Annotated in this window: 58 protein-coding genes and 5 tRNA genes (1 of these 63 cut by a window edge); 36 read left to right on the top strand and 27 right to left on the bottom strand. The window is 41.5% G+C overall.

The features are described from left to right. The 4 genes in view from FGG15_RS19385 to rsfS are tightly spaced (at most 54 nt apart) and all read right to left on the bottom strand, a layout consistent with a single transcriptional unit that may run on beyond the window. Nucleotides 1-115: the 5' portion of a phosphatidate cytidylyltransferase gene (locus FGG15_RS19385; protein WP_138839436.1), read on the bottom strand. 689 nt of this gene lie to the left of the window's left edge; the window shows 115 of its 804 coding nt (coding positions 1-115); the start codon lies at nt 113-115; the stop codon falls past the left edge of the window. 4 nt (nt 116-119) lie between these two features. Next, on the bottom strand, nt 120-728 hold the full coding sequence (locus tag FGG15_RS19380; protein WP_138839435.1) for an LUD domain-containing protein: 609 nt from the start codon (nt 726-728) through the stop codon (nt 120-122). Between the two features lie 54 nt (nt 729-782). Then, on the bottom strand, nt 783-2,729 hold the full coding sequence (ftsH, locus tag FGG15_RS19375; protein ID WP_138839434.1) for an ATP-dependent zinc metalloprotease FtsH: 1,947 nt from the start codon (nt 2,727-2,729) through the stop codon (nt 783-785). Between the two features lie 4 nt (nt 2,730-2,733). After that, complete coding sequence (gene rsfS, locus FGG15_RS19370; protein ID WP_136466322.1) at nt 2,734-3,111, bottom strand: ribosome silencing factor; 378 nt, start codon at nt 3,109-3,111, stop codon at nt 2,734-2,736. 81 nt (nt 3,112-3,192) lie between these two features. Here rsfS and FGG15_RS19365 point away from each other — a divergent pair, with 81 nt between their 5' ends. Then, nucleotides 3,193-3,936 carry a biotin--[acetyl-CoA-carboxylase] ligase gene (locus tag FGG15_RS19365; protein ID WP_138839433.1) on the top strand — a complete coding sequence of 248 codons (744 nt, stop codon included), beginning with the start codon at nt 3,193-3,195 and terminating at the stop codon, nt 3,934-3,936. Nucleotide 3,937: 1 nt separating this feature from the next. On the opposite strand, the gene FGG15_RS19360 is transcribed toward FGG15_RS19365, so the two are convergent. Further along, on the bottom strand, nt 3,938-4,330 hold the full coding sequence (locus FGG15_RS19360) for an SRPBCC family protein (protein ID WP_138839432.1): 393 nt from the start codon (nt 4,328-4,330) through the stop codon (nt 3,938-3,940). 9 nt (nt 4,331-4,339) lie between these two features. Beyond that, the gene (gene pyrE, locus FGG15_RS19355; protein WP_138839431.1) at nt 4,340-4,978 is read right to left on the bottom strand and encodes an orotate phosphoribosyltransferase; all 639 of its coding nucleotides are present in this window, start codon (nt 4,976-4,978) and stop codon (nt 4,340-4,342) included. A gap of 7 nt (nt 4,979-4,985) precedes the next feature. Here pyrE and FGG15_RS19350 point away from each other — a divergent pair, with 7 nt between their 5' ends. Further along, the gene (locus tag FGG15_RS19350; protein ID WP_138839430.1) at nt 4,986-5,591 is read left to right on the top strand and encodes an NUDIX hydrolase; all 606 of its coding nucleotides are present in this window, start codon (nt 4,986-4,988) and stop codon (nt 5,589-5,591) included. Here the strand turns inward: FGG15_RS19350 and FGG15_RS19345 are convergent. From FGG15_RS19345 to FGG15_RS19325, 5 genes are all read right to left on the bottom strand, one after another. Continuing rightward, a complete protein-coding gene (locus FGG15_RS19345) occupies nt 5,575-7,380 on the bottom strand; it encodes a M14 family metallopeptidase (RefSeq protein WP_138839429.1) in 1,806 nt (601 codons plus the stop codon). The genes FGG15_RS19350 and FGG15_RS19345 overlap by 17 nt on opposite strands. Before the next feature lie 43 nt (nt 7,381-7,423). Beyond that, nucleotides 7,424-7,837, bottom strand: coding sequence for a response regulator (locus FGG15_RS19340; RefSeq protein ID WP_138839428.1), 414 nt, complete (start codon nt 7,835-7,837; stop codon nt 7,424-7,426). Further along, nucleotides 7,821-9,659 carry a PAS domain-containing sensor histidine kinase gene (locus tag FGG15_RS19335; protein WP_138839427.1) on the bottom strand — a complete coding sequence of 613 codons (1,839 nt, stop codon included), beginning with the start codon at nt 9,657-9,659 and terminating at the stop codon, nt 7,821-7,823. The genes FGG15_RS19340 and FGG15_RS19335 overlap by 17 nt, the downstream gene beginning before the upstream one ends. A gap of 189 nt (nt 9,660-9,848) precedes the next feature. Then, complete coding sequence (coaD, locus tag FGG15_RS19330) at nt 9,849-10,310, bottom strand: pantetheine-phosphate adenylyltransferase (protein ID WP_138839426.1); 462 nt, start codon at nt 10,308-10,310, stop codon at nt 9,849-9,851. A gap of 31 nt (nt 10,311-10,341) precedes the next feature. Then, nucleotides 10,342-11,316 carry a D-alanine--D-alanine ligase gene (locus FGG15_RS19325; protein ID WP_138839425.1) on the bottom strand — a complete coding sequence of 325 codons (975 nt, stop codon included), beginning with the start codon at nt 11,314-11,316 and terminating at the stop codon, nt 10,342-10,344. Between the two features lie 78 nt (nt 11,317-11,394). Between FGG15_RS19325 and FGG15_RS19320 the strand changes: the two genes are divergently transcribed. The 6 genes from FGG15_RS19320 to FGG15_RS19290 all read left to right on the top strand — a co-directional run bounded on the left by FGG15_RS19320 (nt 11,395) and on the right by FGG15_RS19290 (nt 18,085). Next, on the top strand, nt 11,395-11,982 hold the full coding sequence (locus tag FGG15_RS19320) for a PASTA domain-containing protein (RefSeq protein ID WP_138839424.1): 588 nt from the start codon (nt 11,395-11,397) through the stop codon (nt 11,980-11,982). Nucleotides 11,983-11,984: 2 nt separating this feature from the next. Then, a complete protein-coding gene (locus FGG15_RS19315) occupies nt 11,985-13,013 on the top strand; it encodes an RluA family pseudouridine synthase (protein ID WP_138839423.1) in 1,029 nt (342 codons plus the stop codon). Between the two features lie 87 nt (nt 13,014-13,100). Continuing rightward, entirely contained in the window at nt 13,101-13,862 is a 762-nt protein-coding gene (gene yaaA, locus FGG15_RS19310; RefSeq protein WP_138839422.1) for a peroxide stress protein YaaA, read from the top strand. 172 nt (nt 13,863-14,034) lie between these two features. Beyond that, the gene (locus FGG15_RS19305; RefSeq protein ID WP_138839421.1) at nt 14,035-16,581 is read left to right on the top strand and encodes a phosphoenolpyruvate carboxylase; all 2,547 of its coding nucleotides are present in this window, start codon (nt 14,035-14,037) and stop codon (nt 16,579-16,581) included. Between the two features lie 308 nt (nt 16,582-16,889). Continuing rightward, on the top strand, nt 16,890-17,402 hold the full coding sequence (locus tag FGG15_RS19295; protein ID WP_161992013.1) for a tetratricopeptide repeat protein: 513 nt from the start codon (nt 16,890-16,892) through the stop codon (nt 17,400-17,402). After that, a complete protein-coding gene (locus FGG15_RS19290; protein ID WP_138839418.1) occupies nt 17,402-18,085 on the top strand; it encodes a uracil-DNA glycosylase family protein in 684 nt (227 codons plus the stop codon). Before FGG15_RS19295 ends, FGG15_RS19290 begins: the two co-directional genes overlap by 1 nt. 19 nt (nt 18,086-18,104) lie before the next feature. Here the strand turns inward: FGG15_RS19290 and FGG15_RS19285 are convergent, their stop codons facing one another. The 14 genes from FGG15_RS19285 to FGG15_RS19220 form a co-directional block, all read right to left on the bottom strand. Further along, the gene (locus FGG15_RS19285) at nt 18,105-18,524 is read right to left on the bottom strand and encodes a LytR/AlgR family response regulator transcription factor (protein ID WP_138839417.1); all 420 of its coding nucleotides are present in this window, start codon (nt 18,522-18,524) and stop codon (nt 18,105-18,107) included. Between the two features lie 165 nt (nt 18,525-18,689). Continuing rightward, nucleotides 18,690-20,186, bottom strand: coding sequence for a M20/M25/M40 family metallo-hydrolase (locus FGG15_RS19280; protein WP_138839416.1), 1,497 nt, complete (start codon nt 20,184-20,186; stop codon nt 18,690-18,692). A gap of 30 nt (nt 20,187-20,216) precedes the next feature. Then, nucleotides 20,217-20,978 (bottom strand): tryptophan synthase subunit alpha, encoded by a 762-nt coding sequence (gene trpA, locus FGG15_RS19275; protein WP_138839415.1) that lies wholly within the window; start codon nt 20,976-20,978, stop codon nt 20,217-20,219. 40 nt (nt 20,979-21,018) lie between these two features. Further along, entirely contained in the window at nt 21,019-21,360 is a 342-nt protein-coding gene (locus tag FGG15_RS19270; protein ID WP_313791004.1) for a GIY-YIG nuclease family protein, read from the bottom strand. Beyond that, nucleotides 21,341-22,522 (bottom strand): tryptophan synthase subunit beta, encoded by a 1,182-nt coding sequence (gene trpB / locus FGG15_RS19265; protein ID WP_138839413.1) that lies wholly within the window; start codon nt 22,520-22,522, stop codon nt 21,341-21,343. The genes FGG15_RS19270 and trpB overlap by 20 nt, the downstream gene beginning before the upstream one ends. Next, nucleotides 22,519-23,253: a phosphoribosylanthranilate isomerase gene (locus FGG15_RS19260; RefSeq protein ID WP_138839412.1), complete on the bottom strand. Its 735-nt coding sequence runs from the start codon at nt 23,251-23,253 to the stop codon at nt 22,519-22,521. The genes trpB and FGG15_RS19260 overlap by 4 nt, the downstream gene beginning before the upstream one ends. Then, the gene (trpC, locus tag FGG15_RS19255; RefSeq protein ID WP_138839411.1) at nt 23,250-24,035 is read right to left on the bottom strand and encodes an indole-3-glycerol phosphate synthase TrpC; all 786 of its coding nucleotides are present in this window, start codon (nt 24,033-24,035) and stop codon (nt 23,250-23,252) included. The genes FGG15_RS19260 and trpC overlap by 4 nt, the downstream gene beginning before the upstream one ends. A gap of 66 nt (nt 24,036-24,101) precedes the next feature. After that, nucleotides 24,102-25,097, bottom strand: coding sequence for an anthranilate phosphoribosyltransferase (gene trpD, locus FGG15_RS19250; RefSeq protein WP_138839409.1), 996 nt, complete (start codon nt 25,095-25,097; stop codon nt 24,102-24,104). A gap of 86 nt (nt 25,098-25,183) precedes the next feature. Then, complete coding sequence (locus FGG15_RS19245; RefSeq protein WP_138839407.1) at nt 25,184-25,750, bottom strand: anthranilate synthase component II; 567 nt, start codon at nt 25,748-25,750, stop codon at nt 25,184-25,186. A 3-nt stretch (nt 25,751-25,753) separates the two neighbouring features. Next, on the bottom strand, nt 25,754-27,151 hold the full coding sequence (locus FGG15_RS19240) for an anthranilate synthase component I family protein (protein WP_138839406.1): 1,398 nt from the start codon (nt 27,149-27,151) through the stop codon (nt 25,754-25,756). A gap of 55 nt (nt 27,152-27,206) precedes the next feature. Then, entirely contained in the window at nt 27,207-27,491 is a 285-nt protein-coding gene (locus tag FGG15_RS19235) for a GIY-YIG nuclease family protein (protein WP_138839404.1), read from the bottom strand. Between the two features lie 291 nt (nt 27,492-27,782). Further along, entirely contained in the window at nt 27,783-28,355 is a 573-nt protein-coding gene (locus tag FGG15_RS19230) for a YceI family protein (protein ID WP_138839402.1), read from the bottom strand. Between the two features lie 26 nt (nt 28,356-28,381). Continuing rightward, on the bottom strand, nt 28,382-29,014 hold the full coding sequence (locus FGG15_RS19225; RefSeq protein ID WP_138839400.1) for an NAD(P)H-dependent oxidoreductase: 633 nt from the start codon (nt 29,012-29,014) through the stop codon (nt 28,382-28,384). A 1-nt stretch (nt 29,015) separates the two neighbouring features. Beyond that, nucleotides 29,016-29,462: a MarR family winged helix-turn-helix transcriptional regulator gene (locus tag FGG15_RS19220; RefSeq protein WP_138839398.1), complete on the bottom strand. Its 447-nt coding sequence runs from the start codon at nt 29,460-29,462 to the stop codon at nt 29,016-29,018. A gap of 132 nt (nt 29,463-29,594) precedes the next feature. Here FGG15_RS19220 and FGG15_RS19215 point away from each other — a divergent pair, with 132 nt between their 5' ends. The 28 genes from FGG15_RS19215 to FGG15_RS19080 all read left to right on the top strand — a co-directional run bounded on the left by FGG15_RS19215 (nt 29,595) and on the right by FGG15_RS19080 (nt 53,717). Next, nucleotides 29,595-30,149 carry a TlpA disulfide reductase family protein gene (locus tag FGG15_RS19215; protein ID WP_138839397.1) on the top strand — a complete coding sequence of 185 codons (555 nt, stop codon included), beginning with the start codon at nt 29,595-29,597 and terminating at the stop codon, nt 30,147-30,149. A gap of 6 nt (nt 30,150-30,155) precedes the next feature. Beyond that, nucleotides 30,156-30,773 carry a thioredoxin family protein gene (locus FGG15_RS19210; RefSeq protein ID WP_138839396.1) on the top strand — a complete coding sequence of 206 codons (618 nt, stop codon included), beginning with the start codon at nt 30,156-30,158 and terminating at the stop codon, nt 30,771-30,773. A gap of 74 nt (nt 30,774-30,847) precedes the next feature. Further along, the gene (locus FGG15_RS19205; protein ID WP_138839395.1) at nt 30,848-31,159 is read left to right on the top strand and encodes a rhodanese-like domain-containing protein; all 312 of its coding nucleotides are present in this window, start codon (nt 30,848-30,850) and stop codon (nt 31,157-31,159) included. Between the two features lie 2 nt (nt 31,160-31,161). Further along, nucleotides 31,162-31,671, top strand: a complete 510-nt coding sequence (locus tag FGG15_RS19200) for a DinB family protein (protein ID WP_161992012.1) — start codon at nt 31,162-31,164, stop codon at nt 31,669-31,671. Nucleotides 31,672-31,692: 21 nt separating this feature from the next. Beyond that, on the top strand, nt 31,693-32,973 hold the full coding sequence (locus FGG15_RS19195) for a DUF2851 family protein (protein WP_138839393.1): 1,281 nt from the start codon (nt 31,693-31,695) through the stop codon (nt 32,971-32,973). A gap of 71 nt (nt 32,974-33,044) precedes the next feature. After that, nucleotides 33,045-33,272: a PspC domain-containing protein gene (locus FGG15_RS19190; protein ID WP_138839391.1), complete on the top strand. Its 228-nt coding sequence runs from the start codon at nt 33,045-33,047 to the stop codon at nt 33,270-33,272. Between the two features lies 1 nt (nt 33,273). After that, nucleotides 33,274-34,281, top strand: a complete 1,008-nt coding sequence (locus FGG15_RS19185) for a potassium channel family protein (protein ID WP_138839389.1) — start codon at nt 33,274-33,276, stop codon at nt 34,279-34,281. Nucleotides 34,282-34,366: 85 nt separating this feature from the next. After that, on the top strand, nt 34,367-35,983 hold the full coding sequence (locus tag FGG15_RS19180) for an alanine/glycine:cation symporter family protein (protein ID WP_138839387.1): 1,617 nt from the start codon (nt 34,367-34,369) through the stop codon (nt 35,981-35,983). A 9-nt stretch (nt 35,984-35,992) separates the two neighbouring features. Further along, complete coding sequence (locus FGG15_RS19175; protein WP_138839385.1) at nt 35,993-36,853, top strand: ComEA family DNA-binding protein; 861 nt, start codon at nt 35,993-35,995, stop codon at nt 36,851-36,853. 34 nt (nt 36,854-36,887) lie between these two features. Next, nucleotides 36,888-38,027, top strand: coding sequence for an acyl-CoA dehydrogenase family protein (locus FGG15_RS19170; RefSeq protein WP_138839463.1), 1,140 nt, complete (start codon nt 36,888-36,890; stop codon nt 38,025-38,027). Nucleotides 38,028-38,095: 68 nt separating this feature from the next. After that, nucleotides 38,096-38,290, top strand: coding sequence for a 30S ribosomal protein S21 (gene rpsU, locus FGG15_RS19165; RefSeq protein ID WP_073181465.1), 195 nt, complete (start codon nt 38,096-38,098; stop codon nt 38,288-38,290). A 92-nt stretch (nt 38,291-38,382) separates the two neighbouring features. Further along, complete coding sequence (locus tag FGG15_RS19160; RefSeq protein WP_138839383.1) at nt 38,383-39,273, top strand: tyrosine-type recombinase/integrase; 891 nt, start codon at nt 38,383-38,385, stop codon at nt 39,271-39,273. Nucleotides 39,274-39,330: 57 nt separating this feature from the next. After that, the gene (gene hpf, locus FGG15_RS19155; protein ID WP_138839381.1) at nt 39,331-39,633 is read left to right on the top strand and encodes a ribosome hibernation-promoting factor, HPF/YfiA family; all 303 of its coding nucleotides are present in this window, start codon (nt 39,331-39,333) and stop codon (nt 39,631-39,633) included. 101 nt (nt 39,634-39,734) lie between these two features. Further along, nucleotides 39,735-39,808: transfer RNA gene (locus FGG15_RS19150), tRNA-Thr, on the top strand. A 22-nt stretch (nt 39,809-39,830) separates the two neighbouring features. Beyond that, nucleotides 39,831-39,913: transfer RNA gene (locus tag FGG15_RS19145), tRNA-Tyr, on the top strand. A 192-nt stretch (nt 39,914-40,105) separates the two neighbouring features. Beyond that, nucleotides 40,106-40,178 (top strand) — tRNA-Gly (locus FGG15_RS19140). A 98-nt stretch (nt 40,179-40,276) separates the two neighbouring features. After that, nucleotides 40,277-40,348: transfer RNA gene (locus tag FGG15_RS19135), tRNA-Thr, on the top strand. 164 nt (nt 40,349-40,512) lie between these two features. Continuing rightward, complete coding sequence (tuf, locus tag FGG15_RS19130; protein ID WP_138839379.1) at nt 40,513-41,700, top strand: elongation factor Tu; 1,188 nt, start codon at nt 40,513-40,515, stop codon at nt 41,698-41,700. A 70-nt stretch (nt 41,701-41,770) separates the two neighbouring features. Next, a tRNA-Trp gene (locus tag FGG15_RS19125) sits at nt 41,771-41,843 on the top strand. A gap of 85 nt (nt 41,844-41,928) precedes the next feature. Further along, nucleotides 41,929-42,117, top strand: a complete 189-nt coding sequence (secE, locus tag FGG15_RS19120; RefSeq protein ID WP_138839377.1) for a preprotein translocase subunit SecE — start codon at nt 41,929-41,931, stop codon at nt 42,115-42,117. A gap of 6 nt (nt 42,118-42,123) precedes the next feature. Next, the gene (gene nusG / locus FGG15_RS19115) at nt 42,124-42,675 is read left to right on the top strand and encodes a transcription termination/antitermination protein NusG (protein WP_138839375.1); all 552 of its coding nucleotides are present in this window, start codon (nt 42,124-42,126) and stop codon (nt 42,673-42,675) included. 148 nt (nt 42,676-42,823) lie between these two features. Further along, nucleotides 42,824-43,261, top strand: a complete 438-nt coding sequence (gene rplK, locus FGG15_RS19110; RefSeq protein ID WP_138839373.1) for a 50S ribosomal protein L11 — start codon at nt 42,824-42,826, stop codon at nt 43,259-43,261. A 20-nt stretch (nt 43,262-43,281) separates the two neighbouring features. Then, the gene (gene rplA, locus FGG15_RS19105; RefSeq protein ID WP_138839371.1) at nt 43,282-43,974 is read left to right on the top strand and encodes a 50S ribosomal protein L1; all 693 of its coding nucleotides are present in this window, start codon (nt 43,282-43,284) and stop codon (nt 43,972-43,974) included. Between the two features lie 23 nt (nt 43,975-43,997). Beyond that, the gene (gene rplJ, locus FGG15_RS19100) at nt 43,998-44,516 is read left to right on the top strand and encodes a 50S ribosomal protein L10 (protein ID WP_138839369.1); all 519 of its coding nucleotides are present in this window, start codon (nt 43,998-44,000) and stop codon (nt 44,514-44,516) included. Nucleotides 44,517-44,570: 54 nt separating this feature from the next. Next, nucleotides 44,571-44,954: a 50S ribosomal protein L7/L12 gene (gene rplL, locus FGG15_RS19095; RefSeq protein WP_138839367.1), complete on the top strand. Its 384-nt coding sequence runs from the start codon at nt 44,571-44,573 to the stop codon at nt 44,952-44,954. A gap of 129 nt (nt 44,955-45,083) precedes the next feature. After that, complete coding sequence (rpoB, locus tag FGG15_RS19090) at nt 45,084-48,893, top strand: DNA-directed RNA polymerase subunit beta (protein ID WP_138839365.1); 3,810 nt, start codon at nt 45,084-45,086, stop codon at nt 48,891-48,893. A gap of 42 nt (nt 48,894-48,935) precedes the next feature. Then, nucleotides 48,936-53,234, top strand: coding sequence for a DNA-directed RNA polymerase subunit beta' (rpoC, locus tag FGG15_RS19085; protein ID WP_138839364.1), 4,299 nt, complete (start codon nt 48,936-48,938; stop codon nt 53,232-53,234). A 171-nt stretch (nt 53,235-53,405) separates the two neighbouring features. Next, nucleotides 53,406-53,717: a DUF3467 domain-containing protein gene (locus FGG15_RS19080; RefSeq protein WP_138839362.1), complete on the top strand. Its 312-nt coding sequence runs from the start codon at nt 53,406-53,408 to the stop codon at nt 53,715-53,717. Between the two features lie 49 nt (nt 53,718-53,766). On the opposite strand, the gene FGG15_RS19075 is transcribed toward FGG15_RS19080, so the two are convergent. After that, entirely contained in the window at nt 53,767-54,198 is a 432-nt protein-coding gene (locus tag FGG15_RS19075; protein WP_138839360.1) for a hypothetical protein, read from the bottom strand. 101 nt (nt 54,199-54,299) lie between these two features. Then, entirely contained in the window at nt 54,300-55,892 is a 1,593-nt protein-coding gene (locus FGG15_RS19070; RefSeq protein WP_138839358.1) for a peptide chain release factor 3, read from the bottom strand. Nucleotides 55,893-57,415: the final 1,523 nt, after the last annotated feature.

Below are 57,415 nucleotides of genomic sequence, written 5' to 3'. Positions count from 1 at the left end.
CCAATCCGAAGACCATAAAAAGGAAATCAAAGGCATCTGAGCTTAAAAAAACGGTTCCCATGAGGAGTACCACATAAATAACCCCAGTTATGCCACGCCTAAGAATTTCTTTCATGTAATCAGTAGTCTTCTAGCAGCAAAAGATATACATTTTTTGAGGCACTTCCGTAGGAAAGAAAATCATTTTTGTTCTCTGGAGTGGGTTGGAAGTGTTTTAAGGTGGTGATATTGTTAGGAATGTTCTTTTTATATTTTTCCTTAATGACTTTCAAAGCTTCACTTATCGAATCCACCAACTGGCTGGTAGTTGCAAAGACAATAAGGTTTGAGGGGAGTTCATCCAACTTTTTTTCCTTGATTTGATTGGAGCATACCAAAATGGAACCATTGTGCGCTACCAAATGTTCACAGGTAGTAAAGAAAATATCACTTTCCTTTCTATTATGTGTAAATCCGATTTTTTCAGAAGCAAACCTACTTTCCAATCGAGGATCTAGGGTATAGAAAAAATGTTGCTGCCAGTTGTTTTCAGAAATGATGTTTTGAAGGGCTTGGGAAATTTCCAAATCATCTTCGCAATAGATGAATTTTCCTCCGTTTTTTTTAAAATAGATGGTGAATTTTTCGTCAACAGGAATTTTAAGGTCGGGCATGTGCTCCCCACGGGTTTCCAGGGTTTCCTTGGAAACCTTTTTTCCACCACCAAAAAGTTTATCAAAAACTCCCATTTACGGTTTCAAAAATACAAGTACTTGAGAAATATTTATCCCTATGCCCAAAATTTACTCGGCAGTTTCCAGCTCCTCTTCTTCCTTCTCAAAAGGTCTCTTTCCAAAAATCTTTTCCAAGTCGTCCTTAAAGATAACCTCTTTTTCCAAGAGCCTTTCTGCAAGTTCCGTTAATTTATCCTTGCTTTCCTTCAACAAATTAATGGCCCTGGTGTATTGCTCCTCTATAATTTTCGAAATCTCTTCGTCAATTTTTTGTGCGGTCTCCTCGCTATAAGGCTTGGTGAATCCGTATTCGTTCTGTCCAGAAGAGTCGTAATATGTGATATTGCCCAGTTGATCGTTTAGTCCGTAAATAGTAACCATGGCCCTGGCTTGTTTGGTCACTTTTTCCAAATCACTAAGGGCACCAGTGGAAATCTTGTTGAACACCACTTTTTCGGCTGCCCTACCACCCATGGTAGCACACATTTCATCCAACATTTGCTCTGGACGAACAATCAGTCGCTCTTCGGGCAAGTACCAAGCTGCTCCCAAGGATTGACCTCTGGGTACAATGGTAACTTTTACTAGAGGAGCGGCATGTTCCAACATCCAGCTTACGGTAGCGTGTCCCGCTTCATGGAAAGCAATAGTCTTTTTCTCTTCCGGGGTTATGATTTTGTTCTTCTTTTCCAGTCCACCCACAATACGGTCAACAGCATCCAAGAAATCCTGTTTGTTCACCGCTTTTTTCTCCTTACGGGCAGCAATCAAAGCCGCTTCGTTACAGACATTGGCGATATCAGCTCCAGAAAATCCTGGAGTTTGCTTGGCCAAAAAGTCCAAATCCAGAGTTTCTGCAGTCTTAATAGGACGCAAATGGACTTCAAAAATCTCCTTACGCTCCCTTAAATCTGGAAGGTCTACATAAATCTGACGGTCAAAACGTCCAGCACGCATCAATGCCTTATCCAAAACATCAGCCCTGTTAGTGGCTGCCAACACAATAACATTCGTATTGGTGCCAAAACCATCCATCTCGGTCAAAAGCTGGTTCAGGGTGTTTTCCCTTTCATCGTTGGAGCCTGTGAAGTTGTTTTTACCTCTGGCACGTCCAATGGCATCAATTTCATCAATAAAAATGATAGCAGGGGATTTATCCTTGGCTTGCTTGAAGAGATCGCGGACACGCGAAGCACCCACACCTACGAACATTTCCACAAAATCGGAACCGGATAGAGAAAAGAATGGAACTTTTGCTTCTCCAGCTACAGCCTTGGCCAAAAGGGTCTTCCCTGTTCCGGGAGGGCCTACCAAGAGTGCGCCCTTTGGAATTTTACCTCCCAAAGAGGTGTATTTGTCTGGATTTTTAAGGAATTCCACAATTTCCTGGACCTCCTCTTTTGCACCTTCAAGTCCGGCCACATCTTTAAATGAAGTCCGGGTATCTGTTTTTTCGTCAAAAAGTTTTGCCTTGGATTTTCCAATGTTGAAAATCTGACCACCTGCACCTCCACCAGCACCACCGGACATTCTGCGCATGAGGTAAATCCAGATTCCTATAATAAGGGCAAATGGAAGCAAGGAAAGCAACAATTCTCCCAACACATTGGATTCCGTGTCAAAATCGACAATGGTATCCAAGTTGTTTTCTTTTTTGATGCTCTTTATCTCGTCTTCAAAGTTTTGTAGATCACCATAATCCAAGATATACTGTGGAATTTTTCCTGTGGAAAAATTGAATGGTCTATCCGCTACATTACGGTGAACATCTTTTTGAAGGGCTTCTTCAGTTAGGAACACCTTTGCCTGTCTGGCATTGGTGATGATCAGAATTTCTGAAATATCCCCATTTCTTAGGTATTCCTGAAGTTCGGAGGTTGTGGTTTTTTCAGTACTGGAGAAACTGTTTCCACCAAAAAACTGAAATCCAATGATCAATGCAATGACCACACCATAGATCCACCAGGAGCTAAAACGAGGTTTCTTAGGGGTATTCGAATTGTTTTCTTTTGCCATTTTTTTAAGAATTATAGCTGCTCTCCACCATGGTGACTTTGGCATCTCCCCAAAGTCCTTCTATGTCGTAGAATTCCCTAATATGTTTCTGAAATACATGTACCACAACGTTTACATAGTCCATTAGGACCCACTCTGCGTTTTCCGAACCCTCAACATGCCAAGGTTTATCTTGGATGGCTTTGCTGACAGTTTTTTGGATAGAGGAAACAATTGCATTTACATGCGTATTGGAAGTACCATTGCAGATTATAAAGTAGTCACAAACTGTATTTTCAATTTCCCTTAAATCGAGGAGATTTATATCTACTCCCTTTACTTCTTCAATTCCATGTAAAATTAAGGCAATCAGTTCATCTGCGCTAGCTTTCGTTTTCTGCATTCAAAAATTTTAGTTTCTACAAAGTTATATTTTTTTTGTTTTCTTAGCCCTAGATTTTAACATAACCTTGGACGCACCACATTGGGAGAACACTCACAAATAATCAAACTTGATGCCACGGACTCCACAAATTTGTATTTAAGATCCTTGGCCCGTGCCAAAAACTTGGAAGATTACACCTGTGTTGTTGCGCGTGCGCAGGAGAAGGGAAGGGGTCAAATGGGAACCAACTGGCAGTCCCAACCCGGTAAAAACCTTACGTTTAGTGTGTTGAAGAAGTTTGAGGCATTGCCGGCGGAGCAGCAGTTCAAGATTAATATTGCGGTTTCGCTTGCAATTTATGACGCTTTGAACAAGCTGAACATTCTCAATTTAAAGGTAAAATGGCCCAACGACATAATGTCAGGTTCGGACAAAATATGCGGAATTTTGATAGAAAATGTCCTGAAAGGACAAGCCATTCAGAACTCAATTATAGGAATTGGGTTAAACGTGAACCAAACGGAGTTCAACAAGCTAGGAAAGGTTGCTTCCTTAAAATCTATTTTGGGACGTAGCTTGGAGTTGGAAGAACTGCTCCAAAAGTTACTGGCCAGACTTAAATTTCAATTACACGATATTGAAAATAGGACTATTGAGGAGTTGCTTCCCCAATACGCAAAAAAACTCTTCCGAAAGGACAAGCCATCGACCTTTAAAGATGAAAAAGGGGAGGTGTTTATGGGTTTTATCCGAGGCGTTTCCCATCAAGGGAAATTAGTGCTGGAATTGGAGGACCAAATCTTTAGGGAATTTGGACTAAAAGAAGTTTTCTTGCTCTCCTGACCTAAATTTTGTCCATATTGGCTGAAAGCGTTTCCATAAAATTGGTGATGGGAGCTTTGATCATCATGGCCATCATGGCATTGAATTCCCCTTCAAAGCTTAGGCCCACTTCACTTTCTGTATCACCTATTGGTTCAATGCTCCCTGTGAGGGTAAAGGGCAACTTGTCACTTGCAGCACCTAGAACCACCTTGTCATGTGGGTTTTGCTCCTTTAGGCGCAATACGATTTCTGGCATTCCTTTCAGTGCAAATCGGAAAGTGTTTTCATCCAAAACCTCAAATTTGTCAATATTGTCTGGCATCAGGGTTTCAAAGTTTCGGATATCGGTCAAAAACTCAAAAACTTCTTGAGCGCTTTTGCCCACTTTTTTTTTGGCTACTTCAATGTGCATAATATGAGGTTATTTCCATTGCTGTGGATTGGACTTCCACTGCAACAAGGTTTGCATTTGTGATTCTTCGATATAATTGGTTTCGGAAGCTTGCTCAATTAAATGGGCGTAATCCGACAAGGTGTGCAAGTCTAGCTTTTCTTCTGCAAAATTGGCATCTGACAAAGAAAAACCATAGGTAAAAACAGCAATCATTCCTTTAACATCAACCTGTTGGGAGCGTAAGGCCCGTACCGCATTAAGGCTGCTTTTCCCTGTACTGATTAAATCTTCAATGACCACCACCGTTTGACCAGCTTCAAGGTGACCTTCTACCTGGTTTTGTCTTCCATGCGATTTGGGTTCTGGCCTTACATACACAAAAGGAAGTCCAAGGGCATCCGCAACTAAAATCCCAATACCAATAGCTCCGGTGGCAACCCCGGCGATAACATCGGGTTTACCATACAACTCCTCAACCTGTTTGGCCATCTCCTTACGCACAAAATCCCTGATTTCTGGGTATGAAAGCATGACTCTGTTGTCACAGTAGATGGGGGATTTCCAACCAGAAGCCCATGTAAATGGATTTTCTGGTTCCAACTTAATTGCATTAATTTGCAGCAGAAGCTCGGCTGTTTTTTTAGCAGTATCCTTGTTTAAAACCATTGCGCAAATGTATAAAGTTTTTGTTAATGAGTCCCCTCTGATTTTAACAAATGAGCGCCAGGACAACACCAACGGAAATCTCTTTTCGCTCGATGGCGATTCTATACTAATGGCCATAGATTCCTTGTCCAAAGGCAGACTCAAAGAAGCTTACATTTACCACCCTGACGAGGAAAAAATGTTGGATGTTTTTATGCATAAAATTCCTGTGGTGGTAGCTGGAGGTGGTTTTGTTACCAATGCTAAGGACAAAGTGCTTTTTATTTTTAGAAATGGCAAGTGGGATTTGCCCAAAGGAAAGGTGGACAAAGGAGAGTCCATAGAAAAGGCCGCAATTCGGGAAGTGGAGGAGGAAACCGGAGTAAAGGATTTGGTTATCGAGAAGTTTTTGAGAACCACCTACCATGTCTTCAAAAGAAATGGGGAATACCGCTTAAAGCAGGTGCATTGGTTTAGGATGAGCACTACCTATTCCGGGAAGTTGGTAGGCCAGGAGGCCGAAGGTATCTTAAAAGTAAAGTGGAAAGGGGCCAAAAAAACGAAGAAAGCGCTGGAAAACTCCTATCACAATATCAAAATCCTGTTCAAGGATTGGTTTATTCCTTCGGAATAAGGGTTGCCGCTTTGCTGTCCTTTGCAATTCTAAAAATGGGATATCTTAAATATGGTTTTTCCCTATATTTTGAACGTTGGAAGACCCAATCCAATTGCGCATACCAATTCTGGGCAAAATCTTCATCAAGTTCCTTTTTAATCAAGAAGTTTTTACGAAGCACAGAGTCTTTCTGTAATATCTTCAAAGCCACATCCTCAAAAACGTAAGGCGAAAAACCTTCTTTTTGCTGAAGCACCGTATCAAAGAAATTCCAATTGAAAAAGGAGTCGTCTGCCTGCGGCTCCAGTGTTTCCAACAAATATCTTGCCCCCAATTGATTGGTCGGTACAATCAGGTCGCCTTCCCTTAGTTGCACATTATCCAAACGTTTATCAACTTGGGAATTGTAATGTGGATAATGTCCCTCATAAGGATTGTCCCTAGTTTCATAGCTGGAGATGGTATAGGTTTCCAAAAGCAATTCCATGTCTTCAGTAACTTCCGTGTATTGTATCTGATTGGCATCCAATCGTTCCACAATGTTCTTCCAACTCTGGGGAATTACATAAGCTGCCGGAACTGTAATGGTATCGCTTGGCTTAAAGTAGTTATGGTATACTGTTTCCCTGGTGAAAGGCTGGTCACGGTTATATTTTAGCCTTGGGAATCCGGTTATCTCACTTTCCAACTGCTCCGCTTCAAAACCCTTAAACTCAAGGGTGGTTGTTTGTGAGGTGTCCACTTGCCAATTGAAATAGTACTCCTGAAGATCAACCATTTGTTCTTGTGTCTTATTTCGGATTTTTTTAATAGTCTTATAATCTTTTTCCACGATGCCAACCATACTTTCCATTAATGCATAGGTGCCTTCCACTCGCTGCTTATAAGGTTTGAGCATATGGGTTTCCACCATCATTCCCAACGTATTCCACAAAGTAGTATATCCGGTGGAATATCTCGGGTGATCCATAAATTGGGTAAAACCGAGCTCAGGAGGACGATTGAATACGTTTACATAGGGCGTTATATCCCATGCTTTTTCCTCTAGGGATTTTTCCAGTTTTGGATGAAGTTCTTGATGGAGATATTCACCCAGTTTGCCCCCTAATTTGTTGTGTTGGGTAAACAAATGTGTTAATGCATACTGATAGTCCGCACCATTGCTCACATGGTTGTCTATGAATACATCAGGTTTGACCAAATGGAAAATTTGGGTAAAGGTTTTGGCGTTTTTGGTATCCATTTTAACAAAATCCCTGTTGAGGTCATAGTTCTTGGCATTTCCCCTAAAACCGTATGCCTCTGGACCGTTTTGGTTAGCCCGGGTATTGGAGTTCCTATAGAGTGCCCCGCCAATATTATAAATGGGGATGGTGGCCAATATTACATTTTTTGGGTGCTTCAACTTGGTGGTAGCCAAATCCCTAAAGAGCATCATAGTGGCATCAATTCCATCGCTCTCGCCAGGGTGTATGCCGTTGTTGATCAAGATTATGGCTTTATCTGCCCTAATATGGTCAAAATTGAAGTCGCCATCAGGATTAAACGTAACCAAGTGGAGTGGATAACCGCTATCCGTTTCGCCAATGGTCTGTATATTGATTTCTGGAAAATCCTTGGCCAACCTGATATAAAAATCGATGGTTTGCTGGTACGTGGCCGTTTCCGTACCATCGGAAAGCTCGTAATAGGTCTCATACGAGGCAATTGTATCCTGCGTAATTGTCTCACAAGAAATAAAAAGCGTCAAAGCCGATATGAAAGCAAAGAGCTTATAGTTGGATTTGGTTTTGTATAAAACTTGCATGGAATTCCCCATTACAGAGCCTTAAAAATAAGGAATATTATGGTCATGAAGCCAAATGCACCCTACTTAAGTCCGTGACCTCCAATTTATAAAGCGGTTTGTTCTTGAAATTGAGATGATGCCAGCAGTTCAATCTAAAATCATTCCACCGTTTATAATCAATAGGGTCTATGGATGAAGTAATTACATTGATGATTATTTTCTCGGGAATGTTCAAGGACACCAGTTCTTCCAAAAATTCCCAACCATCCATAATGGGCATGTTTATGTCCAAAAAGATAACCTCAGGGCAGGGTATTTTTAGCTCAATTCTTCTTTTTAAGGCTTCCAGAGCCAATCTTCCATTTTCAAAATCTGTGATGTCCTTACATATGGTTATGGTCTTCAACATTTTTCTTAAACCAAAAACAGTGATGGGGTCATCATCAATGATATAGATGCTATTCAGTTTCTTCATTGAAATACACGTTGAATGTAGAACCCTTACCCACTTCACTGCTAACGGAAATACTACCGTCCATGGCCTCGATTTGGTTTTTAATGATGTACAGCCCCAGTCCCCGTGCATCTTTGTGGTTGTGGAAGGTTTTGTACATCCCAAAAATCTTGTCTCCGTATCGATTTAGGTCAATACCGAGTCCATTGTCGGTAACACTGAACATAATATTTTTATCTTGTTTTATGGCTCTTAATTCAACTACCGGTCTCCTTTCAGGTTGTTGATATTTAACGGCATTGGTTACAAGGTTAAGTAGAATACTTTCCAAATAGGCCGGTACGCTGGACACCATCATATCGTCAGGTACGTGGTTTTCAAATTCTACCTGGTTTTCTTCCAAAAAAGCGGAAAGATTTTGCTGCATTTTGGTAATGTGCTCACTAAGATTTAAGGATTTTTTGTCCAAATTGACATTGGTGCTTATGTCTACAACCTCATTTAGGTTTTCCAAGGTATCCAAGAGATTGTCAGAAGCATGGAACAACATTTTCATGATTCGTTGTTTTTCCTTTTCATCCGATTCGCGGATGAGAAAATCCAATAGCATAGAGAAGTTGGCCGTATGGGACCTTAGATTATGCGAAACAATGTGTGCAAAATTGATGAGCTTTTTATTTTGGATGGCAGTAACATTGATCAAGTTATGGAGTTGGTCCTCCTTTTGTTTGATGTGGGTAATGTCCATACTCATGCCGATGAGCCCATAAGCCTTCCCTTTCAAATCCAACAACGGGATTTTGGAGGTCAAGAAATTGGTGGCGGTGCCATCCCTTCTCACGTTAATGGTCTCCTTGCCTATCATAGGTTCTTGGGTCCGCATCACTTCCAGGTCCTCATCCCTTGAAATTTGGGCCACGGCCTCATCATAAAGGTCAAAGTCGGTTTTACCCAAAAGGGTATCCGGGGTGGTACCCAAATAATCACATTCCGCTTTGTTCACCAATATTTTTCTGGAGTCCTTGTCCTTTACAAAAACATTAATGGGCAAGTTGTCTATCAAGGTGGTCAGTAGTTGTTCACTTTCCCGGATTTTTTTGTCTGCCATCATCTGTTCATCAATGTCCTGAAAGGTTCCAAATATTTTGTGGATTTCCCCATTTTTCCGAATGGCTTTACCAGCTGCGGCTACCCAGCGTTCTTTGCCATCTTTTGTAATGATGGTCAGTTTCTCGTGGAAAGGGGTGCCATTTTCCAACGCTTTATGAAAAAGCATGGAAATCCGGTTTCTGCTATATCCTTGTTTGTAGAATGCGATGGCTTCCGCTACGGTTGGCTGATAATCAGGTTGAACCTCATGTATTTTTTGGGTTTCCTCGCACCAATGGAGTTCTTCGGTTTCCAGATTATATTCCCAACTCCCAACCTTGGCGACCTCAGATTTGGTCTTCAATAATGAAGTTATCCTGTCCAATTCCTGTTCTTTTTCCATTAGCTGTGAAATGTCATCGGTCTGGATAATGGTACCCTGAAGGTTTTCATCTTCGTCAAACCAAGGGGTACAGGTGCTTTCATACCATTGTTCTTGGCCGTTTACTAATTTTTTATGTCGAAACGACTCTCCAGAAGAGGTACCTATATACTTCTTAAGTTTTGTTTTATCAATTTCCAGATGATTTTGGTACCAGTGAATAATGTCTTTGCCGGGGCCAAGTAAGTCATCAAAAATGGCATACCACGAATCTGAGGCATCAACTAAAAGAGAATTTTTGTTGACCAAAGCGGTAGCTTTTGGCAGCTGTTTTAATACATACTGGTGGGGTAGGGTTTCGGTGGTTTTCAAATTTTGGGGGAAGATTTGGGTTAGTGATTTTATACGAAATTTCCTACTAAAATATAGGTATTGTCACTGCTCCCGTAGTATTTGTTGTGAATCGACAAAAAAATGTGGTTTCTTCGATGAATGGCATCAATCGCTAGGTGGGAAGAAAGCTGGATTCGATGGGAAGGCCAACCTCTTTGGGTAATGCATCTATTTCAAACCAACCCTTACCGTGTCCGGCACCAATCCAGTATAGTCCCCTCCATTTCTAATAACATCCCGCACTATGGAAGAACTGATGTACGATTTGCCAGAGGAGGTCAATAAAAAAACAGTTTCAATCTCGGAAAGCTGACGGTTGGTATGGGCAATGGCTTTTTCAAACTCAAAATCGGCCGGATTACGGAGTCCTCTTAAAATAAAATCTGCATCTACCTGTTTGCAAAAATCCACCGTAAGACCTTCATAGGTAACCACCTTTATTTTGGGTTCGTGTTTAAACGCTTCGGAGATAAATCGGGTTCTTTCCTCTAGCGAGAACATGTACTTCTTATCCGCATTGATTCCTATGGCGATCAATAACTCATCAAACAGCGTTATCCCTCTATGGATAATATCATAATGACCAAGGGTAAGAGGGTCAAAAGAACCCGGGAAAATAGCGCGTCTCATGATTTTTGGTTTGGTTAAAAATACTGAATTTCTATCGTAAAGCTTCTTCTATGGCACTGCTAAATAGTTGCTCCAAACTTATTCCTGCCGTATTGGCCTGTTGGGGAAGTATGCTTTCCTCTGTTAACCCCGGGGTGGTATTCACTTCCAACAAATAGGGCTCGTCGCCGATAAAAATAAACTCACTTCGCGTATAGCCTTTTAGTCCTAAAGTTTTATAAATGAATTCAGCCAGTTGGGTTACCTTGTTTTGCTGGATTTCGGAAATACGGGCTGGGGTTATTTCTTGTGATTTCCCCAAATATTTGGCCTCGTAATCAAAAAAATCATTTTCAGAAACGATTTCCGTGATTGGAAGTACGGCAATCTTACCTTCATAGGTGATGACCCCTACTGAAACTTCCGTTCCTTCCAAAGAGGACTCAATAATAATCTCGCTGTCCTCAGTAAATGCCTTGTCAATGGCCGATTTTATTTCCTCCTTCTTGTACACCTTGCTAATACCATAACTACTCCCGGCTTTGTTGGCCTTGACAAAACATGGCAATCCTACTTTTTTGACAATTTGGACCTCATCAACGGCATCACCTTTGTTCAAAAAATAAGAGGTAGCACAGGGAACACCATAGGGCTTTAGGGCGCTCAATAAATCCCTTTTGTTAAAGGTAAGCGCAGCTTGATAGTGATTGCATGAAGTATGCGGTAGGCCCAACAATTCAAAGTAAGCCTGAAGCAAACCATCTTCTCCCGGAGTTCCATGTATCGCATTGAATACACAGTCAAAATGAATTTTATCCCCATTGGGTGAAATGGTAAAATCCGATTTATCCACGGCAAACTCTGTGTTATTGCTGTCTACATAAACCCATTTTTTTTGAGTGATTTTGATGGGAAATGCATTGTACTTGGAGCTGTCCAAAAACTTTTGGACCACCTTGCCGCTTTTAATGGAGATATCATACTCACTGGAGTACCCACCCATAATGATGGCAATGTTTTTTTTCATCGGCTTATCGAATATGGCAAGGCCAAAGTAAAGAAAAATGGCTGGCTTTCCTATATTTGTTCAGTTAAGGAAAAGTAGATGAAACATTTTTTGAGCTTTTTGAAAAGTAAAATATTTTTTATCCAATTGGCTCTGGCCTTGGTGGCGGTTGTGCTTTTGGTTTATATAACCTTACAGTGGCTCAAAAGTTCCACTAATCACGGCGAGTTTGTGGAAGTACCGGATTTCTCTAGAATGTCTGTCATGGAGATGCGCGATGCCGTTGAAGATGCGGGCCTGCGTTATCAGGTGTTGGATTCCTCCAACTATAACCCCGATTTTCCCAGATTTTCCATTTTGGAACAGGATCCTCCCGCTGGAAACAAGGTGAAAGCCAATCGTAAAATTTATTTTACGGTCAACCCTTCTGGGTATAAAAAAGTATCCGTTCCAGATATTATCCAAGTTACCCAACGCAATGCGAGAACCATGCTGCAGGCCGTAGGTTTGGAAGTGCAACGGGTTACCTATATAGATGAGCTTGGCAGGGACATGGTGTATAGACTGAAACATAAAGGGAAGCATGTGAAACCTGGGGATAAATTGCCCAAAACTTCCAAGATAGAACTGATTTGTGGCAATGGTACCATTCCAGGTAGTGCCAGGGTGCAGGCAGAATCGCAATAGGCATGGACACTCCCGAAAATCCTGAATTATCGCAGGAAGAACTCTTTGAACACCATAAGTTTACTGCTTCCAAGGGTCAAGAGCCCTTGCGCGTGGACAAGTTTTTGATGAATTTCATTGAGAATGCTACCCGAAATAAGATCCAACAAGCCGCCAAGCAAGGACATATTTGGGTGAATGATGCCATTGTAAAGCAGAACTACAAGGTTAAGGCGGGAGATCAGGTGAAAGTGATGTTTGAACATCCGCCTTATGAATTTCTGCTGACTCCTGAAGATATTCCACTCGATATTGTTCATGAGGATGATTCCCTACTGGTGGTTAACAAGCCTGCTGGCATGGTAGTGCATCCCGGGCATGGAAACTATTCGGGAACCTTGATCAATGCCCTGGTACATCATTTTGATCATCTGCCCAAGAACAGTTCTGAACGCCCCGGGCTTGTACATCGGATAGATAAAGACACATCTGGCCTTTTGGTGATTGCCAAAACAGAGCACGCCATGACCCATTTGGCCAAGCAGTTCTTTGATAAGAGCAGCGAGCGGGAGTATTTGGCATTGGTATGGGGAAATGTTGCCGATGACGAGGGTATTGTGGAAGGACATATCGCCAGAAACCCCAAAAATCGCTTACAAATGATGGTCTTCCCGGAAGGCGATCAAGGGAAGGACGCGGTGACCCATTATAAGGTAATTGAACGATTGGGCTATGTGACCTTGATTTCGTGCAAACTGGAAACAGGAAGGACCCATCAGATTCGGGTACATATGAAATATATTGGCAACACTTTGTTCAATGATGAGCGTTATGGTGGAGATAAAATATTGAAGGGAACCACTTTTACCAAGTACAAACAATTTGTGGAAAATGCGTTTAAGGTTCTTCCAAGACAAGCCCTACATGCCAAAACCTTGGGTTTTGCACACCCGGTAAGTGGTGAGTTTATGCGATTTGATTCTGAATTGCCCGAAGATATTACCCTCTGCATTGAAAAGTGGAGGAACTATGCCAAACATAGTGAATCATAAGCTTCTTCAATTCAAGGATTGAAAAGACCTTTGGAAAGCTGTTTCCAAAATCCGATATCCTCATTATTTTTACAAAAATCAAAAGTTATGAAAATTGTCATCTCGCCTGCTAAATCACTCGACTTTGAAACAGCATTACCGACCTCAAAATATAGTCAGCCACAGTTTTTGGAGCAATCCCAAAAATTGAATGCCGTCTTGGTAAAGAAAAAACCAAGGGCGCTTTCCAAATTGATGTCTATTTCTGATAATTTGGCAGCATTGAATTGGCAGCGTAACCAAGATTTTTCAACGCCATTTACGACTGAAAATGCCAGACCAGCGGTATATTCTTTCAATGGGGATGTATATCAAGGTTTGGATGCCTATACCATTCCGGAATCCAAATTGGAGCAACTTCAAGATACCCTGCGGATTCTCTCAGGTCTGTACGGCATTTTGAAGCCGCTGGACCTAATTCAGCCTTATCGGTTGGAAATGGGAACCCAGCTTAAAGTGGCCCGTAAAAAGAACTTGTACGAATTCTGGCAAAAACAACTTACATCCCACCTTAATGAGGAAATGGAAGACGGAGAACTCTTTATTAACCTTGCCAGTAATGAATACTTTGGTGCTATTGACCCCAAAACGCTCAAAGTTCCGGTGATTACCCCAATTTTTAAGGATTGGAAAAATGATAAACTGAAAGTCATAAGCTTTTTTGCCAAAAAAGCAAGAGGTTCCATGGTGAGGTACATTCTGGACAAGGATGCCAAAACCTCGGAGGACATCAAAGGTTTTAACTACGATGGCTACATTTTTAGTGCAGAGCATACGCTAAAAGAAAATGAACCTGTATTCATCCGATAAATTATAGGCTGGATAAGGTAGGCGCGACTTTGGCTTTACATTGATGCCAATCTGAGCTGTTAAGTTTGTGGGGCGCCTGTCTTAAATTGTGATGTGCATAAATTTTGGGCACTCATTCAGCATTTATCACGATCTTAGCCCTTCGGCAAACATTAACCATACCATTTGATCCATGCAGCATTCAAGACGTCTGGAAGAATTTAGAAAATCGGTCACCAACAAGTTCAACGTATACAATAGTTTGTTCTTGAGCTTACCGTATAGGGATATAGAAAATGTTGGAATGTTGATTCCCTTGCTATTGGACCAGTGCGAACTGGGACTCAAGGCAGGGAAACAGCCCCAGGAGATATTGGAGACCTTTTTCACCAATTTCATGGATATCAAGGATGAACGGGAACGACTGGATTTTATGTTCAAGATCATTCAGTATGTGGAACGGCAAGTGGTTTTGTACGACAGTGTGGAGGATTCGGCATTTCCAAAGCTTCAGGAATATACCAATTCCCTTTCGGTAAAAGATTATTTTGAGTTGGTAAACCAGACCAAAAATTGGGACAAAATTGCCAAGAACCTTTCCAGCTTTAGTGCCCGATTTGTGCTTACGGCTCACCCAACGCAGTTCTATACCCCAGCGGTACTGGACATTATAGCCGAGCTCAGAAAGTTGATTGATAAGGACAAAATCGACGATATTGACCTTACCCTGCAACAATTGGGGTTGACCTCTTTGGTAAATTCCAAGAAACCTACGCCTTTGGATGAAGCCAAGAACATCATCTATATTTTAAGAAATACTTATTACGACGCCATTGGCGAGTTGTTTGAATACATCAAAAGCAATATTAGGAACGAGGAATTTGCCAATTATAACATCATTAAACTTGGATTTTGGCCAGGGGGCGACAGGGATGGTAACCCATTTGTTACGGCAGATATTACCAGAAATGTAGCGGACGAGCTGAGGCTCACCTTAATGAAGTGCTATTATAACGAGTTGAAGGCACTACGGAAAAAATTGACCTTCAAAAGCATCCAAGAAGATTTGGTGACATTGAGTGGAAGACTTTACAAAGCCATGTTTGATACCAACTCCATTATCAGCTATCCAGAAATAATGGAACGATTGGACGCCATCCGTAAAAAACTGGAGGCAAACCATCATGGGCTGTATCTGAAAGAATTGGACAGGTTTATCAACAAGGTGCATATTTTCAAAACACACTTTGCCACTTTGGATATCCGTCAAGACCATAGCAAACATTATTTGACTGTGGAGACCATCCTCAAACAACAGGGTGCAATCAAAGCATCTTTGGATGAATTGAGTCAGGAAGAATTGGTGCATTGGTTGTTGGAGAAAGATTTAAAACTAGATCCTTCGGATTATGAAGAAGATATAGTCCGTGACACATTGTCCAATATTGGGCAGTTGAAAGCAATTCAGCAAAGCAATGGGGAGGAAGGCTGCAATAGGTATATAATCAGTAATTCGGAAGATATTTATTCGGTTTTCTTTGTCTTTGGACTTTTCAGATGGTGTGGTTGGAAAGTTGAGGACATCACATTTGATATCATTCCACTCTTTGAAACCATGAAGGGTATGGAAGCCTCCGAAGAGGTCATGCAAACCTTCTTTGACACCCCAATTTACCGAACCCATTTGGAGCGTAGGAACAACAAGCATACTATTATGCTGGGCTTTTCGGATGGAACCAAGGATGGAGGTTACCTTAAAGCCAATTGGTCTATTCTAAGAACCAAGGAAACCTTAAGTAAGGTCTGTAAAAGAAATGGGATCAAAGCCATTTTCTTTGACGGTAGGGGAGGACCACCAGCAAGGGGAGGTGGAAAGACCCATAGATTTTACGCCGCCCAGACCAACGATGTGGCCAACCATGAAATCCAGATGACTATTCAGGGCCAGACGATTACCAGTACTTATGGAACCAAAGAGCAGTTCATTCACAATTCCGAGCAGTTGCTTACCGCGGGATTGAGCAATGATCTATATGGAAAGGAGCATGTAATTTCTACGGAGCAACGAAAACTGATTGAAACCCTTTCGGAAATGAGCTTCGACAAATACAATGCCCTAAAACAGCATGAAAAGTTTATCCCGTATTTGGAGCATAGGAGTACCTTAAAATTTTACACAAAGGCCAATATTGGAAGCCGTCCGGGAAAACGGGGTAGTAAGGAGCAACTGACCCTGTCTGATTTAAGGGCCATTTCCTTCGTAGGTTCTTGGAGCCAGTTGAAACAAAATGTCCCTGGCTATTTTGGGATAGGAACGGCCATTCAAAATCTGGAGGACCAAGGTAAATTGAATGAGGTCAAAAAATTGTATCAAGAAGTACCATTCTTTAGGGCTCTAATGCACAACAGTATGATGTCCTTGGCCAAGACCAATTTTGATTTGACCAGCTATATGGCGGAGGATGCAGAGTTCGGGGAATTTTGGAAGATTCTTCATGATGAATTTTTATTGTCCAAGAAGATGTTGTTGCAGATTTCCGGGCAAAAAATTTTGATGGAGGATGAGGAGGTGAGCCGTGAATCGGTTAAAATCAGGGAACAAATTGTTTTGCCGCTACTGGTAATTCAACAAAATGCCCTGTACCACATCACCAAAAAATCCGAATACCAAGAGCTGTACGCGAAAATTGTTACACGTTCCCTGTACGGAAACATTAATGCTAGTAGAAACTCTGCTTAAAAGGTCAACTTTCTGATTTTCAAAGATGTACTTTTGAGAGGATAAAAATGGCTGGTTCAAGCTTGGTGTTTGCCTATTACTTTTTATTTTTAGGCAATGTACTACTACGCCATAATTGCCCTCCAGGGATTTTGTGTCTACCATTGTTATACCAACAGAAACAATTACTATTGGATTTTTGCCATCATTTTTCTTCCCGTGATTGGTTGTATTCTGTACCTCTTTACCAATGTGTTTCAAAAGAGGGATATTGAAAAAGTCCAGGAAAGTTTGGTAACCGCAATTAATCCTTCAAAAAAATTACGGATTTGGAAAAGAAGTTGAAGTTTTCCGAAACCTTTGAAAATAGGGTGGCCTTGGCAGATGCCTATTTGGAAGAAGGATTGTACCCAGAAGCGATTGCATATTATGAATCTTCCTTGAAAGATGTTTTTTCCAAAGATTTTTACGTGATTTCAAATCTGTTGGAAGCGCATTATTACAACTCCAATCGGGAAGAGGTGGTAGTTTGCGCTGAAAAGATTTTGGATAATCCCAAGTTTCGAAAATCCAAAGCATCATTCCTATATGCATTAACACTGGAGAAAATGGGAAATGCCCAATCGGCAGAGGAAGTGTTGCGAACTTTTGATGCACCCTATTCCAGTTTTTCGGAACGCCTGGAGCTTGCCCGATTTTTGCAGCGACAGAATAAACCTGAGGATGCGAAGGAGTTGTATCAAGAAATGGTCTCGGAATTCGAAAATATGTCCAAACCCAACTTTAGGCAAAACCGACATTTGATTAAAATAATTAGAGAGGAATTACAGGCACTTCAGTAATGTTTCTACACACCCATCCCTACGAACCTTTTTTATTTCCAGAAGCCACCAAAGTTATTGTGGGAACACTTCCACCTCCTCGATTTACCACAGGAGAGCTGAAACCGGACGATGTTGATTTCTGTTATGGTAGTCGAAACGGTATGCTTTGGCCCATTTTGGATCGGATTTTTGGTTTAAACCTCAAGTTTGAAACCACTCATGAGGCCACCGCACAACGTAAAAAGTTCCTTTTGGAACAGCAAATAGGAGTGTGTGATATTGTGGCCAGTGCAGAGCGGCAAAAAGTAGACGCTTCGGATTTGGGGATGCAGAATGTGCAACTTCGGGATTTGGTAGGCTATCTAAGGGACTATCCGAATCTAAAGACGGTGCTTTTTATGGGCGGAAACAGTAAAAACGGGCCGGAGTATTTTTTCAGGAAGCAATTGAAGGAACAAGGGCTATCGCTGCAAGTAATCTCCAATGAAGTGCCCAGAATACATGAATTGATGCTGCCAGTTCCATCGGGATTAAAGAAGAAGACAAAGCTGGTAAGAACCGTTTCCCTAACCGCACCTTCAGGAGCAGCCAACAGGGCAGTTGGGAGCTTGCAAACGTATAAGGACATGAAGTCGCAAAACCCAGATTTCAACACCATGGATTTTAGGGTGATGCAGTACCGACCTTTTTTTGAATCTTAATTGGGAAGTGTCGGATTCTTTATTTGAACGTGGACATTACTTCTGAAAGCTTGTAAGTGGGCGGTAAGGTTTTTTTACCTAGTTCAATTTGGGCAATTGCTTTTTGAACCGCCTTGTCAAACCGCTGCTTAGGCATGGGTTTCATCAAAAAATCATCAACACCATATTCAAATGCCTTGACAGCAAAATTGGCCCAAGTGGAATTTAAGATAATAGCCGCATTGATTTCGATATTATCCAGAAGTTCAAAAGCATCCACATAATCCATCAAAACATCAAGAAAAACGATGTCTACCTTTTTATCATAAACTGCCTTAATACCACAAAATGGATTTTGAAAAGAACCTACCAATTTCAATTGCGGATGGTTTTTGACCAAAATGGTTGTAGCCAAACGCTGAATGGAAGAGTCATCTATGACAAGGGTAGTGTAGTGCATAAGTAGGCCTTTAATAAATCAAAATTAAGGCCCTTGTGACTATTCCCGGAATATAGGGGATATACTACAGTTTTAGTGGGATAAAATCATGATTCTCTGGATTTTAGCCCATTTTTGGATTTTTTTACCGATAAAAACAAACGTTTTACGGATACCTGTAATCTGCTAAGGAGTTGGAGTTGAAAGAATGCTGTATAAGCTTTGGATGCCATACGCCAACTGCCCAATCTTTAAATTTTCGTTGGGACTGTGCTGATTGTTGTCCGGATTGACCATGGGTACAATAAAAGCCGGAATTTTCAGCTCGTTGATAAAGGGTGAAATGGGAACAGTACCTCCCATAATTCGGAACCTGACCACCTCTTGGTCAAAAGTACTTTTCAAGGTTTCCACTAAAAAAGTGCCATACTTGTTGTCCAGATCGGTACGGAAGGCATCAGTAACAGAACCTTCTTCTACGGTAACGATTTTATCATAACGCATGCGTTCCAATTTTGAGGGAACGTGGTCCAAAACATGGTACCCCTGCTTCGTAATATAATCCCTGACCAGTTTTTTAAGACGATTGCCATCACTTTCGGGAACCAAACGTAAATCCAGTTCAGCTGTGGCACTTTCCGGGACTATCGTCCTTCTTTTGGGACCTACCCATCCAGAGCCAAGCCCCCTGATATTCAACGAAGGATATTGCAAGGATTCCTGATAATAACCACCTACTTTTTCGGAGGTCTTAAACTGTAATTTTTCTGCAATTTCTACATCACTATCCGGAACACTTTTGAGAACTTCCATAATGTCATCATCCAAAACAATTCCATCATAGTATCCAGGAATGGTTACCCTTCCATCGGTATCTTTCATGCCTGCCAGTAACTGTGCCAATTGAAACCCTGGATTAGGGGCATAATTACCATAATGTCCACTATGTTGGGGTTTGATAGGGCCATAGGTCGTCAAGGTCATTGTGGTTATGCCTCGGCAACCATAAACCACTGTTGGACTACCCGAAGCATGGATAGGGCCATCTGCAATTACAAGAAAATCGGCCTCCAACAACTCGCGGTATTGCTTGACCGCCTGGGGTAGGGGTTTGCTGCTCTTTTCTTCTTCCCCATCCAAAATAACCTTTAGGTTAAAAGGAATTTCCTTTCCATCCTTTTTCAAAAGGTCAATGGCGTTCAGGAACATTACTATAGGTCCTTTGTCATCTGATGTAGAGCGCCCAAACAAGCGCCAATCGTAATCAATATCATCGTTCAAAGCATCAAAGGAAACTGTTTCAAAGCCATCAGCTACGGGTTTTTTAAGCACGGTTTGATACGGATTGGGTTGGTTCCATTTGCTAGGTTCAACGGACTGACCATCAAAATGCATATAGATCAGCAAGGTTGGCTTGTTATCTTCCATGGGCATCGCTGCAAAGAAGAGGGGTAAGTTCTCTGTTTCCAGGACCGCAGTATTGAAACCACGCTCACCAAATTTTCTTTTGAGCCAAAGAATGTTGTCGTCAATATCATCAGCGTTCAAGGCATCATTGGGAATAGCAATAAAATCCCGTAACTCCTGAATGGCATGTGCCACTTGCGACTTTACCGCAGCTGCGTCTTGTGCATAGGATGAAATGGACAGCAAAAGGGCAAAAAAACAAGCCAGTTTTCTCATATTTCAGATTGGGTTAAATGAATATCGAAGTTAGCGAATTCCACTTACAAACCCATCTATTTTTTGAGGCCCATTTTTGTCCAAGTGTTTTATAAACGCAGAACCAATAATTGCTCCTTTGGCATGTTGGGTGGCTTGTTTAAATGTTTCTTGGTTGCTGATACCAAAGCCTACAATTTGGGGATTTTGTAGTCCCATAGACGCAATTCGGTCAAAGTAAGCTTGCTGTTCGTCACCAAAGCCATCTTTGGTTCCCGTGGTACTCGCGGAACTAACCATATAGATAAAACCATCTGAAGCATCGTCTATTTGGCGGATACGTTCTTCGCTAGTCTGGGGAGTGATCAAATACACGTTGATTAACCCATATTTATTAAAAATGGCCTCGTACTCTTCTTGATAGACATCCAAGGGCAAGTCGGGTAAAATAAGCCCATCAATCCCTATTTCCTGACACCTTTTACAGAATCCTTCCACTCCGTATTGTAAAACCGGATTAAAATAGCCCATGATGATTAATGGAATGGAAACGGTTTTACGAATATCTTGGAGCTGCTCAAAAAGTAGGTCTGTGGTCATTCCATTATCCAGTGCTTGGGTTGAGCTAGCTTGAATTGTTGGGCCATCCGCCAAAGGATCGCTAAAGGGAAGTCCTATTTCAATTATATCCACCCCATTTTGTTCCAAATCCTGAATAATTTGGACTGTATCGTCAATATTGGGATAACCAGCTGTGAAATAAATGGAGAGCAGTTTTTTATTTTCTTGAAGTTTGCTTTTGATTCGGTTCATAGTATTAGTTTCGTCAACCTGAACTTGTTTCAGGTTCTCATCATAATTTTAAAGTTGAAAGTGAAGGATTCTTTTCTTTTATCAGATTGATTTTCCATTCTTTATGCCAGTTTTTTATCTGTTTTTCCCTAGCAATGGCTTGGTTTATATCAGAAAACTCTTCAAAATAGATTAAATCTTTCAAATTGTATTTTTTTGTGAATGTTGAGCCAATACCATTTTCATGCTCAGAAACTCTTTTATATAAATCTGCGGTAACACCAATGTAAAAAGTAGTTCGATATTGGTTAGTTATGATATATACAAAGCTTGATTTCATATCATTTTGAGATGCTGAAACAAGTTCAGCATGACGGCACGGATCACAGTTTAAAATAATCAATATAGTTCTGGAGGTCTTTGTCCCCACGGCCAGAAAGATTCATGACCACGATATCATCCGACTTAAACTTTCGTTGCTCCAAAATGGCCAATCCATGGGAGGATTCAATGGCGGGGATGATGCCTTCCAGTTGACAAAGCGTTAACCCAGCCGTCATGGCCTCATCGTCGGTAATGGAAATAAATTCTCCTCGCCCCGATTTGAACAGATGGGCATGCAGGGGACCTACCCCGGGATAATCCAAGCCCGCGGAAATGGAATAGGGCTCCGTAATCTGCCCATCCGGAGTTTGCATCAACAAGGTTTTACTTCCATGGATAATCCCAACTTTGCCCAAGGCCGAAGTTGCGGCGCTTTCCCCTGAATGAATTCCCTTTCCGGCGGCCTCCACAGCAATGATGCCTACCTCAGGGGTATCCAAAAAGTGATAGTAAGCTCCCGCTGCGTTGCTCCCGCCACCTACACAGGCCACCACATAGTCAGGGTTTTTCCTACCTTCTTTTTCCAAGAGTTGGGCTTTTATCTCCTCAGAAATCACCGATTGAAATCGGGCTACCATATCCGGATAGGGATGTGGCCCCACAACCGAGCCAATGATGTAATGGGTATCTACAGGGTTGTTAATCCAATCTCGAATAGCCTCGTTGGTGGCATCCTTCAACGTTCGACTCCCCGATAAGGCAGGTCTTACCTCTGCCCCAAGCATCTTCATCCGAGCTACATTTGGGGCTTGACGTGCTATGTCTACTTCGCCCATGTATACTACACATTCAATTCCCATGAGGGCGCAAACCGTTGCAGTGGCTACCCCATGCTGACCTGCTCCTGTTTCGGCAATTATTCGGTTTTTACCCAATTTTTTGGCCATTAAAATCTGACCAATGGTGTTGTTCACCTTATGGGCTCCAGTATGGTTGAGGTCCTCCCGTTTTAAGTATATCTTGGTGTTGTACTTGTTGGATAAGCGCTCCGCAAAATAGAGCGGAGTGGGTCTACCCACATAATCCTTCAGCAATTGGTGAAACTCTTCCTTAAAGGAAGGTGCTGCCATGATTTCGAGATAATTCTGGCGCAGTTCTTCGGTATTCGGATATAGCATTTCCGGGATATATGCTCCCCCAAATTCACCGTAGTATCCTTTTTCGTCGACGTAGTAACTCATGTTGGATTATCAATTAATGTTTTTTTGAATTGTTTTAGTTGCGCGATGCTTTTATGACCAGGTTCTATTTCAAATTTGCTATTAACATCTATCGCATGGCAAAAGTTGGAAGCAGAACTTGCCAAAAATTCTTTTAAATCCTCGATAGAGTCCAATCCGATTCCTCCGCTTAAAAAGTACGGTTTTGTGGAAGGGTAGTCTTTAAGAATGGACCAATCAAAGGCATATCCATTTCCTCCGGGGAGTTTTCCTTTGGTATCGAACAAATAATAATCGCAGACATCTTCGTATTCTTTTAAAATGGAAAAATCGAAAGAGTCTTTGATGGAGAAAACTTTGATAATTGTCAGGTCGAGCGCAGTCGAGACCTTATTCTTTCCACTTCTCGACTGCGATCGAAGTGACAGCTGGTTGTCCTCAACTTGTTTCGGAATCCCATTGGTGTGAGATGTTGAACCAAGTACAGCATGACGAAGTTCCTGACAGTAATTTGGATTTTCATTGCCATGGAGTTGAACGCCATCCAACCTAAACGCTTCTACTTTTTCCAAAACCTCTTCAACTTCAGCATCCACAAAAACCCCCACTTTTTTGATGGATTTTGGCAATTCCGGAATTTCTCCTTCGAAATAGCGAGATGAAGGTTCCCAGAAAATAAAACCTAGATAATCCGGCTGTAATTGCGCCACCTCTGTTGGATTATATTTCATGCCACACACTTTCAGTTTCATGATTCCAAAGCTTTTATAAATTCGGCGGCATGCTTCCCAGGATTGTCGGTTTTCATAAAATTCTCTCCAATCAAGAAGCCTTGATATCCGAATTGCTTTAAATCCTTGATAGCTTCAACGGAACTTATACCGCTTTCGGAAACCTTTACAAAATCATTGGGAATGAGCTTGGACAACGTCTTGCTGGTATCCAAACTCACCTCAAATGTCTTTAGGTTACGATTGTTGACCCCCAGCATGTCCAAACTTGGTATGAGCGACTTTTGTAGCTCTTCTTCATTATGGACTTCCAAGAGTACATCCAAGCTTAAACTTTTGGCCGTTTCTGAAAGCTGTTTGATTTCATCCCTTGTTAGAATGGCAGCAATGAGCAAAATCACATCCGCACCATGGGCCCTAGCCTCCAGTAACTGATATTCATCGATGATGAACTCTTTTCGTAAAAGGGGCAAAGAGGCCTTTGCTCGTGCCAATAACAAGTCATCCAAAGAACCACCAAAGTATTTGCCGTCTGTTAAAACCGACATGCCGCATACCCCAGCTTGCTCATACCCTGTAGCTACATCCTGAACGTTTAAACCTTGGTTGATTACCAATTTTGAAGGAGAACGCCGTTTGTGTTCTGCTATAATGCCAGTAGCGCTATTTTTAAGTACCTGGGCCAGTGAAACTGTACTCCTTTCCACGAGAACGGATTTTTCCAATTGCCCTGGAGGAATCAAAGATTTTTTCAAATCTACCTCCTTGCGTTTATCGGCTATTATTTTGTCTAAAATGTTCATATTCAAAGGTCATTCTGAGCGTAGTGAAGAGTCTTATGAGACCTCTCGACCGCGCTCGAGGTGACATTAGTTTTTGCTTAATTCTTGTAATTTTTTAAGTGCTTCCATTCCATTGCCACTTAAAAGTGACTCTTTGGCTTTTTCAAACCCTTCTTTAGGGGAAAGTTGATTTACCGTGGCTATGGCCACCCCGGCATTGGCACAGACCACATTGTTTTGGGCTTCGGTTCCTTTACCATTGAGAACATCCAAGAAGATTTGGGCCGATTCGGCGATATCTTCCCCTCCCGTAATTTGATCTTGAGAAATTTTATCTACCCCAAAATCCGCCGGCGCTAACATGCCTTCGGAGTCATTGGAAATGGTTTTGGTAGCTCCGGTCAAGGAGATTTCATCATATCCATCCAGCGCATGAAGTACAGTAAAATTCTTGTCGGTGTTCTGATAAAGGTACCCATACATTCGAGCCAACTCTAGATTAAACACACCTACCATTTGGTTTTTTGGGAAAGCAGGATTCACCATGGGCCCCAACATGTTGAAAAAGGTTTTTACGGCCAATTCCCTCCGGATGGGGGCCACATTTTTCATGGCCGGGTGAAACAGGGGTGCATGCAGTACGCAAATCCCAGCTTCATCAATTGACTTTCTTAGAAAATCAGCCTCATTACTGAACTTGATACCCAAAAATTCCATCACGTTGCTACTTCCGCACTTGGAAGAAACCCCATAGTTGCCATGCTTGGTTACTTTTACTCCCGCACCTGCTGTTACAAAAGAGGCAAGGGTGGAAATATTGAAAGTATCTTTACCGTCACCTCCCGTTCCGCAGAGATCTATGGGATTGTATTCGGCCAAATCCACCGCCAAGCATAACTCCAAGAGTGCATCCCTGAAACCTTCCAGTTCCTCTATGGTAATGCTTCGCATCATATAAACGGTTAAAAAGGCGGCAATCTGGGAAGTATTGTAATCCCCTTTGGCGATGTTGACCAAAATCTGCTTGGCATCTTCTTTGGGAAGGATTTCGTGATTTATTAATCGATTTAAAGTTGCTTTCATTTTATTTCTTGTTGTCATTCCGCATCACGTGCGGAATCTATTTCATATTTAATTTGGATTCCCGTTTGCACGAGAACGACATTAAACTAGCCGTTGAGCCAATTTTTTAGCATTTGTTTTCCTTCCGGAGTCAACACGGACTCTGGGTGAAATTGCACTGCCGTTACATCGTATGTTTTATGTCTTAAGGACATAATTTGCCCATTTTCATCCACCGAGGTGGCTTCCAAGCTTTCAGGTAGATCGGGATGCACCACCCAAGAATGGTAGCGCCCTACTTGGATTTGCTCTGGCATGTTTTGGAACAAAATACCTGGACTGGTCACTGTAATTTGGGTGGCAATCCCATGGTATACCTGATCCAAATTAACCAAAGTGCCCCCAAAGACTTCTCCAATAGCCTGTTGACCCAAACAGACCCCTAAAATCCGTTTGGTTGCGGCGTAGGTTTTGATGATATCCTTGAGCAAACCTGCTTCATCCGGGATTCCCGGGCCGGGAGAGAGCACAATTTCATCAAAAGCTTGTACTTCGTCCAAGGTCAATTGATCATTTCGTTTTACGGTCACGTCACAATCCAAATCCTCAAGGTAGTGCACCAAATTATAGGTGAAACTATCGTAGTTGTCTATCATTAAAATCTTTCTGGCCATTTTTTAGATTGTTTCTGCAATTTCAAGTGCCTTGTTCAAAGCACCCAATTTGTTGTATGTTTCCTGTAGTTCCGCCTCAGGATCCGAAGCAGCTACCAAACCGGCACCGGCTTGATAATGCAATTGGTGGTTTTTACTTAGAAAAGTTCGGATCATGATGGCATGGTTAAAATTGCCCTTAAAATCCATAAAACCAATGGCCCCTCCATAATAGGCCCTGCTGGTTTTTTCATATTTTTCAATCAGCTGCATGGCCATATGCTTGGGAGCACCGCTCAAAGTTCCCGCAGGAAAGGTATCTGCTACCACTTTCATAGTGGTACTTTCTTTTTTCTTAAGTCCTGTTACTTTGGAGACCAAATGAATCACATGGGAGAAATACTGCACTTCCCTATAAGTCTCCACGTTTACGGTATTTCCGTTGCGGCTTAGGTCATTTCGAGCCAAGTCTACCAACATGACGTGTTCGCTGTTTTCCTTTTCATCTTGAGCCAATTTTTTGGCCAGTTCCGCATCTTTCTCATCATTCCCGGTTCTTTTATAGGTGCCTGCAATGGGATGGATTTCAGCCTTTCCATCCTTAACGATCAATTGCGCTTCTGGCGAACTGCCGAATATTTTAAAATCTCCATAATCGAAATAAAACAGATAGGGGGAAGGGTTGATGGATCGCAGTGCCCTATAGACATTGAACTCATCTCCCTTAAATCCTTGCGAGAACCTTCGGGACAAAACCAACTGGAATACATCTCCCCTTTGGCAGTGTTTTTTGGCCAAGGCCACATGCTCTATATATTCCTCATCTTTTAGGTTGGAAACAGCTGCACCTTCCTTGGAAAAATTATAGGAAGCAAAGTTTCTTACCTTGAACAACTGCTCCAGTTCGTCCACATTACTTTCTGATTCGTAACAGTGGGCAAAAAGGTAAGCTTCGTTCTTGAAGTGGTTAATGGCGATGATGTTCTGATAAACGGCGTAGTATATATCTGGAATGCGAACGGAATCGGCTTTGGACGTAACTTCAACATCCTCAAAATAGCGTACCGCATCATAGGCCATATACCCAAAAAGACCATTGTTAATGAACTTGAAACTGTTATCCGGGACTGAAAATCGCTGGCCAAAATCATGGATTACCTCGGTTACATCGGTATCTGGGCCAATATTGATTTCTTCCTTGCTTCCATCCGGAAAACGCTGGGTAATAATCTCGTCCTGTACCTTGATGTAAGCTATTGGGTTGCAGCAGATATAGGAAAAACTGTTATCGTTAGCATGGTAGTCACTACTTTCCAAAAGGATGCTGTTCGGAAATTTATCACGAATTTTCAAATACACGCTAACTGGAGTAATGGTATCTGCTAAAATCTGCTTATATGATGTTTTGAGCGAATATTTCATGAGCGAAAATAATTTTCTTTCATTTCCGCGAAGGCGGAAATCATATCGTTGTTACTTATTCGAAAAACCATGTTAGATCTTCCCATTTTGGATTAAAATCATTTATCAAGTTTATTTTCCATTGTCGGTTCCATTTTTTTAGTTGTTTTTCCCGTTTAATGGCAGACATTGGAAATTTGAATTTTTCATAGTATACCAACTTGTCCAATGCATAACGTTTTGCAAATCTGCTTCCTGTTCCATTTTTATGCTGTTTCATTCTTTTTCCCAGATCATTGGTATAGCCTATATAAATAGTCCCATTCTTTTTGTTTGAAATGATGTAGACATAAAAACTCATTCTTGCCTTTGCTGAACTTTACATTTTGATTTCCGCCTCCGCGGAAACAAGAATTAAAAATTGCACAAAAAGAAAAAGGCCTGTCGTGATGACAAGCCTCTATATGATTACAATGGGGACTAGCTCACGACGTTTGACGTAAGTTGATCCACCACCAAGTATTTACTGTTCTTATATTCATTGCATCAAAGATAGAAAGGAAATTGTAACTTCCAAATAATGTTTTGTGAAAATAAAAATCCCGTCCAAGACCAACTCGAACGGGATTTCCAAACACTTAACTAGTATTGACTACATCTGCAAATCAACCACTAAATCAAATTCGTCATAGATCAACTTATCCTTTGCGGTCCCAATTAAACTTGACCCGTATTTTACGTCGTATTTGGTACGGTCAACTTTCAAACTGGCTGTGGCTTTAGTTCCATCAATGGACAAATCAAAACGGATGGATTTGGTAATCCCCTTAATGGTAAGATCTCCTGTTACGTCATATAAACCACCTTCATTTTGCTCCACATTAGTAAATACTAAGGCCGCTGTTGGATTTGAAGCCGTGGAAAAGAAATCATCAGATTTCAAATGCCCCTCCAATTTGCCTTTGTATTCGCCGGTCATATCAGTGTTGGTAATTGTGGTCATGTCCACTACAAATTCACCTCCTACCAATTGGTCTCCATCAAATTCCAATGCGCCGGACTTTAAACCAATGGTTCCTTCGTGGCCACCGCCTACTTTGTATGCTTTCCAAACGATTTTACTTTCGCTGGTTTTTATTTCCTTCTTTTCGCCATCTATAGGATTGGCAAAGGCCATTAATCCAAATACTGTGGTCAAGGCCAAACTTAAAATTGTCTTTTTCATGATTGTGTTTTAAAAATAATTAGGGTTTATAAATAGGTAAATAATTCTTCTTTTGACTTTCTTACTTTGGCGTAGTGCTGTGTTTCATCTTCCTCTGACCTATAGCCAATGGGCAGTACCACGGAGGCATTCAGGTCTATTTCGTCCAAACCAAGGATTTCGTTATAGGCCTTGGCTTCAAAACCTTCCATAGGACAGGTATCAATTTTTAGCTCTGCTGCCGCTTGCATTAAATTACCCAAGGCAATGTATACTTGCTTCATGGTCCAGCTGCTTTTGACATTTATGGGAAGATCCAACAATTTGGATTTCATAAAATCCCCATATCCCTTAAGGCTTTCTTCGGGGATGTTTCTTGTTGAGCTTACGTTTTGAACATAGCTGTCCAGCAATTCTTCCCCAAAATCGGTTACGTTGGCAAAAACGATCAAGTGTGACGCATCGGTAATCTGTGATTGCCCCCAGGAAACGGGCTTTAATTTTTCTCTGATTTCCTTATCGGTAATTACAAACACATGATACGGCTGTAGGCCGTAAGAAGAAGCACTCAATCGGGTTGCTTCCAGCAGAAGCTCCAAATCTTGGTCGGAAACCTTCTTGTCAGGGTCAAATTTTTTGGTGGCATATCGCCAGGTTCTGTTTTCCAGTATATTACTCATATTAAAATTTATCTAGAAGTGTATTAAAATTATCAAGGTCTTTGGATGTGAAATTTTTTAAAACTTCAATTTCGGTTTGCTCCATTACCTTATCTATTTTCTTTAAAGCGTTTTTTCCCTCCTCCGTAATCATGATTTCCACCTTGCGTCTGTTCCCGGGGCAAGTCCAGCGCTCCACATAACCTTTGAGAATGAGTTTGTCCACCAAACGGGTTGTGTTGCTCATTTTAGTGACCATACGTTCGTTGATCGTGGAAAGGTTGGCTGGCTTTCCCTTTTGACCGCGCAGGATACGAAGTACATTAAATTGTTGTTCAGAAACATCAAAGGGTTTTAAAGCAATCGCGAATTGCTCCCTAACCTTGTTGGCTACCAAGGCAAAGTGAATCATGGTCCGTGCCTTGATCGGTATTTTTATTTCTGTCTTTATAATTTCTTCAACATTCATGTTTCTACAACAATTGTATAGACAAATGTATGTGCTTTTCTGATTTTGGCGTTATTTTTAACAGATAATTTTTTGTTAAAAAATGAATGAAGGGTTGGGCTTTGCCTAATTTTAACACGTAAACATCAGTAAATGAAATACTTATTGAGTTCGAGTATCTTTTTGGTTCTTTTAATCTCTGGATGTGGCAACAAAACAAAAACAGATACATCCATGTCCTCCAAGGAGGGAGACAAGGTAGAAGTCCAAGCTCAAATTGATGAGAAGGTGAAGTTTCCGGTGTATGATTTTGCCGGATTGGAACCATTGCTATATAAAGATGATGGGAAAACCTACGTAGTCAACTTTTGGGCTACTTGGTGCAAACCTTGTTTAGAGGAGATGCCCTACTTTGAAAAGGTCAATGCGGAACGGAAAGCGGATGGGGTAGAGGTTATCTTGGTAAGCCTGGATATGCCCTCCATGTGGAAGTCTAGGTTGGAGCCTTATGTGGAGAAGAAAGGATTAATATCCGAAGTAGTGATTTTGGACGATCCTGATCAGAACAGCTGGATTCCAAAAATTAACCAGGATTGGGATGGGGCCATCCCCGCAACCATTATCTATAATGGGGACAAACGGAAGTTTTACGGTCATGGTTTTACATATGAAGAGTTAACAGAAGCCGTAAACGGCTTTACCAAATAATAGGTCATGAAAACAGTACGGAATTTTGGTTTTTTGACGCTTATCGTGTTACTGGGTGCATTTGGTGCACATGGGGATTCTGAAGAAGCAGGCTATGACATTGGGGATATGGCAACCGATTTTTCCTTGAAAAATGTGGATGGTTCCATGGTTTCCCTTTCTGATTTTGATACAGCCAAGGGCTTTTTGGTCATTTTCACCTGCAACACCTGCCCTTATGCTGTCAAATATGAGGACAGGATTATCGCTTTGGACAAAAAGTACAAACCTTTGGGCGTTCCGGTAATTGCTATTAACCCCAATAACCCAGACCTGAGTCCGGATGATAGCTTAGCTAAAATGAAGGTGAGGGCTACCAACAAAGGTTTTACCTTTCCATACCTTTTGGACGAGGGGCAGCAGGTGTTTCCACAATATGGGGCAACAAGAACACCTCATGTTTATTTGTTGGATAAAACAACAAACGGCAATGCGGTGCGATATATCGGAGCTATTGACGATAACTATCAGGATGCCTCCAAGGTAAAAGAGAAATTTGTGGAAAGCGCGGTGGACGCCATGCTGGCCGGAAAAGAGATTGAGGTGACCAAGACAAGGGCCTTGGGATGTCGTATAAAAGTTTAATCAAAAGAATAAAGCGATTTAGATCCGGGGTTATGCTCCGGATTTTTATTTTTGCAGAGCTTAAACTTTTAAAGATGTCAGATTTATCACTAGAAGAATGGGAAGAGCAATTGGAAAATGATTCCAATGCCTTTGTTTTGGACGTACGAACTCCGGAAGAAGTGGAGGAAGGATACATTCCAAATGCTACCAATATAGATATTTACCTAGGACAGGAATTTTTGGATGAAATTGAAAAATTAGATAAATCCAAAAATTACTATGTGTACTGCCGATCTGGTAACCGTAGTGCCCAAGCCTGCGCTATTATGAATAGCGTTGGTATTGAAAACACCTACAACCTAGAGGGAGGTTTTATGAATTGGGAAGGCGAGGTAGCAGAGTAACTGTGAATTCCCAGGAAATCATATCGGCATTGGAAAACAATGCGGGAGTTTTCAGGGAAACCTTGTCTGGCTTGCCCTCTCAAATGTTACTGTGGAAGGCGAAGCCTTCGGACTGGCCAATTTTAGGTATCATTTGTCATTTGGTGGACGAGGAAAGGGAAGATTTCAGAGCTCGGGTTAAACATGCTTTGGAAACCCCTACAAAACCTTTGGTTCCTATAGACCCAGAGGGTTGGTTTACCCAGCGTAACTATCTTAATCAGGATTTTCAAGAGATGTTACTGCACTTTCTGAATGAAAGGGCCATGTCTATCAAATGGTTAAGGGGCTTGGAGAATGTCAATTGGGAAAGTTCCTTGGATCATCCTGATTTGGGCAAAATATCGGCCCATTCCTTTCTGTTGAATTGGTTGGCACATGATTATCACCATATTCGCCAAATCAACAATCTAAAACATGCATATCTAAGGCAGACTTCAGGAGATTCCCTGACCTATGCTGGAAAGTGGTAAACATTTTCCTATTTTAGTGGCATGAAGGAAGACCTACTCCATTTTATATGGAGGTGCGACAAGCTTCAAGGACGACCCCTCACCACAACAACCTCCCAAGACATTATTATTAAAAACCCGGGTACATTAAATCTGTATTCCGGCCCGGATTTTTTTAATGCTTCGGTTGAGGTTGGCGGTCAGTTATGGGCTGGCAATGTGGAAATTCATCTCAAATCTTCAGATTGGTATGCGCACCACCATGAAACAGACAGAAACTATGACAATGTGATCCTCCATGTAGTTTGGGAGGACGATATTTCCATTTTTAGAAAGGATGGAACAAGCATTCCCACTCTTGAACTGAAAAACTACATTGCCCCTACACTCCTGGAGAAATATCAAGAGTTGTTTCAGCATTACAATCCAGCATTTATTAATTGCGAACGTGAATTTGGCAAATTTGACGCCTTTATGGTGGAAAACTACCTGAATAGATTATACATGGAACGTTTGGAGCAAAAATCAAAACTGATTTTGGATTTGCTTAAGCAATCCAACAATAATTGGGAAAACGTACTTTTTGTGCTGTTGACCAAGAATTTTGGTAGTAAGATCAATGGGGATTTCTTTTTTCAATGCGCTATGCAACTTGACTTTTCGATCATAAGAAAGGAAAGCAGGGATGTTGGAGCATTGGAAATTTTATTTTTTGGTCATTTTGGCTTGTTGGAAGAGCAAGACTGCTCGGATGCGTATTTTTTACAGATCAAAAGTGAATATCGGTATTTACAAAGAAAGTATCAGCTTGTTCCTGTATTTGGCAAGCCGGATTTTTTTGGCCTGCGCCCTGCCAATTTTCCTACGATTAGATTGTCCCAATTGGCCAACTTGTACGCCAAGCACCAAAATTTGTTTTCGACCTTGATGGAAAAAGAAAACGTAAGAGCGTTATATGATGTCCTTCAGATTACATCCAGTACTTATTGGAACAATCACTTTACCTTTGGTAAGCGCTCGGGAAATCGAGTTAAGAAATTATCAGAAACCTTTATGGATTTGCTAATCCTTAATACCTTGGTGCCCCTTAAATTCTGTTATGCAAAACATCTGGGACAAGATTGGAGTGATGGTTTGATTGCTTTGGTATCCAACATTTCGGGAGAAGTAAATTCCATCATAAAGAACTTTGCGTCTTTGGGGTCCAAGAGCCAAAATGCTTTGGAAAGCCAAGCAAAAATTCAGTTGTACACGAAGTACTGTTCTAAAAATAAGTGTTTGCAATGCAGTCTAGGTTCCAATTTATTGAATAGAAATACATAATTTTAGCGAGCTTAGGTTCACCTATGCTTTGCATATGGCACAAAAGATATTTTTGCAAAGACACTAAAATCATGGGCTTGTTTTATAACACACTTTACTTTTTCCAAAAAAGGGGATTTGAGGTTTGCCGCCGTATAGCCGAGCGATTGGGTATCCGGGCAAGGGTGGTTCGTACCACCTTTATTTATTTAACCTTTGTAACCTTGGGTTTTGGTTTTGCCCTATATCTTTTTATTGCATTTTGGTTAAAGATCAAGGATTTGGTCTACACCAAACGAACCTCAGTTTTTGACCTTTAATATGATAAGATTACTACGTTCCAAAATAGTCTGGGCCATTAGTTTAATGGTGCTTGTTTTGCTTTTTGGGGTGGTGGGCTACAAATTCTTTTCAGATTATACCTGGATAGAGGCCGTCTATATGACCATAATTACGGTGACCACGGTTGGCTTCTCAGAGGTGAGGCCTTTGGACGCCGAGGCAAAGATTTTTACTGTATTTTTAATCGTAACCAGTGTTTTTATTTTTGGTTTTGCCTTATCGGTGATAACCGAATACCTGTTGGGAAGAAATTCACTTCAAATTTTAAAACGAAAAAAAGTGAAAAAAAGAATTGATGGGCTATCCAACCATGTGGTGGTATGTGGATTTGGAAGAAATGGTATGCAAGCCGCAGAGCGATTGGAAGCGTACAAAAAACCTTTTGTGGTTATAGAACGAGATAAGGAAGTCATTGAACGCTATGAAGATGAGGTGCTTTTTGTTGAAGGCGATGCCAATGAAGACGAAGTCTTATTGGAGGCAGGTATAAAACGGGCGCAATACTTGATCACTGCCTTACCCGATGATGCTGAAAACCTGTTTATAGTACTAACGGCCAGACAGCTTAACAATAAACTGTTTATCATAAGCAGGGCTTCGCAAGTAACGTCCCAGACCAAATTGCAATTTGCGGGGGCGGATAAAGTTATTATGCCAGATAAAATTGGTGGTGACCATATGGCCTCCCTGGTAGTCATGCCCGATCTGATCACTTTTATGGACAAGCTTTCCATGGAAGGAGAGCATACCACTAATTTGGAAGAAGTGGAAATTGAGGATTTTACGGATCAAGTAGACTGCAATTCCCTTCGCGATTTAGATTTAAGAAGAAGAACGGGATGTACCATTATTGGGTACATTGAACCTGATGGTAATTACATCATAAATCCGGAGGCAGATCTTCAATTACAACCCAAGGGAAAGGTCATTGTTTTGGGGAGACCAGAGCAGATTAGGAAACTCAACCAAATGTTTCAGATAGGTTAGTTTTATAACTTTTAAATTTGATTCCGTTGAATTTTTTTAGGATATTGCCCACTTTACATCAAATTAACATACCAAACTTCATATCATGAAATACAGAATTCCTCTGTTTCTATTACTATTTCTACCGTTTTTATCAACTGCTCAAGAAAAAGGCCTGGACGAAAGGGTCAACGATGCATTTATGCCCTTTGCCACCTGGTGGGAAGGATTCGTGCTCACGTCCATTCCAATAGGTGAATATAACATGCCCTTGGTATTGATTTTATTGATTTTTGGTGCAACATTTTTCACTATTGTTTTCAAGTTTCCGAACATTACCAAATTTGGTTTGGCCATAAATACGGTTCGAGGAAAATATGACGAGTTGGACCATCACAGCGCAGAAAAAACAGAATTGAATGTTGTTGACGGTGATGTTCATGGAACTATTAAAGATGAAAGCAAGGAAGGAGAAGTAAGTCACTTCCAAGCCTTGGCCACGGCAGTTTCTGGAACTGTTGGTCTCGGAAACATTGCGGGGGTAGCAGTAGCCATTGCCATTGGTGGGCCAGGAGCAACCTTTTGGATGATTGTCTGCGGACTTATTGGTATGTCCACCAAGTTTGTAGAATGTACCTTGGGTGTAAAATATAGGGATGTAGGAGCGGATGGAACCGTATATGGAGGTCCCATGTATTACTTGTCCAAAGGACTTAAGGAAAGAGGATTCACAGGCCTTGGAAAAGTACTGGCGGTCATATTTGCCATTTTGTGCGTTGGAGCGTCCTTTGGAGGAGGGAATGCATTTCAGTCCAACCAGGCAGCAGTCCAATTATCAACCATGCTAAATCTCCAAGGAGGTGCCACTGGATTTGTTATTGGAATAATCCTGGCCGTTTTGGTAGGGATTGTTATTATTGGCGGAATAAAGAAAATTGCCAGTGTAACAGAGAAGATAGTTCCTTTTATGGCAGGGGTGTACGTATTGGCATCCTTGGTGATCATTTTTGCCAACATTGAATATATAGGAGATGCATTTGGGATGATCTTTGCAGGAGCATTCACTCCTGCCGCCGGATTGGGAGGAATAGTTGGTGTGATCATTGTTGGATTCCAAAGAGCGGCATTCTCAAATGAGGCGGGAGCTGGTTCTGCAGCAATTGCCCACTCCGCGGTTAAAACCAAATACCCTGCAAGTGAGGGTGTGGTTGCCTTGTTGGAACCTTTTATTGATACAGTAGTGATTTGTACCATGACTGCCTTGGTGATCATCTTCTTTAATATGGATGCAGGAGCATTTGATTATGGAAATGCTGTGAACAGTACTGTTTTGATCACGGAGACCGGGGAATACGTAGGCGGTGTTGATTTGACTTCCATGGCGTATGATTCCGTTATTCCCGGATTTAGATATGTGTTGACTATCGCCATTATACTTTTTGCGTTCTCTACCATGATTTCTTGGTCGTACTACGGACTGCAATCTTGGAAATATCTTTTTGGAAGAGGGAAAAAAGCGGATACAGCTTATAAAGTGCTTTTCTTGATCTTTGTTATTGTTGGTGCAGCCGCCACGCTTGATGCGGTTATCAAATTTTCCGATGCTATGATCCTTGCTCTGGTATTCCCCAACATGATCGGGCTGTTGTTCTTGTTCCCAAGGGTACGGGAAGAAATGGATAAATATGTGTCGGACATCAAGAATTTTGTCAAGAGCAAGTAATCCATTACTTTGAAAAAACTTAGGTCCCACTTCAGATTCAATAAACAGGAACGGAGTGGGATTTTCTTTTTGTTGTTGCTTATTATTGCCTTGCAAGGCGTATACTTTTTTATCAGCTCATCTTCTAATAGTGAACCTTCCAAGCTGTTGGTTGATAACTTGGAGCAATCTTGGGTTGACAGTTTGCAGCATAGTCAACAGCAAAAGCCCTCCTTTAAACTGTATCCGTTCAATCCAAACTTTATCACGGAATATAAAGGGTATACCTTGGGGATTGCCCCAGAGGAACTGGATAGATTGTATGCCTTCAGAAAACAGGGGAAATATGTAAACTCTGCTGAGGAGTTTCAACGAGTTACCCTGGTTTCGGATTCCCTGCTTCCCCGGATATCACCTTATTTCAAATTTCCTGATTGGAATATAAGAGGCAAATCAACCTTTAAAGAAAAGAGCAAAGAACCCAAAAGGGTTGAAATTCTGGATTTAAACAAAGCTACTTCCCAAGAGCTTAAGACCATTAAGGGGATTGGGGAAAAACTATCGTCCCGTATTGTCAAATTCAGAGATCGATTGGGTGGGTTTTTGGTTGACGAGCAGCTCAATGATGTTTACGGCTTGGAACCAGAGATTGTTTCGCGCACCCTAAAGAAATTTAAAGTGTTGACATTTCCTGATATCCATAAAGTCAATATTAATACCGCAACAGTTGGGGAATTATCCCGTTTAATTTATATCAATCAGGATCTAGCCCAAGAAATTGTGCAATTCAGGTTGGCAAATGGTTCCTTTCAATCACTGGATGATCTAACCGAGGTGGAGTCCTTTCCTAAAGAAAGGATTGATAGAATTAAATTATATTTGACCCTATAAAAAATAGCGAATGGTAACGGATACTTTGTCCACGATGAACTTTGATTATTCAGAGACCCAGAAGATGGTAGCTGAGGCTGCACGCGAATTTGCGCAGCAGTACATTCAACCTTATGTGATGGAATGGGATGAAAAACAAACGTTTCCCATAGAGGTGTTTAAAAAGGCAGGAGAGCTGGGCTTTATGGGCGTACTTGTGCCGGAAGAACTTGGAGGTTCCGGGTTGGGGTATCATGAGTATGTTGCCATTTTGGAAGAGATTTCAAAAGTGGATCCCGCTATTGGACTTTCGGTAGCCGCGCATAATTCATTATGCACCAATCATATTCTTTCCTTTGGAAATGATGAACAAAAACAACGCTGGATTCCCAAATTGGCCACTGCTGAGTGGTTAGGCGCCTGGGGTTTGACAGAGCACAACACCGGTTCTGATGCAGGTGGAATGAATACTACTGCAGTGAAGGACGGGGATTTTTGGATTTTAAATGGAGCTAAAAACTTTATAACCCATGGAATAAGTGGTGATATCGCCGTTGTTATTGCCCGTACCGGTGAAAAAGGAGATAGCCGAGGGATGACAGCTTTTGCTGTTGAAAAAGGCACTCCCGGGTTTAGTAGTGGTAAGAAAGAAGATAAGTTGGGAATGCGAGCCAGTGAAACGGCAGAACTTATTTTTTCTGATTGTAGGATTCCTGATGAAAACCGTTTAGGGGAGATAGGCGAAGGATTCATTCAATCCATGAAAGTATTGGACGGCGGAAGAATTTCTATTGGCGCACTATCTCTAGGCGTGGCCAAAGGTGCCTACGAAGCCGCCTTGAAATATTCCAAAGAACGCGTACAATTTGGAAAACCCATTAGCGAATTCCAAGGCATCTCTTTTAAATTGGCCGATATGGCTACCGAGATCGAAGCCTCTGAGTTACTGTTGCATAAGGCAGCATTTCTAAAAAACGAAGGTAAACCTGTGACCAAATTAGGAGCCATGTGCAAAATGTATGCCTCTGAGGTTTGCGTGAAAGCAGCCAACGAAGCAGTTCAGATTCATGGAGGATATGGGTATACCAAAGATTTTCCTGTGGAGAAATTCTACAGGGATGCAAAACTTTGTACCATTGGTGAAGGAACTACCGAAATCCAGAAAGTGGTTATTTCAAGAAATATCCTAAAGTAATTTGTTCAATTCTATTTATTAGCAGTATATTTGCACTCCAAAATCTAAAAGAGAGGAGGTTGTAGCCCATGTTAATTATACCAGTAAAAGAAGGAGAAAACATCGATAGAGCTTTAAAGCGTTTCAAGCGTAAGTTTGATAAGACAGGTACCATGCGTCAATTGCGTAAAAGACAGCAATTTACAAAGCCTTCTGTAAAACGTAGAGCCGAAATTCAAAAAGCTCAATATATACAAGGACTAAGAGATCAAGAGGAAATCTAGAATCTCATTCCGAAACAGTTAAGAATCCCGTTACAATGCTTTGTAACGGGATTTTTGTTTTTAAATGTGATTGCTTTGGGTAACTTTGGTTTATGGAGCTGTCTGCTTTTATATCATATTTAAGGCTTGAGAAAAATTACTCAGAGCATACCATTACTGCCTATCAAAAGGACATTTTGGAGTTTACGGGGTTTTGCACGACTACCTATGAATTGGACTCCATTGATGATGTAGAGTATACTATGATCAGAAGTTGGATTGTGGACCTAGTGGGCAATGGAATTTCCAATCGCACCGTAAATAGAAAGATTTCATCTTTAAGGGCCTACTACAGATTTCTACAAAAGATTGAACGGCTTAATGTCTCTCCCTTGGTTAAACATAGGGCGCTCAAGACCAACAAAAAGGTGGAGGTGCCGTTTTCCGAGCAGGAAATGGAGAAGATATTGTTGGAAATTCCTTTTGAAGATGATTTTGAAGGAGTAAGGGACAAACTGATCATTGAATTGCTGTATGCCACGGGTGTCCGAAGGGCAGAGCTGGTCAATCTAAAGTGTGCAGATTTTAATCCAACCAGCCAAACCCTTAAAGTACTGGGTAAAAGAAATAAAGAAAGATTGTTGCCACTTTTACCAGCCACTGTGCAGATGCTTCGCGACTATTTGGCAATGCGTAGCCAGCTTAATTCCATTACAGATACTACCAACCTCTTTTTGACAAAGGCGGGTCTTAAAATTTATGAAACACTTGTTTATCGTACCATAAATAAGTATTTTAGTTTGGTATCCCCTAAGGTGAAAAAGAGCCCCCATATACTTAGGCACACCTTTGCAACCCACTTGCTAAATAGGGGTGCGGATTTAAATTCCGTTAAGGAATTATTGGGGCATTCCAGTTTGGCGTCTACGCAAGTGTACACACACAATAGTATCGCCGAGCTCAAAAAAGTTCACTTGAACGCCCATCCCAGAAACAAGAAATAGTGGATTTCTTGAAATGTTTAACCAAGTTGCCCCGGGCAACACTAAAAACTAAATCTTATGAAAGTAAATGCACAATCGGTAAATTTTGACGCGGATGCCAAGCTGTTGGATTTCATTCAAAAACGAATGGATAAGCTGGATGTTTTTTATGATAAGGTAATAGGTTCCGATGTGTATTTAAAAGTGGAAAATACAAGCGCAAAGGAAAATAAGATAGTGGAGATCAAGTTGTTGGTGCCCCGGGATAAAATTATTGTGAAAAAGCAGTGCAAATCTTTTGAGGAAGCTGTCGATTCTGCCTGTAGTTCCTTGGAACGACAATTGGTAAAAAAGAAAGAAAAAATGAGGGCAAAAGCTTGATGAAAATTTTTGTAAATTTATTTTGATTAAAAAAATAAATATATACATTTGCAGTCCGTTAGAAATAGCGGACTTTTTTTATGTAAAAAAGGCTCTAAAAAGCCGATGTAGCTCAGCTGGCTAGAGCAGCTGATTTGTAATCAGCAGGTCGTGGGTTCGAGTCCCTCCATCGGCTCGTAACATATTGAAAATAAGGCGGGGAGATACTCAAGCGGCCAACGAGGACAGACTGTAAATCTGTTGGTTTTCACCTTCGCAGGTTCGAATCCTGCTCTCCCCACTACAAACTTGAGGGGGCATTTGTCAAAAGTTTACTTTTGTAAGAATGTAAATGAAAGTTTGAAGTTCAGGGTCACCTGAAAGGGATGCACGAACAAAGTGAGTGAATCCAATAAGTTCAATTCCGATGTGATCTATTGGAATTAGGTTTTGAAATATTGAACACCATTGGATTTTAAATCCAAAAAAGAATGCGGGAGTAGCTCAGTTGGTAGAGCGTCAGCCTTCCAAGCTGAATGTCGCCGGTTCGAACCCGGTCTCCCGCTCTAAAGTCATTCCTGCACTTAAACTGAGCCTAGTCGAAGTGAAAGCAGGAATCTCTTCCTTTAAAGAGGTTTTAAAGGTAGTTGATTCAACACTTTACGCCGGTGTAGCTCAGGGGTAGAGCGTTTCCTTGGTAAGGAAGAGGTCACGGGTTCAAATCCCGTCATTGGCTCAAAAAATTGAAATGCTATTGGTGAGGCCAAATTGTTTTGGTTCCACCCAGGGAAGTGACCTAAAGGTCGCGCCTGTCCCGAACTTGTTTCGGGGGGTTCAAATCCCGTCATTGGCTCAAAACGATTTGTACACTAATATAAACTAAGATTAAAATTATTTAAAATGGCAAAGGAAACTTTTGATCGTTCCAAACCGCACTTAAATATTGGTACTATTGGCCACGTGGATCACGGAAAAACTACGTTGACCGCTGCTATTACTACCGTATTGGCTAATGCGGGCTTGTCAGAGCTTAGAAGCTTTGATTCTATTGATAATGCTCCTGAAGAAAAAGAAAGGGGTATTACCATCAACACGTCTCACGTAGAGTATCAAACAGAAAACCGTCACTACGCACACGTTGACTGTCCAGGTCACGCGGATTACGTAAAGAACATGGTTACTGGTGCTGCTCAAATGGACGGTGCCATCTTGGTTGTAGCTGCAACTGATGGACCTATGCCACAAACTCGTGAGCACATCCTTCTAGGACGTCAGGTTGGTATTCCAAGAATCGTTGTTTTCTTGAACAAAGTTGACATGGTTGATGATGAAGAGCTTTTGGAACTTGTTGAAATGGAAGTAAGAGAATTGCTTTCTTTCTACGAATATGATGGTGACAACGGACCTGTTATCTCTGGTTCTGCCCTTGGTGCACTTAACGGTGAGCAAAAATGGGTAGATACTGTTATGGAGTTGATGGCTGCTGTTGATGAGTGGATCGAGCTTCCTAAAAGGGATGTTGATAAAGATTTCTTGATGCCTGTTGAAGATGTATTCACCATTACTGGTCGTGGTACTGTTGCTACAGGACGTATCGAAACTGGTGTTGCCAATACAGGTGATGCTGTTGATATCATTGGTATGGGTGCTGAGAAATTAGCTTCTACAATTACTGGTGTTGAGATGTTCCGTAAGATTTTGGATAGAGGTGAAGCTGGTGATAACGTAGGTATCCTTTTGAGAGGTATTGAAAAATCCGATATCAAAAGAGGTATGGTAATCTGTAAGCCAGGTTCCGTTAAGCCACACGCTAAATTCAAAGCTGAGGTTTATATCCTTAAAAAAGAAGAAGGTGGTCGTCACACGCCATTCCACAACAACTACCGTCCGCAGTTCTACGTAAGAACTACTGACGTAACAGGAAACATTGGTCTTCCTGATGGAGTTGAAATGGTTATGCCTGGTGATAACTTGACAATCAATGTTGATTTGATTCAGCCAATCGCATTGAGCGTAGGTCTACGTTTTGCTATCCGTGAAGGTGGTAGAACTGTTGGAGCCGGTCAGGTTACTGAGATCCTAGATTAAATCATTTTACAATAAATATTGCACTAAAGGGTGTCCCGATAAATCGGGATACCTTTCAGTGTAAATATAAACGGGTGTAGCTCAGTTGGTAGAGCACTGGTCTCCAAAACCAGGTGTCGGGAGTTCGAGTCTCTCCTCCCGTGCAGAGAGAATAGACAAAACATGTGAAACAAAGGTTTTCTGATTTGGTAGGGAAAATCGGAGCATGTTAGAAAATACAAATACACTATGTTCACTTACATTAAGGAATCTTTTGAAGAATTAAAGAGTAACGTTACGTGGTTAGACAGGGAAAAAGCATCCAATCTAATGGTAATTGTGGCTGTTTTTTCAATCTTGTTTGCATTGGCCACCTGGGGAGTGGATTCCCTGTTCAGTAAGTTGATCCGTTTGTATTTTGATAACATAATAGGATAGTTGGGTATGTCTGAGGTTCTGGAGAAAAAATGGTATGTGGTAAGGGCTGTTAGCGGTCAAGAGAACAAAATCAAAGGCTACATTGAAAGTGAAGTGGAGCGTAATGGTTTTGGTGATTACTTGGAAGAAGTTCTTGTGCCTACCGAAAAGGTTGTACAGATCCGTAACGGGAAAAAAATCAACAAAGAAAGGGTTTACTTTCCTGGATATATCATGATCAAGGCCAATTTGGGTGGGGAAATGGTTCACATCATTCGCTCCATTACCAACGTAATTGGCTTTTTGGGAGAAACCAAAGGCGGAGATCCGGTTCCACTAAGAAAGGCAGAGGTAAACCGAATGCTCGGAAAAGTGGATGAGTTGGCTGTTAATACAGACAATGTGGCCATACCTTTCGTTTTGGGTGAAACTATCAAAGTAATTGATGGTCCTTTCAATGGTTTCAATGGAACTGTTGAAAAAATCAATGAAGAGAAACGTAAGCTTGAGGTGATGGTGAAAATTTTCGGAAGAAAAACACCATTGGAGTTGAGCTATATGCAAGTAGAAAAAGTATAGATTCAAGATAAATGGAACCAAGATACAGGACAGTGAGCAGTCTTGAATCTCGCTTCTAAAAGTTTTGACTCTCAAAAATAAATAGAGCTGTTACATATATAAAGTTGTGTTGCTTCCAATTAACACGCTTTCATTTTAATTAAAAACAATGGCAAAAGAAGTAGATAAGGTAGTTAAATTACAAGTTAGGGGAGGTGCTGCGAATCCATCGCCACCGGTTGGACCCGCCTTAGGTGCTGCTGGTGTTAACATCATGGAGTTCTGTAAGCAGTTTAATGCACGTACACAGGACAAACCAGGTAAAGTTTTACCTGTTGTTATCACCGTTTACAAAGACAAATCTTTCGAGTTTGTTGTAAAAACACCACCCGCGGCAGTTCAATTGTTGGAAGCAGCTAAGATTAAAAAAGGATCTGGCGAACCTAACAGGGTTAAATCAGGTAGTGTATCCTGGGATCAAGTAAAGACAATCGCTGAAGACAAAATGGTCGATTTGAATGCCTTTACCGTAGAGTCTGCAATGAGTATGGTTGCAGGTACTGCAAGATCTATGGGCCTAAAAGTATCTGGAAAAAGACCTTTTTAAAATCTTAAAGCAATTTAATAATGGCAAGATTGACTAAAAAGCAGAAAGAGGCCCATGCCAAAATAGACAAGAACAAGCTCTATTCTTTGGAAGAGGCATCAGCTTTAGTAAAAGAAATAACCAATGTAAAGTTTGACGCTTCCATTGACCTTGCAGTTCGTTTGGGTGTAGATCCAAGAAAGGCAAATCAAATGGTACGTGGCGTTGTTACTCTTCCACATGGAACCGGTAAGGACGTAAAGGTTTTAGCATTGGTGACCCCAGATAAAGAAGCAGAAGCGAAAGAGGCTGGTGCTGACTTTGTCGGGTTGGATGAATATTTGGATAAAATAAAAGGCGGTTGGACAGATGTTGATGTGATCATCACCATGCCAAGCGTTATGGGTAAACTAGGTCCTTTAGGTAGAGTTTTGGGACCAAGAGGTTTAATGCCCAATCCAAAGACAGGTACTGTAACTATGGATGTAGCAAAAGCTGTTTCTGATGTGAAGGCCGGTAAAATTGATTTTAAAGTAGACAAAACTGGAATTGTACACGCAGCGATTGGAAAAGCTTCCTTTTCCGCTGATAAAATTGCAGGTAACGCCAAGGAATTGATAGATACTTTGGTAAAAATGAAACCTGCTGCTGCAAAAGGTGTTTATATGAAGAGCATCTACTTGTCCAGTACTATGAGTCCTAGTGTTCAATTAGATCCAAAAGCAGTTTCGTAACTGGTAGTTCAATATTTATAACGATGACAAGAGAAGAAAAAGCAACCGTAATCGAAGATTTGACTGCACAGTTAGCTGAGAATGCCAATATTTATTTGGCGGATATCTCAGGTTTGGATGCCACAACAACTTCTAATTTAAGAAGAGCTTGTTTTAAGGCAAACATTAAACTTGCGGTCGTAAAGAACACCTTGCTTGCAAAAGCAATGGAAGCTTCTGATAAGGAGTTTGGAGAACTTCCCGATGTATTGAAAGGAAATACCTCCATGATGTTTTCCGAAACCGGAAATGCACCTGCGAAACTTATCAAGAACTTTAGAAAAAAATCAGATAGACCTGTATTGAAAGGTGCTTTCATTGAGGAAGCCGTTTATATAGGGGATGAAAACCTTGATGCACTTGTAAATATCAAGTCCAAAGAGGAAGTTATTGGGGATATTATCGGATTGTTGCAATCACCAGCCAAGAATGTTATTTCTGGGCTTAAATCTGGTGGTGGAAAACTGGCCGGTATCCTTAAGACCTTATCTGAGAAAGAATAATTCGCGCACAATTAACTAAGTATATTTTAAAAATTTTATTTAAACGATAGAAAAATGGCAGATTTAAAAGATTTTGCAGAACAGTTGGTTAACCTAACAGTAAAAGAGGTAAACGAGTTGGCCGACATATTAAAAGAAGAATACGGTATTGAGCCTGCTGCTGCTGCAGTAGCTGTTGCTGGTGGTGCTGCCGCTGGTGGTGGTGACGCAGAAGCTGCTGAGGAAAAGTCAGAATTTGACGTAATCCTTACAGCTGCCGGTGGTTCCAAATTGGCTGTTGTTAAACTTGTAAAAGAGTTGACCGGTCTTGGATTGAAAGATGCTAAGGACATCGTTGACAGTGCTCCTAAAGCTGTTAAGGAAGGTGTTGCCAAAGATGAGGCAGAAGGTATCAAGAAATCATTGGAAGAAGCTGGAGCAGAAGTTGAGCTTAAATAATAGCTTTTACCATACAAGTTTGGTTAAGGTCTTTCCATTTTAATGGTTAGGCCTTAGCCTCTTTTAATAAGGAGTGTATAAAGCCATACACCAACCCGCATAGTATTCACGATCAAAACTTGTCCATTGATGTTCACAAACAATACTGAAAGAGTAAATTTCGCATCCGCTAAGAACATACCGGAATACCCGGATTTCTTGGACATTCAGATTAAATCCTTTCAAGACTTTTTTCAACTTGAAACCAAATCTGACGAAAGAGGAAATGAAGGTCTCTACAACACCTTCATGGAAAATTTTCCAATTACTGACACTAGAAACCAGTTTGTACTCGAATTTCTAGACTATTTCATAGACCCACCCAGATATTCCATCCAAGAATGTATTGAGCGTGGGCTTACCTATAGCGTTCCATTAAAAGCGCGACTAAAATTATACTGTACCGATCCAGAGCACGAAGATTTTGAAACCATCGTTCAGGACGTGTATTTGGGAACCATCCCTTACATGACCCCTAGCGGAACCTTTGTGATCAACGGAGCAGAGCGTGTGGTTGTTTCCCAGTTACACCGTTCACCTGGTGTATTCTTTGGGCAATCGTTCCATGCCAACGGTACCAAGTTGTATTCCGCCAGGGTAATTCCTTTTAAAGGTTCTTGGATTGAATTTGCAACCGATATCAATGGCGTTATGTACGCATATATTGATAGAAAGAAAAAATTACCCGTAACCACACTTTTCCGTGCTATCGGATTTGAGAGGGATAAGGACATCTTGGAAATTTTTGACCTTTCTGAAGAAGTAAAGGTTTCCAAAGCCGGATTGAAAAAAGTTTTGGGCCGCAAATTGGCTGCAAGGGTATTGAACACTTGGCACGAGGATTTTGTGGATGAAGATACCGGTGAGGTAGTTTCCATCGAAAGAAATGAGATCATCCTAGATCGTGATACCGTTCTGGAAAAAGAACATGTGGATGAAATTATCGACGCCGATGTGAAGACCATTCTACTTCACAAAGAGAATAATGCGCAATCTGATTATGCCATTATCCACAACACCTTGCAAAAAGACCCTACCAACTCTGAAAAAGAAGCGGTAGAGCATATCTATAGACAATTGCGTAATGCCGAGCCGCCAGATGAGGAAACAGCTCGTGGTATTATCGATAAATTGTTCTTCTCTGATCAACGTTACAATTTAGGTGAAGTTGGTCGTTACAGAATGAACAAGAAATTGGGTCTTGATATTGGAATGGACAAACAAGTTTTGACCAAGGAAGATATCATTACTATCATCAAGTACTTGATTGAGTTGATCAATTCCAAAGCGGAGATTGATGATATCGATCACTTGTCCAATCGTCGTGTTAGAACGGTAGGGGAGCAATTGTCCCAACAGTTTGGTGTAGGTTTGGCACGTATGGCACGTACCATCCGTGAGCGTATGAACGTTCGTGACAACGAAGTATTTACTCCGATTGACTTGATCAACGCGAAGACATTATCTTCTGTAATCAACTCTTTCTTCGGTACCAACCAGTTGTCCCAGTTCATGGATCAGACCAACCCGTTGGCAGAGATTACACATAAAAGAAGATTGTCCGCACTTGGGCCAGGAGGTCTTTCCCGTGAAAGAGCTGGTTTTGAGGTTCGTGACGTTCACTATACGCACTACGGAAGATTATGTCCAATTGAAACACCTGAAGGACCGAACATTGGATTGATTTCTTCCCTATCCGTATTTGCCAAGGTAAACCCAATGGGCTTCTTGGAAACCCCATACCGTAAGGTGGAAAATGGAGTAGTGGATACTAAGGAATTTAGATATCTAAGTGCAGAGGAAGAAGAAGGAATGAAGATTTCCCAGGCTAACATTCCTATGGATGCCAAAGGGAAAATTGAAGATGATAAGGTAATTGCAAGGGAAGAAGGTGATTTCCCAGTTGTAGATCCATCAGAAGTGAACTACACGGATGTTGCCCCTAACCAAATTGCTTCCATTTCCGCTTCTTTGATTCCTTTCTTGGAGCATGATGATGCAAACCGTGCCTTGATGGGATCCAACATGATGCGTCAGGCAGTTCCATTGTTAAGACCACAGTCTCCAATTGTGGGTACAGGTTTGGAAAAACAAGTAGCTACAGATTCCAGAGTATTGATCAATGCCGAAGGAGACGGGGTAGTGGAATATGTGGATGCACAGAAAATCACCATCAAATACAGTAGGAACGAAGAAGAGCGCTTGGTAAGTTTTGAAGAAGACTCCAAGACCTACAATTTGGTAAAGTTCAGAAAAACCAACCAAGGTACCAGTATTAACCTGAAGCCTATTGTTAGAAAAGGTGATAAAGTAAAGAATGGTCAGGTACTTTGTGAAGGATACGCTACTGAAAAAGGTGAATTGGCCTTGGGTAGAAACATGAAAGTGGCCTTTATGCCTTGGAAAGGATACAACTTTGAGGATGCAATCGTAATCTCTGAAAAAGTGGTACGGGAAGATATCTTTACTTCCATCCATATTGATGAGTACGCCCTTGAAGTTAGGGATACCAAATTGGGTGCGGAGGAATTGACCAACGATATTCCAAACGTTTCCGAAGAGGCAACTAAAGACTTGGACGAATACGGTATGATCCGTATCGGTGCCGAAGTAAAACCTGGTGATATCCTTATTGGTAAGATTACTCCAAAGGGAGAATCCGATCCAACTCCGGAAGAAAAATTGCTACGTGCCATCTTTGGTGACAAGGCAGGTGATGTAAAAGATGCTTCCTTGAAAGCTTCTCCTTCCTTGAGAGGTGTGGTTATTGATAAGAAATTGTTCTCGCGTTCTATCAAGGACAAGAGAAAACGTTCTGAAGATAAAGAGGCCATCACCAGACTGGAAATGGACTACGAGGTGAAATTCCAGCAGTTGAAAGATGTGTTGATTGAGAAATTGTTTGGCTTGATCAACGGTAAAACTTCACAAGGGGTAATCAATGATTTGGGTGAGGAAGTACTTCCTAAAGGAAAGAAATATACCATTAAGATGTTGAACGCTGTGGATGACTTCGCTCACTTGGTTGGTGGTAGCTGGACAACGGACGATAAAACCAATGCTTTGGTGGCCGATTTGTTGCACAACTACAAGATCAAGTTGAACGACATTCAAGGTAACCTACGTAGAGATAAGTTTACTATTTCTGTTGGGGATGAGCTTCCTGCTGGAATCATGAAATTGGCCAAGGTGTACATCGCCAAAAAGCGTAAGCTTAAGGTAGGTGATAAAATGGCGGGACGTCACGGTAACAAAGGTATTGTTGCCCGTATTGTACGTCAAGAGGACATGCCATTCTTGGAAGATGGAACACCAGTGGATATCGTTTTGAACCCACTTGGGGTACCTTCCCGTATGAACATTGGACAGATTTACGAAACTGTTTTAGGTTGGGCAGGTCTTAAGTTGGGCAGAAAATACGGAACTCCAATTTTTGATGGAGCTACCTTGGAACAGATCAATGCACTTACAGATGAAGCTGGAGTGCCAAGATTTGGACACACCCACCTATATGATGGTGGAACAGGGAAGCGTTTTGACCAAGCGGCAACCGTGGGAGTTATCTACATGTTGAAATTAGGACACATGGTAGATGACAAGATGCACGCTAGATCTATTGGACCATACTCCTTGATCACACAGCAACCGTTGGGTGGTAAGGCACAGTTTGGTGGTCAGCGTTTTGGTGAGATGGAGGTATGGGCACTTGAGGCCTATGGAGCTTCATCAACCCTACGTGAAATCTTAACCGTGAAGTCGGATGACGTTATCGGTAGGGCCAAGACCTATGAGTCCATTGTAAAAGGTGAGACCATGCCAGAACCTGGATTGCCAGAATCTTTCAACGTATTGATGCACGAACTTAAGGGATTAGGTCTGGACATCCGATTGGAAGAGTAGTAAATAATAAAGCATTTTTAATCATATCATCTCCATAGTATTATGGCTAGAATAAAAGATAATAACGCACCAAAAAGGTTTGATAAAATTTCAATCGGGTTGGCCTCTCCAGAGTCCATTTTGGCAGAGTCCCGTGGCGAAGTTTTAAAGCCTGAAACCATTAACTACAGAACCCACAAGCCTGAGAGGGATGGACTGTTCTGTGAGCGTATATTCGGCCCGGTAAAGGATTACGAATGTGCCTGCGGTAAATACAAGCGTATCCGTTATCGCGGAATCGTTTGTGACCGTTGTGGTGTGGAAGTAACGGAGAAAAAAGTACGTAGAGATCGTGTGGGGCACATCAACCTGGTGGTTCCTGTAGCACATATCTGGTATTTCCGTTCCCTTCCAAATAAAATTGGATACCTATTGGGATTACCGTCCAAGAAATTGGACATGATCATCTATTACGAAAGATATGTGGTGATTCAACCAGGTGTGGCCAAAGGTCCAGAAGGTGAGGAAATCAATAAAATGGATTTCTTGACCGAGGAGGAATACTTGAACATTTTGGAATCCATTCCAGCAGAAAACCAATATTTGGAAGATACGGACCCTAACAAGTTCGTGGCTAAAATGGGTGCTGAATGTTTGATTGATTTGTTGTCCAGAATCGATTTGGAAGAGCTTTCTTATCAATTGAGACACAAGGCAAACACGGAAACCTCCAAGCAACGTAAGACAGAAGCGCTTAAGAGACTTCAAGTTGTGGAAGCATTGCGTGAATCCCAAAACAACAGGGAGAACAACCCAGAATGGATGATCATGAAGGTGGTTCCCGTAATTCCACCAGAATTGCGTCCGTTGGTACCATTGGATGGTGGTCGTTTCGCTACTTCAGATTTGAACGATCTCTATCGTAGGGTAATTATCCGTAACAATCGTTTAAAGCGATTGATGGAGATCAAGGCCCCTGAAGTGATCTTGAGAAACGAGAAGCGTATGCTTCAAGAAGCTGTGGATTCCTTGTTTGATAACACAAGAAAAGCTTCTGCAGTAAAAACAGAATCAAACAGACCATTAAAATCCCTTTCAGATTCCTTGAAAGGTAAGCAAGGTCGTTTCCGTCAGAACCTTTTGGGTAAACGTGTGGATTACTCTGCCCGTTCCGTAATCGTGGTTGGACCGGAAATGAAATTGTACGAATGTGGTCTTCCTAAAGATATGGCTGCTGAGTTGTACAAACCTTTCGTCATCAGAAAACTGATTGAAAGAGGGATTGTAAAAACGGTAAAATCGGCCAAGAAGATTATTGATAAAAAGGAGCCTGTGGTTTGGGATATCCTTGAAAATGTCCTTAAAGGACATCCGGTACTTTTGAACCGGGCCCCCACATTGCACAGATTGGGGATTCAAGCGTTCCAGCCCAAGTTGATTGAAGGTAAGGCAATCCGTTTACACCCATTGGCATGTACCGCATTTAACGCGGATTTTGATGGGGATCAAATGGCAGTTCACTTACCCTTGGGCCCAGAGGCCATTTTGGAAGCACAACTGTTAATGTTGGCCTCCCAAAACATTTTGAACCCAGCAAACGGTTCTCCAATTACCGTTCCTTCGCAGGATATGGTATTGGGTCTGTACTACATGACCAAGGAACGTAAATCCACCAAAGAAGTACCAATTAAGGGAGAAGGCTTGACTTTCTACTCTGCTGAGGAAGTAGAGATTGCCTTCAATGAAGGAAAGGTGGATTTGAATGCTGGAATCAAGGTTAGGGCCAAGGATTTTAATGAAGAAGGTGAGTTGGTGAACCAAATTATTCCAACCACAGTTGGACGTGTTTTGTTCAACAGCGTTGTGCCTGAACAAGCAGGATATATCAATACCGTATTGAACAAGAAGTCCCTTAGAAATATCATTGGAGACATTCTTGCGGTAACTGACGTTCCGGCTACGGCAGAGTTTTTGGACAAAATCAAGTCAATGGGATATGATTTCGCCTTTAAGGGAGGTTTGTCCTTCAGTTTGGGTGATATTATCATTCCGCCTGAGAAGCATGATATGATCAACGATGCCAACGAGCAGGTTGATGGAATTATGATGAACTATAACATGGGTCTTATCACCAACAACGAACGTTACAATCAGGTGATTGATGTGTGGACCTCTACCAATGCCATGTTGACGGAGTTGGCCATGAAGCGAATTCGTGAAGATCAACAAGGATTCAACTCGGTGTATATGATGTTGGATTCAGGTGCGAGGGGATCCAAGGAGCAGATTCGTCAGTTGACAGGTATGCGTGGTTTGATGGCTAAGCCTAAAAAATCTACCGCTGGTGGTGGGGAGATTATTGAAAACCCGATCCTTTCCAACTTTAAGGAAGGACTGTCCATTTTGGAATACTTTATTTCTACCCACGGTGCGCGTAAAGGTCTTGCAGATACCGCTTTGAAAACTGCGGATGCGGGTTACTTGACACGTCGTTTGGTAGATGTATCCCAAGATGTGATCATCAACATTGAGGATTGTGGTACACTTCGAGGAATTGAGGTTGAAGCCTTGAAAAAGAACGAAGAAGTAGTGGAGACCTTGGGTGAAAGAATCCTAGGTAGGGTTTCCCTTCACGATGTATACAACCCATTAACCGAGGAGTTGATTTTGGCTGCTGGACAAGAAATTTCCGAAGCCGATGTGAAAAAGGTCAATGCTGCTCCAATTGAGAAAATTGAAGTACGTTCTGCGTTGACTTGTGAAGCACCCAAAGGAATTTGTGCCAAGTGTTATGGTAGAAACCTTGCGACCAATAAAATGGTTCAGCGTGGTGAAGCCGTTGGTGTTGTAGCTGCACAGTCTATTGGTGAACCTGGTACACAGCTTACACTACGTACGTTCCACGTGGGTGGTATTGCTGGTAACATTTCCGAGGATAACAAATTGGAAGCTAAGTTTGAAGGTATTGCTGAAATTGAGGATTTGAGAACCGTTGTTGGGCAAAACAGTGAAGGCGAAAAAGCCAACATTGTAATTTCCAGAACTTCTGAAATTAAAGTGGTGGATGCCAATACTGGTATCACTTTGAGTACCAATAATATTCCATATGGATCTCAATTGTTTGTGAAGAACGGAGCCAAGATCAAGCCAGGAACCGTTATTTGTCAATGGGATCCCTATAATGGTGTAATTGTTTCTGAATTTACTGGGCAAATAGCCTACGAAAACATAGAGCAAGGAGTTACCTATCAAGTGGAAATTGATGAACAAACCGGTTTCCAGGAAAAGGTAATTTCTGAATCAAGAAACAAGAAGTTGATTCCAACCTTGTTGATCAAAGACGGTAAGGGCGAGACCTTACGTTCTTACAACTTACCTGTTGGTTCCCATATTATGGTAGATGACGGTGAGAAGATCAAAGAAGGTAAGATTTTGGTGAAGATTCCACGTAAATCTGCTAAAGCAGGGGATATTACGGGTGGTCTTCCAAGGGTGACGGAGCTTTTCGAAGCGCGAAACCCTTCCAACCCAGCTGTTGTTTCTGAAATTGATGGTGTGGTTTCTTTCGGTAAGATCAAGCGTGGTAACCGTGAGATTATTATTGAATCCAAAACAGGTGAAATCAAGAAATACTTGGTAAAACTATCCAATCAAATCTTGGTTCAGGAGAACGATTATGTTCGTGCTGGAATGCCATTGTCTGATGGATCTATTACTCCAGAAGACATATTGGCCATCAAAGGCCCATCTGCGGTACAGCAATATTTGGTGAACGAAGTTCAAGAAGTATACCGTCTGCAAGGGGTGAAGATTAATGATAAGCACTTTGAAGTGGTTGTTCGTCAGATGATGCGTAAAGTACGTATTGAAGATTCTGGAGATACCACTTTCTTGGAGAACCAATTGGTGCACAAAGACGACTTCATCAGGGAAAACGATGAAATCTTTGGACAAAAAGTGGTTGAAGATGCAGGAGAGTCAGAAAACTTAAAAGCCGGACAGATCATTTCTGCACGTGCCTTAAGGGATGAAAACTCTGTATTGAGAAGAGCCGATAAAACCTTGGTAAGTGCTAGGGATGCTGTAGCTGCTACTGCAACTCCTATCTTACAGGGTATTACAAGAGCGTCATTGCAGACCAAGTCCTTCATCTCTGCCGCATCGTTCCAGGAAACAACCAAAGTATTGAACGAAGCTGCAGTAAGCGGTAAAGTTGATACCTTGGAAGGTTTGAAGGAAAATGTAATTGTAGGACATAAGATTCCAGCCGGTACCGGTATGAGGGATTATGATAGTATCATTGTAGGCTCCAAAGAAGAGTACGATGAAATCATGGCCCGAAAGGAGGAATTCAAATTCTAATAAACAAACCCTGGCAATTGCCAGGGTTTTCTTTTTTTAATATCTCGACGTCACCCGGAATGTATTTCAGGGTCTCACAACTAAAATTGGACGCCAAGGAATTGGGATTCTGAAACAAGCTCAGAATGACGTTCATTTTAAAATTCAAGATTATTTAAATCAATATTGAAAATGGCTGAAAACGATAAAACACAAAAGCAAATCAATATAGAACTGGATGAGAAAACGGCAGAAGGAATTTATTCCAATCTGGCCATTATAAATCATTCCGTATCCGAATTTGTGGTGGATTTCATTAGCATGATGCCTGGTGCTCCAAAGGCAAAAGTGAAGAGTAGAATTGTACTTACTCCGCAACATGCCAAAAAGTTTCTTAAGGCATTGAATGACAATGTTTCAAGATTTGAAAAAGCCCATGGAACAATCAAAGATTATGAGCAACCACCTATTCCGCTCAACTTTGGGCCAACTGGAGAAGCATAAAAAAACCTGACCAAAAAGTCAGGTTTTTTTGTATTTCAAATTGAATTGCTTAACTAAGCCATCCTTTTTGTATACCTTTTTTGGAAAACCAAATCTGCAAAATTCCAATGACCACTACAATAACTGGCATGGTATAGGCCTCAGAACCAAAAGCCTCTGGGGCATTTTGAATAAACAACCAATTAATGAATTGGGCCACTGCAGCTACCAAGGATACAACGAATAAGGGTTTCGCCCATTTTTTTCTTAATAAAAGCCCTATAGCTGCAACTGTACCACCAAATACGGCAATAGCAAATGCTGCGGTTGCCCACGCAGGAAAGGCTTCAAATAATTCCCGTTGTGCCTGGGTCATGGATTCCAACATTTCAACCTGGTTAAACTTGGTACTTAAATAACTATAAACACCGGAAAGGTTCCATAATACAAGAAGGATACTTACCACCCAGAACCAAACTGGGGGCTTGTTTGAATCAGACATAAGAAAAGTTTTTATTGGTTACAGCCAATAAAGTACAAAAAAATCTATGAACTGGTTTTTTGCAACTTCCTGATTATGCGTAATGTATGCGTAGAGTGTTCCTATTCCGTTACCTCCGAGGTAAAGCGTAGCTTAACCGATGGATACTTCTGTTGGGTCATTTGAAGCGAAAATGCGGAATCGGCAAGAAAAACAAGTTGTCCTCTTTTATCTATGGCCAAAAATTTCTGTTTTACCCGTTTAAATTCCTTGAACTCTTCATTATTTGGATCTTCCGCCTCCACCCAGCAGGCTTTATGTACCGGGAAATTCTCATAGGTACATTTGGCTCCATATTCGTGTTCCAAGCGGTATTGGATTACCTCATATTGAAGCGCTCCTACGGTACCAATGACTTTTCTTCCATTCATTTCCAACGTAAACAATTGCGCAACCCCTTCATCCATTAATTGATCTATCCCCTTGAACAGCTGTTTGGCTTTCATGGGGTCAGCATTGTTGATATACCTGAAATGCTCCGGTGAAAAACTCGGTATGCCCTTGTAGTTTAATTTCTCTCCATTGGTTAGGGTATCACCAATTTTGAAGTTTCCGGTGTCATGCAAACCCACAATATCACCGGGATAGGAGATGTCAACAATTTCTTTCTTCTCTGCGAAAAACGCATTGGGGCTGGAGAATTTGAGTTTTTTATCCTGCCTTACATGAAGGTAAGGTTTATTGCGTTCAAAAGTACCGGACACTATTTTAATGAACGCCAATCGGTCTCGGTGCTTGGGATCCATATTGGCATGGATTTTAAAAACAAATCCAGAAAAGTCCTTTTCATCCGATTCCACAAGACGTTCTTCTGCCATTTTAGCTCTTGGAGAAGGCGCAATGTCCACAAAACAATCCAATAGCTCCCGCACTCCAAAGTTGTTAAGGGCCGAGCCAAAAAAGACGGGTTGTTGGATGCCTTCCAGATAGGCTTTCAAATCAAGCTCGGGATAAACGCCGGATACAAGTTCTAGATTGTCTCGAAGCTCCACGGCGGCATTTTCGCCTATAATTTGCTCCAATTCAGGGCTTTCTATATCCGTAAACGCTATGGTTTCTTCAATATTCTGTTTGCTGTTACCACTGAAGAGGTTGATGTTTTTCTCATAAATATTATAGATTCCCTTAAAGTCATAGCCCATTCCAATAGGAAAACTCAATGGTGTTACCGAAAGCCCCAGTTTTTGTTCCACTTCATCCAAAAGATCAAAAGCATCTTTCCCTTCACGATCCAGTTTGTTGATAAAAACAATCATCGGAATGTTCCGCATGCGGCATACTTCCACCAATTTTTCCGTTTGTTCCTCGACCCCCTTGGCAACATCAATCACAACAATGACGCTGTCGACAGCCGTTAAGGTCCGAAAAGTGTCCTCGGCAAAATCCTTGTGTCCTGGGGTATCCAGAATATTGATTTTTTTATCCTTGTAGATAAAGGCCAGAACAGATGTGGCCACAGAAATTCCTCGTTGACGTTCAATTTCCATAAAGTCACTGGTAGCCGACTTTTTGATTTTGTTGTTTTTGACCGCTCCTGCTTCTTGAATGGCCCCTCCGAACAGCAGTAATTTTTCGGTCAAAGTTGTTTTACCCGCATCAGGGTGGGAAATAATTCCAAAAGTTCTACGTCTCGCAATTTCCTGTTCAAAATCCATCAACAAAAATTTCGGCAAAAATAGGGGTTTTATGGCTTATAAATTCCATTTGGAGGCACATAGGCAATTGTTAAAAGAAAGAAGACAAAAATTGTTTAAAAATACCTTGTGAAAAGAAAAAGTAGAGTAATTTTCCCCACTAAAAATTCCCGATTTTTGCCCATTGATAATCCGTTCACAGAATCTGTTCGTATAAATATAAGTGGTAGGTAATGATGAGGAATTTGCCTTTTGTCGATAAAAATAGGTCTTGCACATCAAATGCATTAACTATGCGCACAAAAGTTGGTTGTTGGGGAGCGAGAACCCAGTGACCAAAAATAGTCAAGAAAAGCCCCATTTTCTTACTAGTTCGAGAACACTAATGCCATGGTGATAAGTTGACCAAAACTGTCATTATGGAAAAAATTACTTTCTTAAATCATAAGAAAAAGGGTTCATACATCCTTTTTTCTCTGGTATTCCTAGCATTTTGTTTATGCATCAATACTTCTGGTTATGCGTCCGTTTGGGGAGAAAGTGTGCCCTTTTATACTGATGCGGATGGAGATGGCGTTCCTGACAACAAGGATATAGATTCTGACAACGATGGTATAATTGATACGGTCGAGGACAAGAATGAGGACGGAGACGATAAGTATTGGACCAATCCAACCGACACCGACGGAGATGGAGTGCCTGACTATTTGGATTTGGATTCAGATGATGATGGTATTATCGATAACATTGAGGCACAACCTTTACCAGGGTATGTTGCCCCGTCTGGGGAAGATGTAGATGGTAATGGATTGGACGATGCCTATGAAGAAACTCCTGGTAGCTGTGGTGGATTGATTCCTGTTGATACGGATGGTGACTATATTTGGGATTACAAGGATATAGATTCTGACAATGATGGTATCCTAGATAATATAGAGGCACAAAAAACCTCAGAATACATACCTCCTTCAGGTAAAGATATGGATGGTAATGGCTTGGACGATGCCTATGGACTTAGCGCATGCGGCTGTTTAGGACTCCAGCCAATTGATTCGGATGATGACCGGGTCAAAGACTTTAGGGATATAGATTCAGATGATGATGGTATCCCGGACAATGTCGAAGGCCAAACCACAGCGGGTTACATTCCACCAACTGGGCAAGACGATGACTATGATGGGCTGGACAATGCTTATGAAGGAAGTGGAGATGAAGGAATAAATCCTGTAAATACAGACGGTGTTGACAATCTCGACTACTNTGTTCCCGATCAGGCCTACACGGGCACGGACACGGACAACGACGGACTGGACGACGGTTACGAGGGCTCGGACGTGAACGATGGTTATGACGTGAACGACGAGATCGACGACCCTGCCAACGACCTACCGGACACCGATGGGACGGAGGACGTGAACTATCGCGACCTGGACGACGACGGGGACGGTATCGACACCCCGGATGAGGACGTGGACGGTGACGACGACCCCACCAATGACGATACCGACGATGACGGAACCCCGGACTACCTGGATCCGGACGGA

Origin of the sequence: Flagellimonas algicola (genome assembly GCF_005937185.1) — a bacterium.
GTDB classification, from domain to species: Bacteria; Bacteroidota; Bacteroidia; order Flavobacteriales; family Flavobacteriaceae; genus Flagellimonas; species Flagellimonas algicola.
The sequence above is the reverse complement of the archived record's forward strand: the minus strand, read 5'-3'. Positions and strand labels throughout refer to the sequence as shown.

What these genes read in the sequence shown, in the direction of transcription:
- nusG (WP_138839375.1), top strand. Translation starts at nt 42,124, where the DNA reads ATGTCTGAGGTTCTGGAGAAAAAATGGTATGTGGTAAGGGCTGTTAGC.
- pyrE (WP_138839431.1), bottom strand. Translation starts at nt 4,978, where the DNA reads ATGGTTTTAAACAAGGATACTGCTAAAAAAACAGCCGAGCTTCTGCTG.
- yaaA (WP_138839422.1), top strand. Translation starts at nt 13,101, where the DNA reads ATGAAAATTGTCATCTCGCCTGCTAAATCACTCGACTTTGAAACAGCA.
- FGG15_RS19245 (WP_138839407.1), bottom strand. Translation starts at nt 25,750, where the DNA reads ATGGCCAGAAAGATTTTAATGATAGACAACTACGATAGTTTCACCTAT.
- FGG15_RS19290 (WP_138839418.1), top strand. Translation starts at nt 17,402, where the DNA reads ATGTTTCTACACACCCATCCCTACGAACCTTTTTTATTTCCAGAAGCC.
- FGG15_RS19325 (WP_138839425.1), bottom strand. Translation starts at nt 11,316, where the DNA reads ATGAAAAAAAACATTGCCATCATTATGGGTGGGTACTCCAGTGAGTAT.
- FGG15_RS19215 (WP_138839397.1), top strand. Translation starts at nt 29,595, where the DNA reads ATGAAATACTTATTGAGTTCGAGTATCTTTTTGGTTCTTTTAATCTCT.
- FGG15_RS19350 (WP_138839430.1), top strand. Translation starts at nt 4,986, where the DNA reads ATGTATAAAGTTTTTGTTAATGAGTCCCCTCTGATTTTAACAAATGAG.
- rplA (WP_138839371.1), top strand. Translation starts at nt 43,282, where the DNA reads ATGGCAAGATTGACTAAAAAGCAGAAAGAGGCCCATGCCAAAATAGAC.
- hpf (WP_138839381.1), top strand. Translation starts at nt 39,331, where the DNA reads ATGAAAGTAAATGCACAATCGGTAAATTTTGACGCGGATGCCAAGCTG.
- trpA (WP_138839415.1), bottom strand. Translation starts at nt 20,978, where the DNA reads ATGAACCGAATCAAAAGCAAACTTCAAGAAAATAAAAAACTGCTCTCC.
- rplL (WP_138839367.1), top strand. Translation starts at nt 44,571, where the DNA reads ATGGCAGATTTAAAAGATTTTGCAGAACAGTTGGTTAACCTAACAGTA.
- FGG15_RS19220 (WP_138839398.1), bottom strand. Translation starts at nt 29,462, where the DNA reads ATGAATGTTGAAGAAATTATAAAGACAGAAATAAAAATACCGATCAAG.
- FGG15_RS19285 (WP_138839417.1), bottom strand. Translation starts at nt 18,524, where the DNA reads ATGCACTACACTACCCTTGTCATAGATGACTCTTCCATTCAGCGTTTG.
- FGG15_RS19195 (WP_138839393.1), top strand. Translation starts at nt 31,693, where the DNA reads ATGAAGGAAGACCTACTCCATTTTATATGGAGGTGCGACAAGCTTCAA.
- secE (WP_138839377.1), top strand. Translation starts at nt 41,929, where the DNA reads ATGTTCACTTACATTAAGGAATCTTTTGAAGAATTAAAGAGTAACGTT.
- FGG15_RS19160 (WP_138839383.1), top strand. Translation starts at nt 38,383, where the DNA reads ATGGAGCTGTCTGCTTTTATATCATATTTAAGGCTTGAGAAAAATTAC.
- FGG15_RS19305 (WP_138839421.1), top strand. Translation starts at nt 14,035, where the DNA reads ATGCAGCATTCAAGACGTCTGGAAGAATTTAGAAAATCGGTCACCAAC.
- FGG15_RS19345 (WP_138839429.1), bottom strand. Translation starts at nt 7,380, where the DNA reads ATGCAAGTTTTATACAAAACCAAATCCAACTATAAGCTCTTTGCTTTC.
- FGG15_RS19185 (WP_138839389.1), top strand. Translation starts at nt 33,274, where the DNA reads ATGATAAGATTACTACGTTCCAAAATAGTCTGGGCCATTAGTTTAATG.
- FGG15_RS19080 (WP_138839362.1), top strand. Translation starts at nt 53,406, where the DNA reads ATGGCTGAAAACGATAAAACACAAAAGCAAATCAATATAGAACTGGAT.
- FGG15_RS19230 (WP_138839402.1), bottom strand. Translation starts at nt 28,355, where the DNA reads ATGAAAAAGACAATTTTAAGTTTGGCCTTGACCACAGTATTTGGATTA.
- FGG15_RS19340 (WP_138839428.1), bottom strand. Translation starts at nt 7,837, where the DNA reads ATGAAGAAACTGAATAGCATCTATATCATTGATGATGACCCCATCACT.
- tuf (WP_138839379.1), top strand. Translation starts at nt 40,513, where the DNA reads ATGGCAAAGGAAACTTTTGATCGTTCCAAACCGCACTTAAATATTGGT.
- FGG15_RS19360 (WP_138839432.1), bottom strand. Translation starts at nt 4,330, where the DNA reads ATGCACATTGAAGTAGCCAAAAAAAAAGTGGGCAAAAGCGCTCAAGAA.
- coaD (WP_138839426.1), bottom strand. Translation starts at nt 10,310, where the DNA reads ATGAGACGCGCTATTTTCCCGGGTTCTTTTGACCCTCTTACCCTTGGT.
- FGG15_RS19190 (WP_138839391.1), top strand. Translation starts at nt 33,045, where the DNA reads ATGGGCTTGTTTTATAACACACTTTACTTTTTCCAAAAAAGGGGATTT.
- FGG15_RS19225 (WP_138839400.1), bottom strand. Translation starts at nt 29,014, where the DNA reads ATGAGTAATATACTGGAAAACAGAACCTGGCGATATGCCACCAAAAAA.
- trpC (WP_138839411.1), bottom strand. Translation starts at nt 24,035, where the DNA reads ATGAACATTTTAGACAAAATAATAGCCGATAAACGCAAGGAGGTAGAT.
- FGG15_RS19075 (WP_138839360.1), bottom strand. Translation starts at nt 54,198, where the DNA reads ATGTCTGATTCAAACAAGCCCCCAGTTTGGTTCTGGGTGGTAAGTATC.
- FGG15_RS19180 (WP_138839387.1), top strand. Translation starts at nt 34,367, where the DNA reads ATGAAATACAGAATTCCTCTGTTTCTATTACTATTTCTACCGTTTTTA.
- FGG15_RS19315 (WP_138839423.1), top strand. Translation starts at nt 11,985, where the DNA reads ATGGACACTCCCGAAAATCCTGAATTATCGCAGGAAGAACTCTTTGAA.
- rpoC (WP_138839364.1), top strand. Translation starts at nt 48,936, where the DNA reads ATGGCTAGAATAAAAGATAATAACGCACCAAAAAGGTTTGATAAAATT.
- FGG15_RS19210 (WP_138839396.1), top strand. Translation starts at nt 30,156, where the DNA reads ATGAAAACAGTACGGAATTTTGGTTTTTTGACGCTTATCGTGTTACTG.
- FGG15_RS19205 (WP_138839395.1), top strand. Translation starts at nt 30,848, where the DNA reads ATGTCAGATTTATCACTAGAAGAATGGGAAGAGCAATTGGAAAATGAT.
- FGG15_RS19260 (WP_138839412.1), bottom strand. Translation starts at nt 23,253, where the DNA reads ATGAAACTGAAAGTGTGTGGCATGAAATATAATCCAACAGAGGTGGCG.
- FGG15_RS19070 (WP_138839358.1), bottom strand. Translation starts at nt 55,892, where the DNA reads ATGGATTTTGAACAGGAAATTGCGAGACGTAGAACTTTTGGAATTATT.
- rpsU (WP_073181465.1), top strand. Translation starts at nt 38,096, where the DNA reads ATGTTAATTATACCAGTAAAAGAAGGAGAAAACATCGATAGAGCTTTA.
- FGG15_RS19235 (WP_138839404.1), bottom strand. Translation starts at nt 27,491, where the DNA reads ATGAGTTTTTATGTCTACATCATTTCAAACAAAAAGAATGGGACTATT.
- FGG15_RS19380 (WP_138839435.1), bottom strand. Translation starts at nt 728, where the DNA reads ATGGGAGTTTTTGATAAACTTTTTGGTGGTGGAAAAAAGGTTTCCAAG.
- FGG15_RS19320 (WP_138839424.1), top strand. Translation starts at nt 11,395, where the DNA reads ATGAAACATTTTTTGAGCTTTTTGAAAAGTAAAATATTTTTTATCCAA.
- rsfS (WP_136466322.1), bottom strand. Translation starts at nt 3,111, where the DNA reads ATGCAGAAAACGAAAGCTAGCGCAGATGAACTGATTGCCTTAATTTTA.
- rplJ (WP_138839369.1), top strand. Translation starts at nt 43,998, where the DNA reads ATGACAAGAGAAGAAAAAGCAACCGTAATCGAAGATTTGACTGCACAG.
- FGG15_RS19170 (WP_138839463.1), top strand. Translation starts at nt 36,888, where the DNA reads ATGAACTTTGATTATTCAGAGACCCAGAAGATGGTAGCTGAGGCTGCA.
- FGG15_RS19280 (WP_138839416.1), bottom strand. Translation starts at nt 20,186, where the DNA reads ATGAGAAAACTGGCTTGTTTTTTTGCCCTTTTGCTGTCCATTTCATCC.
- trpD (WP_138839409.1), bottom strand. Translation starts at nt 25,097, where the DNA reads ATGAAAGCAACTTTAAATCGATTAATAAATCACGAAATCCTTCCCAAA.
- FGG15_RS19240 (WP_138839406.1), bottom strand. Translation starts at nt 27,151, where the DNA reads ATGAAATATTCGCTCAAAACATCATATAAGCAGATTTTAGCAGATACC.
- ftsH (WP_138839434.1), bottom strand. Translation starts at nt 2,729, where the DNA reads ATGGCAAAAGAAAACAATTCGAATACCCCTAAGAAACCTCGTTTTAGC.
- rpoB (WP_138839365.1), top strand. Translation starts at nt 45,084, where the DNA reads ATGTTCACAAACAATACTGAAAGAGTAAATTTCGCATCCGCTAAGAAC.
- trpB (WP_138839413.1), bottom strand. Translation starts at nt 22,522, where the DNA reads ATGAGTTACTACGTCGACGAAAAAGGATACTACGGTGAATTTGGGGGA.
- rplK (WP_138839373.1), top strand. Translation starts at nt 42,824, where the DNA reads ATGGCAAAAGAAGTAGATAAGGTAGTTAAATTACAAGTTAGGGGAGGT.